The organism is Shinella sp. (genome assembly GCF_052438155.1).
Lineage (GTDB): Bacteria > Pseudomonadota > Alphaproteobacteria > Rhizobiales > Rhizobiaceae > Shinella.
Genome location: NZ_JBQVPI010000012.1, coordinates 112,234 through 163,121 on the forward strand (window position 1 = coordinate 112,234; position 50,888 = coordinate 163,121).

General features: G+C 63.5%; 53 protein-coding genes (1 of these 53 running past the window's edge). 26 read left to right on the top strand and 27 right to left on the bottom strand.

Features of this window, described 5'->3' with window-relative positions; genetic code table 11:
* The 13 genes from ACT6VE_RS21110 to ACT6VE_RS21170 all read right to left on the bottom strand — a co-directional run.
* A protein-coding gene (locus ACT6VE_RS21110; RefSeq protein ID WP_444800397.1) for a cache domain-containing protein crosses the window boundary here: on the bottom strand, positions 1-1,005 show its 5' portion. 129 nt of this gene lie to the left of the window's left edge; the window shows 1,005 of its 1,134 coding nt (coding positions 1-1,005); its start codon is at positions 1,003-1,005; its stop codon lies off the left edge, out of view.
* A 223-nt stretch (positions 1,006-1,228) separates the two neighbouring features.
* On the bottom strand, positions 1,229-2,029 hold the full coding sequence (locus tag ACT6VE_RS21115) for a DUF6456 domain-containing protein (protein WP_444800398.1): 801 nt from the start codon (positions 2,027-2,029) through the stop codon (positions 1,229-1,231).
* Positions 2,022-2,492, bottom strand: a complete 471-nt coding sequence (locus ACT6VE_RS21120; protein ID WP_444800399.1) for a helix-turn-helix domain-containing protein — start codon at positions 2,490-2,492, stop codon at positions 2,022-2,024. The genes ACT6VE_RS21115 and ACT6VE_RS21120 overlap by 8 nt, the downstream gene beginning before the upstream one ends.
* Before the next feature lie 267 nt (positions 2,493-2,759).
* Positions 2,760-3,194 (bottom strand): MucR family transcriptional regulator, encoded by a 435-nt coding sequence (locus ACT6VE_RS21125; protein WP_444800400.1) that lies wholly within the window; start codon positions 3,192-3,194, stop codon positions 2,760-2,762.
* A 426-nt stretch (positions 3,195-3,620) separates the two neighbouring features.
* Positions 3,621-3,977: a monovalent cation/H(+) antiporter subunit G gene (mnhG, locus tag ACT6VE_RS21130; RefSeq protein ID WP_444800401.1), complete on the bottom strand. Its 357-nt coding sequence runs from the start codon at positions 3,975-3,977 to the stop codon at positions 3,621-3,623.
* Positions 3,977-4,342 (bottom strand): cation:proton antiporter, encoded by a 366-nt coding sequence (locus ACT6VE_RS21135; protein WP_444800402.1) that lies wholly within the window; start codon positions 4,340-4,342, stop codon positions 3,977-3,979. The genes mnhG and ACT6VE_RS21135 overlap by 1 nt, the downstream gene beginning before the upstream one ends.
* The gene (locus ACT6VE_RS21140) at positions 4,342-4,815 is read right to left on the bottom strand and encodes a Na+/H+ antiporter subunit E (RefSeq protein WP_444800403.1); all 474 of its coding nucleotides are present in this window, start codon (positions 4,813-4,815) and stop codon (positions 4,342-4,344) included. Before ACT6VE_RS21140 ends, ACT6VE_RS21135 begins: the two co-directional genes overlap by 1 nt.
* A gap of 2 nt (positions 4,816-4,817) precedes the next feature.
* The gene (locus ACT6VE_RS21145) at positions 4,818-6,371 is read right to left on the bottom strand and encodes a Na+/H+ antiporter subunit D (protein ID WP_444800447.1); all 1,554 of its coding nucleotides are present in this window, start codon (positions 6,369-6,371) and stop codon (positions 4,818-4,820) included.
* A gap of 5 nt (positions 6,372-6,376) precedes the next feature.
* The gene (locus tag ACT6VE_RS21150) at positions 6,377-6,754 is read right to left on the bottom strand and encodes a Na+/H+ antiporter subunit C (protein WP_444800404.1); all 378 of its coding nucleotides are present in this window, start codon (positions 6,752-6,754) and stop codon (positions 6,377-6,379) included.
* Entirely contained in the window at positions 6,754-7,173 is a 420-nt protein-coding gene (locus tag ACT6VE_RS21155; protein ID WP_444800405.1) for a Na(+)/H(+) antiporter subunit B, read from the bottom strand. Before ACT6VE_RS21155 ends, ACT6VE_RS21150 begins: the two co-directional genes overlap by 1 nt.
* Before the next feature lie 172 nt (positions 7,174-7,345).
* Positions 7,346-9,685: a putative monovalent cation/H+ antiporter subunit A gene (locus ACT6VE_RS21160; protein ID WP_444800406.1), complete on the bottom strand. Its 2,340-nt coding sequence runs from the start codon at positions 9,683-9,685 to the stop codon at positions 7,346-7,348.
* Between the two features lie 94 nt (positions 9,686-9,779).
* Positions 9,780-10,202: a type II toxin-antitoxin system VapC family toxin gene (locus tag ACT6VE_RS21165; RefSeq protein ID WP_444800407.1), complete on the bottom strand. Its 423-nt coding sequence runs from the start codon at positions 10,200-10,202 to the stop codon at positions 9,780-9,782.
* A 2-nt stretch (positions 10,203-10,204) separates the two neighbouring features.
* Positions 10,205-10,438: an AbrB/MazE/SpoVT family DNA-binding domain-containing protein gene (locus ACT6VE_RS21170; RefSeq protein ID WP_444800408.1), complete on the bottom strand. Its 234-nt coding sequence runs from the start codon at positions 10,436-10,438 to the stop codon at positions 10,205-10,207.
* Positions 10,439-10,577: 139 nt separating this feature from the next.
* Between ACT6VE_RS21170 and msrB the strand changes: the two genes are divergently transcribed.
* The gene (gene msrB, locus ACT6VE_RS21175) at positions 10,578-10,985 is read left to right on the top strand and encodes a peptide-methionine (R)-S-oxide reductase MsrB (protein WP_444800409.1); all 408 of its coding nucleotides are present in this window, start codon (positions 10,578-10,580) and stop codon (positions 10,983-10,985) included.
* Here the strand turns inward: msrB and ACT6VE_RS21180 are convergent, their stop codons facing one another.
* Positions 10,986-11,489: a GNAT family N-acetyltransferase gene (locus ACT6VE_RS21180; protein ID WP_069059437.1), complete on the bottom strand. Its 504-nt coding sequence runs from the start codon at positions 11,487-11,489 to the stop codon at positions 10,986-10,988.
* A 127-nt stretch (positions 11,490-11,616) separates the two neighbouring features.
* Between ACT6VE_RS21180 and ACT6VE_RS21185 the strand changes: the two genes are divergently transcribed.
* Positions 11,617-12,117: a hypothetical protein gene (locus ACT6VE_RS21185; protein WP_444800410.1), complete on the top strand. Its 501-nt coding sequence runs from the start codon at positions 11,617-11,619 to the stop codon at positions 12,115-12,117.
* 9 nt (positions 12,118-12,126) lie between these two features.
* Here ACT6VE_RS21185 and trhA read toward each other — a convergent pair whose 3' ends face one another.
* Complete coding sequence (gene trhA, locus ACT6VE_RS21190; RefSeq protein ID WP_444800411.1) at positions 12,127-12,783, bottom strand: PAQR family membrane homeostasis protein TrhA; 657 nt, start codon at positions 12,781-12,783, stop codon at positions 12,127-12,129.
* Between the two features lie 107 nt (positions 12,784-12,890).
* On the bottom strand, positions 12,891-13,205 hold the full coding sequence (locus ACT6VE_RS21195; RefSeq protein WP_444800448.1) for a TraR/DksA family transcriptional regulator: 315 nt from the start codon (positions 13,203-13,205) through the stop codon (positions 12,891-12,893).
* A gap of 310 nt (positions 13,206-13,515) precedes the next feature.
* On the opposite strand from ACT6VE_RS21195, the gene ACT6VE_RS21200 reads away from it, so the two are divergent.
* Positions 13,516-14,370: a VOC family protein gene (locus ACT6VE_RS21200; RefSeq protein ID WP_444800449.1), complete on the top strand. Its 855-nt coding sequence runs from the start codon at positions 13,516-13,518 to the stop codon at positions 14,368-14,370.
* 107 nt (positions 14,371-14,477) lie between these two features.
* Here the strand turns inward: ACT6VE_RS21200 and ACT6VE_RS21205 are convergent, their stop codons facing one another.
* Complete coding sequence (locus ACT6VE_RS21205; protein WP_444800450.1) at positions 14,478-14,813, bottom strand: DUF930 domain-containing protein; 336 nt, start codon at positions 14,811-14,813, stop codon at positions 14,478-14,480.
* 237 nt (positions 14,814-15,050) lie between these two features.
* On the opposite strand from ACT6VE_RS21205, the gene ACT6VE_RS21210 reads away from it, so the two are divergent.
* Complete coding sequence (locus ACT6VE_RS21210; protein ID WP_444800412.1) at positions 15,051-16,178, top strand: AI-2E family transporter; 1,128 nt, start codon at positions 15,051-15,053, stop codon at positions 16,176-16,178.
* A 93-nt stretch (positions 16,179-16,271) separates the two neighbouring features.
* Positions 16,272-18,365, top strand: a complete 2,094-nt coding sequence (locus ACT6VE_RS21215; RefSeq protein ID WP_444800413.1) for a S9 family peptidase — start codon at positions 16,272-16,274, stop codon at positions 18,363-18,365.
* A gap of 42 nt (positions 18,366-18,407) precedes the next feature.
* Here ACT6VE_RS21215 and ACT6VE_RS21220 read toward each other — a convergent pair whose 3' ends face one another.
* The 3 genes from ACT6VE_RS21220 to ACT6VE_RS21230 all read right to left on the bottom strand — a co-directional run bounded on the left by ACT6VE_RS21220 (position 18,408) and on the right by ACT6VE_RS21230 (position 21,191).
* Positions 18,408-18,767 (bottom strand): type II toxin-antitoxin system PemK/MazF family toxin, encoded by a 360-nt coding sequence (locus tag ACT6VE_RS21220; RefSeq protein WP_444800414.1) that lies wholly within the window; start codon positions 18,765-18,767, stop codon positions 18,408-18,410.
* On the bottom strand, positions 18,767-19,030 hold the full coding sequence (locus tag ACT6VE_RS21225) for an AbrB/MazE/SpoVT family DNA-binding domain-containing protein (RefSeq protein ID WP_444800415.1): 264 nt from the start codon (positions 19,028-19,030) through the stop codon (positions 18,767-18,769). The genes ACT6VE_RS21220 and ACT6VE_RS21225 overlap by 1 nt, the downstream gene beginning before the upstream one ends.
* A gap of 70 nt (positions 19,031-19,100) precedes the next feature.
* The gene (locus tag ACT6VE_RS21230; protein ID WP_444800416.1) at positions 19,101-21,191 is read right to left on the bottom strand and encodes a caspase family protein; all 2,091 of its coding nucleotides are present in this window, start codon (positions 21,189-21,191) and stop codon (positions 19,101-19,103) included.
* Between the two features lie 161 nt (positions 21,192-21,352).
* Between ACT6VE_RS21230 and ACT6VE_RS21235 the strand changes: the two genes are divergently transcribed.
* From ACT6VE_RS21235 to ACT6VE_RS21275, 9 genes are all read left to right on the top strand, one after another.
* The gene (locus tag ACT6VE_RS21235; protein ID WP_444800417.1) at positions 21,353-22,534 is read left to right on the top strand and encodes a GNAT family N-acetyltransferase; all 1,182 of its coding nucleotides are present in this window, start codon (positions 21,353-21,355) and stop codon (positions 22,532-22,534) included.
* A gap of 62 nt (positions 22,535-22,596) precedes the next feature.
* Entirely contained in the window at positions 22,597-24,105 is a 1,509-nt protein-coding gene (locus ACT6VE_RS21240) for a protein adenylyltransferase SelO (protein ID WP_444800418.1), read from the top strand.
* 121 nt (positions 24,106-24,226) lie between these two features.
* Positions 24,227-26,560, top strand: a complete 2,334-nt coding sequence (locus ACT6VE_RS21245) for a glucose/quinate/shikimate family membrane-bound PQQ-dependent dehydrogenase (RefSeq protein ID WP_444800419.1) — start codon at positions 24,227-24,229, stop codon at positions 26,558-26,560.
* Between the two features lie 173 nt (positions 26,561-26,733).
* Positions 26,734-28,410, top strand: coding sequence for an ABC transporter ATP-binding protein (locus tag ACT6VE_RS21250; RefSeq protein ID WP_444800420.1), 1,677 nt, complete (start codon positions 26,734-26,736; stop codon positions 28,408-28,410).
* Between the two features lie 71 nt (positions 28,411-28,481).
* The gene (locus ACT6VE_RS21255) at positions 28,482-28,931 is read left to right on the top strand and encodes a hypothetical protein (protein ID WP_444800421.1); all 450 of its coding nucleotides are present in this window, start codon (positions 28,482-28,484) and stop codon (positions 28,929-28,931) included.
* 216 nt (positions 28,932-29,147) lie between these two features.
* Entirely contained in the window at positions 29,148-29,648 is a 501-nt protein-coding gene (locus ACT6VE_RS21260; protein ID WP_444800422.1) for a GNAT family N-acetyltransferase, read from the top strand.
* 26 nt (positions 29,649-29,674) lie between these two features.
* Positions 29,675-30,259 carry a DJ-1/PfpI family protein gene (locus tag ACT6VE_RS21265; RefSeq protein WP_444800423.1) on the top strand — a complete coding sequence of 195 codons (585 nt, stop codon included), beginning with the start codon at positions 29,675-29,677 and terminating at the stop codon, positions 30,257-30,259.
* A 309-nt stretch (positions 30,260-30,568) separates the two neighbouring features.
* On the top strand, positions 30,569-32,029 hold the full coding sequence (locus ACT6VE_RS21270) for a DUF1254 domain-containing protein (RefSeq protein WP_444800424.1): 1,461 nt from the start codon (positions 30,569-30,571) through the stop codon (positions 32,027-32,029).
* Between the two features lie 43 nt (positions 32,030-32,072).
* Positions 32,073-33,419 (top strand): DUF1214 domain-containing protein, encoded by a 1,347-nt coding sequence (locus ACT6VE_RS21275; protein WP_444800425.1) that lies wholly within the window; start codon positions 32,073-32,075, stop codon positions 33,417-33,419.
* Positions 33,420-33,555: 136 nt separating this feature from the next.
* Here ACT6VE_RS21275 and ACT6VE_RS21280 read toward each other — a convergent pair whose 3' ends face one another.
* Both ACT6VE_RS21280 and ACT6VE_RS21285 read right to left on the bottom strand, forming a co-directional pair.
* Positions 33,556-34,464 carry a c-type cytochrome gene (locus ACT6VE_RS21280; protein WP_444800426.1) on the bottom strand — a complete coding sequence of 303 codons (909 nt, stop codon included), beginning with the start codon at positions 34,462-34,464 and terminating at the stop codon, positions 33,556-33,558.
* Between the two features lie 115 nt (positions 34,465-34,579).
* Positions 34,580-35,023, bottom strand: a complete 444-nt coding sequence (locus ACT6VE_RS21285) for a c-type cytochrome (RefSeq protein ID WP_444800427.1) — start codon at positions 35,021-35,023, stop codon at positions 34,580-34,582.
* Positions 35,024-35,239: 216 nt separating this feature from the next.
* Here ACT6VE_RS21285 and ACT6VE_RS21290 point away from each other — a divergent pair, with 216 nt between their 5' ends.
* Entirely contained in the window at positions 35,240-36,307 is a 1,068-nt protein-coding gene (locus tag ACT6VE_RS21290) for a phosphatase PAP2 family protein (protein ID WP_444800428.1), read from the top strand.
* On the opposite strand, the gene ACT6VE_RS21295 is transcribed toward ACT6VE_RS21290, so the two are convergent.
* On the bottom strand, positions 36,276-36,911 hold the full coding sequence (locus tag ACT6VE_RS21295) for a LysE family translocator (protein WP_444800429.1): 636 nt from the start codon (positions 36,909-36,911) through the stop codon (positions 36,276-36,278). The two genes, ACT6VE_RS21290 and ACT6VE_RS21295, sit on opposite strands and share 32 nt — an antisense overlap.
* Positions 36,912-37,033: 122 nt before the next feature.
* On the opposite strand from ACT6VE_RS21295, the gene ACT6VE_RS21300 reads away from it, so the two are divergent.
* Positions 37,034-37,732, top strand: coding sequence for a helix-turn-helix transcriptional regulator (locus ACT6VE_RS21300; protein WP_444800430.1), 699 nt, complete (start codon positions 37,034-37,036; stop codon positions 37,730-37,732).
* Positions 37,733-37,784: 52 nt separating this feature from the next.
* Here the strand turns inward: ACT6VE_RS21300 and ACT6VE_RS21305 are convergent, their stop codons facing one another.
* Complete coding sequence (locus tag ACT6VE_RS21305; RefSeq protein WP_069059455.1) at positions 37,785-38,387, bottom strand: superoxide dismutase; 603 nt, start codon at positions 38,385-38,387, stop codon at positions 37,785-37,787.
* Between the two features lie 266 nt (positions 38,388-38,653).
* Here ACT6VE_RS21305 and ACT6VE_RS21310 point away from each other — a divergent pair, with 266 nt between their 5' ends.
* Positions 38,654-39,046 (top strand): hypothetical protein, encoded by a 393-nt coding sequence (locus tag ACT6VE_RS21310; protein ID WP_444800431.1) that lies wholly within the window; start codon positions 38,654-38,656, stop codon positions 39,044-39,046.
* 57 nt (positions 39,047-39,103) lie between these two features.
* Here the strand turns inward: ACT6VE_RS21310 and ACT6VE_RS21315 are convergent, their stop codons facing one another.
* Positions 39,104-39,988: a branched-chain amino acid aminotransferase gene (locus ACT6VE_RS21315; protein ID WP_444800432.1), complete on the bottom strand. Its 885-nt coding sequence runs from the start codon at positions 39,986-39,988 to the stop codon at positions 39,104-39,106.
* 183 nt (positions 39,989-40,171) lie between these two features.
* Here ACT6VE_RS21315 and ACT6VE_RS21320 point away from each other — a divergent pair, with 183 nt between their 5' ends.
* From ACT6VE_RS21320 to ACT6VE_RS21335, 4 genes are all read left to right on the top strand, one after another.
* On the top strand, positions 40,172-41,212 hold the full coding sequence (locus ACT6VE_RS21320) for a zinc-dependent alcohol dehydrogenase family protein (RefSeq protein ID WP_444800433.1): 1,041 nt from the start codon (positions 40,172-40,174) through the stop codon (positions 41,210-41,212).
* Between the two features lie 90 nt (positions 41,213-41,302).
* Positions 41,303-41,953 carry a haloacid dehalogenase type II gene (locus ACT6VE_RS21325; RefSeq protein ID WP_444800434.1) on the top strand — a complete coding sequence of 217 codons (651 nt, stop codon included), beginning with the start codon at positions 41,303-41,305 and terminating at the stop codon, positions 41,951-41,953.
* Between the two features lie 9 nt (positions 41,954-41,962).
* Positions 41,963-42,736, top strand: a complete 774-nt coding sequence (gene tam / locus ACT6VE_RS21330; protein WP_444800435.1) for a trans-aconitate 2-methyltransferase — start codon at positions 41,963-41,965, stop codon at positions 42,734-42,736.
* A 111-nt stretch (positions 42,737-42,847) separates the two neighbouring features.
* Entirely contained in the window at positions 42,848-43,294 is a 447-nt protein-coding gene (locus tag ACT6VE_RS21335; protein WP_444800436.1) for a hypothetical protein, read from the top strand.
* Positions 43,295-43,387: 93 nt separating this feature from the next.
* On the opposite strand, the gene ACT6VE_RS21340 is transcribed toward ACT6VE_RS21335, so the two are convergent.
* The gene (locus ACT6VE_RS21340; protein ID WP_444800437.1) at positions 43,388-44,281 is read right to left on the bottom strand and encodes a LysR family transcriptional regulator; all 894 of its coding nucleotides are present in this window, start codon (positions 44,279-44,281) and stop codon (positions 43,388-43,390) included.
* 146 nt (positions 44,282-44,427) lie between these two features.
* Between ACT6VE_RS21340 and ACT6VE_RS21345 the strand changes: the two genes are divergently transcribed.
* The 4 genes from ACT6VE_RS21345 to ACT6VE_RS21360 all read left to right on the top strand — a co-directional run bounded on the left by ACT6VE_RS21345 (position 44,428) and on the right by ACT6VE_RS21360 (position 48,508).
* The gene (locus ACT6VE_RS21345) at positions 44,428-45,621 is read left to right on the top strand and encodes an MFS transporter (protein ID WP_444800438.1); all 1,194 of its coding nucleotides are present in this window, start codon (positions 44,428-44,430) and stop codon (positions 45,619-45,621) included.
* A 68-nt stretch (positions 45,622-45,689) separates the two neighbouring features.
* Entirely contained in the window at positions 45,690-46,523 is an 834-nt protein-coding gene (locus tag ACT6VE_RS21350; protein ID WP_444800439.1) for an aldo/keto reductase, read from the top strand.
* Positions 46,524-46,833: 310 nt separating this feature from the next.
* A complete protein-coding gene (locus ACT6VE_RS21355; protein WP_444800440.1) occupies positions 46,834-47,988 on the top strand; it encodes an MFS transporter in 1,155 nt (384 codons plus the stop codon).
* Between the two features lie 7 nt (positions 47,989-47,995).
* Positions 47,996-48,508 carry a ClbS/DfsB family four-helix bundle protein gene (locus ACT6VE_RS21360; protein WP_444800441.1) on the top strand — a complete coding sequence of 171 codons (513 nt, stop codon included), beginning with the start codon at positions 47,996-47,998 and terminating at the stop codon, positions 48,506-48,508.
* A 42-nt stretch (positions 48,509-48,550) separates the two neighbouring features.
* On the opposite strand, the gene ACT6VE_RS21365 is transcribed toward ACT6VE_RS21360, so the two are convergent.
* Positions 48,551-48,943, bottom strand: a complete 393-nt coding sequence (locus ACT6VE_RS21365) for a hypothetical protein (RefSeq protein ID WP_444800442.1) — start codon at positions 48,941-48,943, stop codon at positions 48,551-48,553.
* Positions 48,944-49,108: 165 nt separating this feature from the next.
* On the opposite strand from ACT6VE_RS21365, the gene ACT6VE_RS21370 reads away from it, so the two are divergent.
* On the top strand, positions 49,109-50,740 hold the full coding sequence (locus tag ACT6VE_RS21370; protein WP_444800443.1) for a helicase HerA-like C-terminal domain-containing protein: 1,632 nt from the start codon (positions 49,109-49,111) through the stop codon (positions 50,738-50,740).
* Positions 50,741-50,888: the final 148 nt, after the last annotated feature.

Genomic DNA, 50,888 nt, shown 5'->3' on the forward strand with positions numbered 1-50,888 from the left:
GAAGCGCTCGCCGAGAACGGCGAGCGGCCGCAGGAGAAAGCCGCGCAGCACGACAAGGATGAAGCCGGCGAGAAGAATGATGGCGATGAGGGTGACGACGCCCTGCCAGATCAGGGAACGGCTGACGGCGGCGCGCGAGGCGCTGAAATCCTGGCTGGCGGCGATGACGCCGAGCGGCGTGCCGGAGGCGCTGTTGATCGGCAGCAGCACGACGCCACGGGTAAGGCCCTGCGCCGCCCGCACATAGCGCAGCGGTTCGTTGACCACCGCCAGATCCTCCGGCCGGGCAAGTTCCGTCATCAATTGGGCATTCGTCGCCTCGAACCGGATATATTTGCCGACTCGATTCTGGTCGCCCAGGCGTTCGGGATCGACGCCCGCGGCAAACTCCTTCAGCAAGGCCTCGTCGATGAAGAGGGCAAGGTCGATGCCGTAGGCCGTCTTCAGCGCGGCGAGCAGCGGTCCGTAATCGATGCCGATCTCGAAGGTACCGATATGTTTGCCAGCAGGGTCGAGCACGGGGGAGACGCCGAAAATGGCGGGGCCGTTGCGCGCGACCGCAGCGCCCTTCATCGGAACCTGCTCGCGGTTGGCGGCGACCACCAGCGGGCGGAAGCGGGTCAGGTCGTCGCCGAACGTCGCGGGGTCATGCAGCCGCAGAAACGACACCAGCGACGCGAGATGGAACTGCGCCTGGTCGACGCCGTGCCGCGCCTTCTGGCCGGCGAACATTTTTGAAAGCTCGGCGTTCAGCCCGGCCCGGTCGCCCTCTGCAAAGAGCTTGCGGACGACCGGCAGGTCAGAAATCAGCTCGGCCCGCGCCAGCGCCTTGTTTTCGGCGTCGCGGATCGCGGTCTCGACGATGGCCTGCACGGTGCGGAACTGATCGGCCTCGACGGCATCGGTCATGCCGGCAAACAACCGGCTGGTGACCAACGCCGCCCCGGCGACGATAAAAACGACCGCAAGAATGAGGGCGACGGGAGCACTGCGCCGAAAGGTCATGGAGAGCCTGCAAAGCTGGAGAAACCAACGACTGGTTAACCGCAAGTTAACAGTGGTTCGCCGTGTTTCCGCAAGAGGATTCGACAGCCCAGACGCGAAGTTTTTGTGTCCGCAAGCAACGGATTCGCCAGGCAGGCCTATTGCGGCTTCGGCGCCGGCCGGGGGCTCGACCCGCAGGCACCGACGCCGGTCGCGATCACCTCCAACAGACGAGCCGCCTGGCTCAGCGCGAAAGGTCCGGCCGATACCCTTCCGCTCCCCAGACGTGGCGGTGCCGCGCGGTCTTCGCCGGCGGCGCGTAGTGGCGGGCAAGGGCCAGCAGTGCCGCGCGCAGCATGAGCTTTGCCGAGCGCGCAGGCCATCGACGCTCGCGCTCCACCATCTCCAGCCCCTTCATGAAGCAGCAGACATCGAGCGCGACACCGGAAAGCTCCGGCCCGATTGCCTCGATGGCGCGGGCGACACGTAGCCTCGCGGCAAGTGTCGTGTCGGTCAGGTCGCGCCCGGCGCCGGCCTCGCCCTTCTGGCGGCTGGCGATGCGCGGCTCCCAGGACATGGTCATTTTCGGCTGCAGGCCGCCACGCGTGAAGTCCGCATGCAGCCGCTCGCCGGCAGCGAAGGCGCCCTCCGGCAGATAGGCCTCGCCCGACTTCTCCTTCAACCGCGCGAGGTTCGCCAGCGGCGATTCCAGCCGGTTGGCGAGGGCCCTTTCCCGCACACCGTCCCGCAACACGGTCACCGCGGCCATATCACGATGCTGGCCGGCAAAGGGGGTTTGCGCATCGCACAGCCGCCGCTTCAGATGAACACGCGCCTCCGGCAACGGACTCAGCCTTGCCCCGCCACGTCGCAGAAGACCGAGGCTGATCGCCTCAGCCAGCACGACCGGCGCCAGCGGCTGCCTGCGGCCATCGGGTGCGACCAGGGCATCACCCTCGACAAGCCTCACCTCGCCTGCGGCAAGCACAAAGCGCAGAAGCCTGGCAAGGGCATCAGCATTCCCCTTCCCGTCCGCCTCACTCATGGCTGCCGATCCCCGCCGGACCGAAGACCGACTGCACGACCCGCTCGATTGCCGAAACGAAGGCATCGAACGCCACATCGTCGCGCCGGTCCTCCACCCGGTTGCAGGCATGGCCGACCGTCGTACGGTCGCGGCCGAAGGCGACGCCGATATCCGACTGCGACAGACGCAGCACGACATGGCAGACATACATGGCGATCTGCCGGACATGACAGGTGGACCGGCGGCTGTCGCGGCGCCAGAGCGGTCGTTCGCTCGCCATCGCCGTCATTTCCAGCACAAGCTGGCGCACGATCCGGCAGGCGACCGCCGGAACCACGACCGGCGCCGCCTGACCGCTCATCCGGCGCCGCACACGTGGCCCGTCCTCCTCCGGCTCCAGGCCCTTGGTTTCCGGCGCCATGGCGACGGGAGGCGCCGATTCCGAGGACGACCGCCGATGGGGAACGATGAACTGGTGCATGACTGGTCACTCCGTTTATAGGAATTTATTCATACACCCTAGAGCACAGACGGGGATGAAGGGAGTGCCTTCCCGCAACCATTCCTTGAATATCTTGATAAATTTACGACAATAATCCCCTATGTAGGCATTATTTCCTCATGGCAATTCCGAAAAAACGGAGCGGGGCGTTGGCCCTGGCAACGATTCGCCCGGAATCCCTGCCTGAACGCAAAAAGCCGGCCCCTCGCGAGGCCGGCTTTTCCGTCTTCAACCAAAATTCGGTGATTACTTGGCCTTGCGGCGCTGGCCGAGGCCCATTTCCTTGGCAAGGCGCGAGCGGGCTTCGGCATAGGCCGGAGCGACCATCGGGTAATCCGACGGCAGGTCCCACTTTTCGCGGTACTCTTCCGGGGTCATGCCGTAGTGGGTCATCAGGTGGCGCTTCAGCGACTTGAACTTCTGACCGTCTTCTAGGCAGATGATGAAGTCGTTCTGCACGGACTTGCGCACCGGCACGGGCGGCTTCGGCTTCTCGGCGACGACCGGCACTTCGACAACCGCGGCGGGGGCCGTCGTGTTGTTGAGCGCAGCATGCACGTCACCGATCAGGCCCGGCAGGTCGGCGACCGGCACGACATGGTTGCCGACATAGGCGGCGACGATTTCTGCGGTGAGTTCCACGAGCAGACTGCCGCCGGCACCAAGGGTAGTTTCTGTCATTTCTTTCTCCTGTCAAACAACATGAAGGTCGATGGCCCTACCCATCGTCCCGGTTCTTGAATTGCGGATAAAGCGCCATCGTCGAGCGATTGTGCGGCGCACTATTGCGCACCAAGACCACATGCATCGAACCACCGGCATTTCGCGTCAATATAACTCTTCACCACAGCGGCCACGGCTTCCCGCTGAATCTGCGGCCGCGATATATACCGCGCGGGCGCGACTACGACTCAAATTCAACTTAAACAGGAAATCCGCATGCAAGCTAAATCAACCCGAATGCTTTACTTCGCTTGGGATACCATTCCTCGATTCAATGTCCAGTATTATTTTGGAACCGCCGGGAGATAGCTTGGAACATCCAGAATTTCCCACTAAAATTCGAAGGATACTGCAAATTTTAGGGGTAGGCCTTCTAACCAAATTTCAACGCTTCTTGGCGTTGCGGTTGTGCGCGTCGCGCAGTTCGTCGATTGCTGTCAGCCGTGTCAGGCGATAACCGGCGTCGTGCGCCGCCTTTGCGACGAGATGAGCCGCCACCGGCGCCGTCAGCACGAAGAAGATGAAGCCGGCAAGCGCCCGCGTGAAAATCGCCACATCCAGCGAATGGATGCCGGCTGCAAGCAACATGAGCCCCGAGCCGACCGTGCCGGCCTTGGAGGCCGCGTGCATGCGGGTATAGACATCCGGCAGGCGCACGATGCCGAGGGCCGCAAGGAAGGTGAAAATGCCGCCGGCGACCAGCATGATGCCGACGACAAGCGCGAGAGCGAAATCCAGCATCAGCGTGCCCTCCCCTTGTTGCGTTGCTTGCCGTGGCGCACGCCCTTGCGGGGTAAGTCCGCCTCTGGCGCGTTGTCTTCGCCCACCTGCATGCCCTGGGTCAGGACGAACCGCGCGAAGGCGACAGTCGCCAAAAAGCCGACGAGGCCAAGGGCGATCGCGATATCGATATAGAGGTTGAAGCCGGTCTTGATGGCGATGACGGCGATGAAGCCGATGGCGATGCCCGTCAGCATGTCGAGCGCGACGATGCGATCCGGCAGCGTCGGCCCCTTGATGACGCGGTAGGCCGTCAGGAAGAAGGCGGCGCACATCAGGAAAAGCGCGATGTTTGCGGCGGCGGAGACGATCGTTTCAGCACCCATCAGCGAAAGGCCTCCAGGATCTTCTTCTCAAAGCCGTTGGCGATGTCGCGCCGCGTGCCGACGGGATCGGAACAGTCGATGGCATGGACGTAGAGCACCTTGCGATCCTCGGAAACATCGACGGAGAGCGTGCCCGGCGTCAAGGTTATGAGATTGGCGAGAAGCGTGATTTCGAAATCGCGGTCGACAGTCAGCGGAAAGGCGAAGATACCAGGCTTCAGCGCCATTCTGGGGCTCGCCACCAGCACCGCGACCTTCCAGGCCGACAGCGCCAGCTCCTTGAAGAAGAGCAGCAGCAGCGACAGCACTTTCAAGAACCGGACGCGCCGCCCGTCGGGCTGAATATGCCCGCGGATGAGCGCCAGCGACAGCGCGCCTGCGACGGCACCGAGCAACAGGTTCGGGATGGTGAAGCTGCCGGAGACGGCGAGCCAGATGATCGTGAAGACGGCGATGATGACGGCTGGGCGCATGATCAGGTCCTCCCCGGAAAGACCGAGCCGATATAGGCCCGCGGATCGGCAAGCCCTTGAGCGGCGTGCTGGACCAGCGACAGGAGCGCATCCGGGAAGAGCCCGAACACCACCGTCAGCGCCGTCAGCGCGGCGAGCGGCAGGAGCGCGCTCGGCGGAATGGTTTCAGCCGGCAGCACATCGGCCGCGGGGCGCCAGTAGGCAAGCGCGAAGACGCGGCCGAAGGCGATGGTCGTGAGGAAGCCGGTGAGGAGAACCACCGCCACCAGCCACCAGGCGCCGATATCCATCGCGGCCTTTGCCACCATGACCTTGGGCCAGAAGCCGGAGAACGGCGGCAGGCCGGAGACGGCGAAGAACAGCACCAGCGACAGGGCGGAAAACAGCGCGGAGCGCGTGTAAAGTCCGCCGAGCCGGTTGAGATCGAAGCTGCCGGCGAGCCGTCCCGCCAGCCCCGCCGCCATGTAGAGCGCGGTCATGACGACCATGGAATGCAGCGCGTAGAAAATCGCCCCGCCGACGCCGCCGGGGCTGCCGAGCGACAGGCCGGCCAGCATGACGCCGATGCCGGAAATGACGGCATAGCCGAGCAGCCGGCGGATATCGCTCTGGCCGATTGCGCCCAGTGCACCGACAATCATGGTGGCCGCGCCGACGAGCGCGATGACGAAGCTCAGCTCCTCGCGCTCGACCGGAAACAGCATGATCAGCGTGCGCAGCAACGCATAGATGCCGACCTTGGTGAGAAGCCCGGCAAAGAGCGCGGAGACCACGACGCGTGGTGTGTGATAGGAGGCCGGCAGCCAGAAATTCACCGGAAAGGCCGCCGCCTTCATGCCGAAGGCAAGCAGATAGAGCGTGGCGAGCGTCATCAGCGGCAGGTCGGCGCGCGCGGCTGCCGCCTTAACGGCGATGTCGGCCATGTTGAGCGTGCCGAAGATGCCGTAGAGATAACCGGTCGTGACGAGAAACAGCGTCGTCGCAACGAGGTTGAGGAAGGCGTATTTGATTGCGCCGTCGATCTGGCGCGGCTCGGAGCCGAGCGTGATGAGGCCGAAGGACGCAATCAGCAGCACCTCGAACCAGACATAGAGGTTGAAGATGTCGCCGGTCAGGAAGGCACCGGAGACGCCGGCCATCAGCAAAAGCAGGAACGGATAGAAGCCATAGCGCCGGCCGCGGCCGTCGATATCGCTCAGGGCATGCACCGCGCCGGCAAGTGCGACGACCGCACCGACCAGCGCGAAGAGCACGCCGGTCAGGTCCGCGGTAAACGCGATGCCGAAGGGTGGCAGCCAGCGGCCCATCACCATGGTGACCGGACCGTTGGCGGAGACATGCGCCAGCAGCGCCGCGTCGATCAGCACGAGCACGGCAAGGGCCGGCACGGCAAGCCAGCCCTGCAGGTGCAGCGACTTGCGCAGCATCAGGAGCAGCGCGCCCGTCAGCAGGCACCAGGCGGGCGGCAGCACGACGAGCCAGTCGGCGGGCGCGACCGGCGTCATGACGAGGGCTGCGGAAAGGTCTGTGGGCGTTACGGCCATTGGCGGGGCGATTCCTGTCAGTAGCCGGTCGGCGGGAGCGGATCGTTCTCCGGCTCCGCCACGCGCATCTCGTTGCCGTTATCGGTGCCGAGGTCCTGATAGGCACGGTAGACGAGCACGAGAAGGAAGGCGAAGAAGGAGAAAGAAATAACGATGGCCGTCAGGATGAGCGCCTGCGGCAGCGGATTGGCGGTCAACGTCACCGGCACGTCGTGGCCGGCCGGGATGATCGGCGGCACCTCGCGCAGGATGCGGCCATTGGTGAAGAGCAGGAGGTTCACCCCATTGCCGAGCAGCACCACGCCGAGCAGCACGCGCACCAGGAACTTCGACAGCATCAGATAAACGGCGGCGGCGAAAAACACACCGATGAGCATGACGAGTGGCAGTTCCATCACAGGTCGTCTCCCGCTTCGAGCGCCAGCGCAATCGAGGTGATCGCCCCCACCACGACGAGATAGACGCCGGCATCGAACAGCATGACGCTGGAGAGCGGAATTTCCACACCGAGGATCGCCGGATAGACCCAGAGCCCCGTCATGAAGGGCACGGCAAAGACCATCGACATCAAGCCGGCAAGGCAGGCCATGAACAGGCCGAAGGCCGAGATCGCCATCGGATGGAACCACAGGGCCTTGCGCACGGCGTCGACGCCATTGGCAATACCGAAGATCGCCAGCGCCGAGACGGCGATCAGCCCGCCGATAAAACCGCCGCCCGGCTCGTTATGGCCGCGCAGCAGCACGAAGAGCGAAAACAGCACCATGAGTGCCGTGAGGAACGGCGCGACGGTGCGGAAGATCAGCGTGTTCATCGGCGGGTCCCCTTCACAGAAGCGGCGTGGACTGCCCCCTCATCCGGCCCTCCCGGGCCACCTTCTCCCCGTTGGGGAGAAGCGAAACGAGACGTCAGCGATAGTCCCCTTCTCCCCAACGGGGAGAAGGTGCCGGCAGGCGGATGAGGGGGGCAGCCATAGACAAAAACCATCAGATCTTTTCCTCCACCTTGCCGCCCTTGCGGATGCGGATGATCGAGAGGATGGCCAGCCCCGTCACCATAACGACGGCGATTTCGCCCAGCGTGTCCGTGCCGCGGAAATCGACGATGATGACGTTCACCACATTGGCGCCGTGCGCGATCGTCTTGGAATAGAGGTTGAAGAAATCGCTGAGCGCCGTGTCGAAGCGGCCCTGCGTCACGCGCAGCAGATAGAGCGCAAAGCCGAGGCCGCAGGCGATCGCGATTGCGGCATCGGGGATTTTTTCCTTGAGCGGCCGGCGGTCGCGCGGCGTGAGCTGAAGCCGCGTCATGGCGAGCGCCAGGATGACGACCGACAGTGTCTCGATCATGAACTGCGTGAAGGCAAGGTCCGGTGCACCGAACAGCAGGAAGAGCAAGGCGACGCAAAAGCCCTGCACGCCAAGCGCGACGATGGCCGTCAGGCGATTTTTCGCCGCCAGCACGGCGCCGATGCCAAGCGCCGCCAGCAGCATCACCGCCAGCTCATAGAATGGCATGTTGGCCGGCCAGACCGGTGCACGCGGCCATTCGCCATAGACCACCGGCGGCACGAGGAGCGCCAGCGCAACCACCACGAAGGTCGCGGTCATGTAGACTTCCATGCGCCCCGACTGGGTCAGGCGGTTGATGAACACAGCGAAGCGCACGAGCCCGCGCATGGCCTGGTCGAAGCCCCTGTCCGGCCCCCAGCCGATGTCCTCGACCAGCCCATTCGCCGCAGCGCGTGCCTTGTCAAGCACCAGGAAGACGACGATGCCGAAGGCCACGGTCAGGATGGAAAGCAGCAGCGCCGCACCAAAGTGCGGGATCGCCGAAATGGTGACGGTCTCCGGCTTTCCGGCAATGGCGGAGGCGAGCGGCGAGGTCAGCAGGGCGTGCGCCACGGTGGAGAAGATGCCGATCACCAGCCCCTTGACCGCGAGCAGCATCGGTCCGATCCACAGCAAGGCAGGCCCTTCATGTGGATGTTTCGGCGTTTCGACGCGCGCGCCGAGGAACGGTTTCAGCGCCACGGCGAAGGCGACGGCGAACATCAGGCTGTTGCCGATGACCGCAGCCGCCGTGAAGGCGATGGCGCGCAGGCTGCCGCCGGCAAGCGCTCCATAGATCTCCTCCTTCGCCAGGAAGCCGAAGAAGGGTGGCAGGCCGGCCATCGACAGCGCGGCCAGCAGGGCAGCAAGGAAAGTGACCGGCATGGCGCGGCGCAGGCCGCCGAGTTTTGTTATGTCGCGGGTGCCGGTCTCGTGGTCGATCAGGCCGGCGACCATGAAGAGCGCGCCCTTGAACAGCGAATGCGCCACGAGATAGAGCGCCGCGGCGGCGACCGCATGTTCGGAGCCGAAGCCCGTGAGCATCACCAGCAGGCCGAGCGAGGCGACCGTCGTATAGGCGAGCATCAGCTTCAGGTCCGTCTGGCGGATGGCGAGCACGGCGCCGACCAGCAGCGTCAACCCGCCGAAGGCCGGCAGGATGGTTTCCCAGGCGGGCGTGCCGCCCATCACCGGATTGAGCCGCATCAGGAGATAGACACCGGCCTTCACCATGGTCGCCGAATGCAGGTAGGCGGAAACCGGCGTCGGCGCCTCCATGGCGTTCGGCAGCCAGAAATGGAAGGGAAATTGCGCCGACTTGGTGAAGGCGCCGCCGAGGACGAGGAAGAGCATCGGCAGATAGAACGGGCTCGCCCGCACCTCCGCGCCGAAGGACATCAGAAGCGAAAGCTGCGTCACGTCGGTGACGTTCCAGAGCAGCAGCAGGCCGGCGAGCAGGAACAGCCCGCCACCGCCCGTCACGATCAGCGCCTGGAGTGCGGCCCGGCGCGAGGCCTCGCGCGCGTGGTCGAAGCCGATCAGCAGGAAGGAGGTGATCGAGGTCAACTCCCAGAAGACGAAGAGCATCAGGAAACTGTCGGAGGCGACAAGCCCGAGCATCGATCCCATGAACATCAGGATGAACGAGAAGAACCGCCCCTGATGCTTGTGTCCTTTCAGGTAACCGCCAGAATAGAGCACGATCAGCGTGCCGATGCCGGAGATCAACAGCAGGAAGGCGAGCGACAGGCCGTCGATCAGCCAGGAAAAGCTGACATTGTAGGACGGCACCCAGGCATAGCCGCCCGTGACGATCTCACCGCGCGATACTTCCGCATTGAACCCGAGGAAATGCAGGAAGACGGCGAGTGGAATGAGCGCCAGCGGCCAGGCGGCATTGTGGCCGAGCAGACGCGTCAGCGCCGGCGCGACCAGCGCGCCGAGAAACGGCAGACAGAAGGCAAGGAAGGTCAGCCCCATCGTGTCTGGTGTCATTCGCTCTCCATTGGCAGGATTTCATCGTCAGAGCGCTGTTTCTACGTCGGTATGGCCAAAATCACCACCCTTGAAGCGCAAGGGCGCGGCGTTTTCACGCGCCTTGTTTGTTCTTCTCGTCAGGCGTTCGCAGATCGAGATTGGGGAAATACGTGCGATAGCGCCCGGCATCGCGGGTGATCAACGTCCATCCCGCCACAGCCGCATGCGCGCCGATGAAGAAATCCGGCAGCACGCCGGTGCGGCTTCCGCCAGCCTTGCGATAGGCCTGAAAGGCCTTGCCGGCGAGAAAAAGCGCCTCCTTCGGTATCGGCAGGTGCTCGAGCGCGGCGGTTGCGATCATCGTGTCGAGATCGGCGATATCCGGGTATCGCACGGAGAGTTCGGCATAGATGACATCGTTGATGGCAAGGGGGCCGACAAGTGCTGCCGCCTCCAGTTCGGCCACCGACCAATCGGCCCAGACGGGATCGGCGGTCACAAGGTCGAGCAGCACATTCGTGTCGACCAGCACCATGGTCAGTCTTCGCCGCGGGTCAGCGCCATGATCTCGTCCGTCGTCATGCCGGCGCCGGCCTGCCCGCGCAATTGCGCGAACCGGCTTTCCGGCCGCGACTTGCCAAGCGGTACGACGACGACGCTGCCATCTTCCACCCGCCGGAACTCCACCTTGCTGCCGGGGCCGATGCCGAGGAAATCACGAACGGCCTTCGGGATCGTGACCTGCCCTTTGCTGGTGACTGTCGCTCCCATCGAGACCTCGGTAATACCTTGTGTGAAACCGGTATTACCTTAACGCAGGCGCCGTGGGATTGCGAGTCCGGCGAAGAGACGCCGCAGCAATTGTCTTGCCGCATTTGTCATCCTATTTAAGGAGCAACAGGAGGCACCCATGAGCGACACGACAACATTGAAGGTCAACAAGACGAAGGAAGAGTGGCGACAGATCCTGACGCCAGAGCAATTCCGCATCACGCGCGAACACGGCACGGAGCGGGCCTTCTCCAGCCCCGACTTCGACCTCTCCAAAAAGGGCACCTATCATTGCATCTGCTGCAACAGGCCGCTCTACAGGTCCGAGGCGAAGTTCAATTCCGGCACCGGCTGGCCGAGTTTCTACGAGCCGATCGAGCCCGGCGCGATAACGGACCACTCGGACCATTCCTATGGCATGACGCGCACGGAAATCCGCTGCACCGATTGCGACGCCCATCTCGGTCATGTCTTCCCCGACGGGCCACCGCCGACCGGCCTGCGCTTCTGCATGAACGGCGTGGCGCTCAGCTTCGATCCGGACTGATCAGCGCTTCGGCACCCTCAGTTCCATGCACGCGAGGTCGAGCCAGCGGCCGAACTTGATGCCGACCTCGCTGAACCGGCCGACCATGCGGAAGCCGAGCTTTTCGTGCAGCTTGATCGAGGCGACGTTCTCCGCCTCGATACAGCCGACCATGACATGGATGCCGTTGAAGCTGGCGCGGTCTATCAGGGCCTTCATCAGGCGCTTACCCGTTCCCGTGCCGCGCGCCTCGCCGCGGATGTAGACGGAATGCTCGACCGTATGGCGAAAGCCATCGAAGGCCCGCCAATCGCCATAGGAGGCATAGCCGATCACCTGCTTGCCGCGCACGGCGACAAGCACCGGGAAATCCCGCTCGCGGCGGGCGGCGAACCAGGCCTTGCGGTTGGCGAGGTCGACGACGGCCTCGTTCCAGATCGCCGTGGTATTGACGACGGCATCGTTGTAGATGTCCATGATGGCGGGAAGATCGCCCTCCGCGGCATCGCGTATTGTAATGTCCATGGTTCCCCCCGGTTTTGCCTCATGCCATACAGGAGGAGCGGGAAAGCTGTCCAGCCTGCTCGCAGGGCTGGCGATGAAAGGCCCGCCTTTGTCCGTCTTGTCGTTGACGCATCAGCGAGTGGCCACCATGCAACGTTTGCTTTTTCTGCTTCTCCTCATCCTCCCCGCCCCTGCCCTTGCCGCCGGGTGGGAGCCCTATGCCAACGCCCGCTTCGGCTTTGCGGTCGATATCCCGCCTGGCTTTGCGCTGGTGCGCGAAGCGGACAATGGTGACGGTCGAACCTACGGCAATGGCGGCGCGACGCTCGCCGTCTGGGCAAATTATCTGACGGCCGGTGATTTCGCGGAAGAGGTTGCCGACCGGCGCGTGACCTACGGCCAGCAAGGCTGGGACCTGAGCTACGACCGGCAGACGACGGGCTGGGCGAGCCTTTCAGGTACGCGCGGCGACCGGATTCTGTATCACCGGGTCATCGCGCTGTGCGGCGATGCCGTCGCCTCCTTCGTGCTGGACTATCCGCAATCGATGAAGGCGGAGATTTCGCCGCTCGTCGGCAGACTGGTGAAATCGCTGCATCCGGCCGAGGGCTGCACGAATGCGCAGGGTGCTGCGCCGGCCGCGCGGTAGCAGGATCGGTCAGACGCTGGAAACCACGCTGGTGACGACCGCCGAGTAGTGCACGGCGGCGGCCGACACAACGAAACCATGCCAGATGGCGTTCTGGAAGCGCAGCTTCTCCCATACATGGAAGATGACGCCGACCGAATAGAGCAGGCCGCCGACCACGATCAGCGTCAGCGTCGCGGTGGAAAGATGCGTCATCAGCGGGCCGAAGGCGAGCACGCCGCTCCAGCCCATGCCGAGATAGATGAGGATCGCCAGCCGGTCGAAGCGACCGGGAAAGAGGAATTTCAACGCCACGCCGGCCGCCGCCATCAGCCAGAGGAAGACCAGCATGCCGGCCAGAAAGGGGTCCTCGATGCCGCGTTGCAGGAACGGCGTGTATGTGCCGGCGATCAGGATGAAAATTGCCGAATGGTCGAAGCGGCGCAGGTGCCACTTTACGTTGGAGACCGGCCAGATATTGTAGGCAAAGGAGGTGGCGAGCACGAGCACCAGACCGACGCCATAGACCCAGGCCGCAGCCAGTTGACCGCTCGAAGCCCAGACGGTGGCATAGAAGATCAGCGCCGTGACGCCGATCAGCGCCAAGACCAGGCCAACGCCGTGCACGATGCCGTCGGCGATGACCTCGTAGCGGTCATAGTTCCACTTGATGCCCTTGATTTCCACCGCGACCGGCCCTGCATTTCATCTGCCGTCCATGGTGGCGTGTTTGTCCCGCGCGGGCAAGGGGAACGGCCGCCCGCGGGGATCACGAAAGTTTGCCGCCTGTCATCTCACTGCTGCGCGATGCACTCTTCACACAGTGCCGCATGGGGAACGGCAGCAAGGCGCGCGGGCGAAATCGGTCCGCCGCATTTGGCGCAGGTGCCGAAGGTGCCGGCGGCGATCCGGTCGAGGGCGGCATCGATGGCTTCGATTTCCTTGAGGCCATTGGTGCCGAATTCCTCCAGCACCTCGTCGTTCTCCCGCTCGGTCGCCCGGTCGGCGCTGTCGCCGCTTTTCAGCGTGTCGAGATCCGTCTCGATCCTCTGCAAACGGCTGTTAAGCTCGCGCTTGCGGCCGAGAAGAATGTCCTTGTAATGCGCCATGTCCGTCACGATACCGGTCTCCTTCATTTCGCGATCTACACCGAAATTGCCATCGCCGCCGTTCAACGTCATTGATCCGGGTCAAGTTCCAAAACAGCCGTCGTCAACACCACATTGACAGTAAATCACCAAAGCGCCACCTTTCGTGAACGAAGCGGCTCCGCCATATTGACCCCTACAGAACGGTTTCCAGGGGAAACCGAAACGGGATGATATCATGACGGACTTCGACAGACGGACATTTCTCGGCGCTGCCGCCGCTGGCATCGCTGTCGCCAAGGCCGGCCCCACGCACGCGGAGACTGCCACCATGACCGAGACCCACGCCGTCGACATGCCGGCCTTCGTCGATCACGCGCATCTGTCGGTGATCGACCTGCCGATGCAGTCGGCCTTCTACCAGCAGGCGATGGGCCTGACGGTGCTCGACACGTCTGCCTCCGGCGAGACGCTCGGCGTCGCCGGCCGCCCGCTACTGACGCTGACGACCGGCAGCAATGCCGCCCGCGCGCCGCGCAATGCGCCGGGCCTCTTCCACACCGCCTTCCTGGTGCCGAACCGCAAGGAACTCGGCCGCTGGCTGGCGCATGCCGCGCACAACAACGTGCAGCTCACCGGCGCCTCCGACCACCTCGTCAGCGAGGCGATCTATCTCGATGACCCGGAAGGCAACGGCATCGAGATCTATCGCGACCGCGACCGGTCCGAATGGACCTATGTGCCGGATGGAAAGGTGAAGATGGCAACGCTGCGGCTCGACCTGCAGGCGCTCTATGACGAAGCGCCGAAGGATGGCTGGACCGGCCAGGAGAATGGCACCGTCATCGGCCATATCCATCTCCAGGTTTCGGACATGCCGGAGGCCAACGCCTTCTTCCACGACGTGCTCGGCCTCGACATCATGACGAGCTATCCCGGCGCGAGCTTCTTCGCGACCGGCAAGTATCATCACCACGTCGCGGCCAATGTGTGGAATTCGCAGGGCCAGCCGAAGCGGCAGGACGGCATGACCGGCCTTGCCGACTACACGATCCGCTTCAACGACCCGGCCAAGCTGGAGACGGCCCTCAAGCAGCTGGATACGCTTGCCATCCCGACCACCCGCTCGGGCGATACGGTCTCGCTCATCGATCCGTGGGGCATCGGGCTGAAGCTTTCGGCCTGAAACAAAAAGCCGGCGTCTGAAAAGGCGCCGGCTTTTCATATCGATTTCAAACTAACTGATTCCGGAAACAGCGCTATCGCGCTGTTTGCCCGCAGCTTTTTGACCACCTAGTCGTACAGGTAGTGCGCCGCCCAATCCGCGCGCGGCACCATGTCGCCGATCTTGTACTTGAAAGCATTGACCTCCAGCCGGTCGGCGCTCGCCTCGCATTTGTACGAGAGACGATACCATTCGCCGCCGCTGCGGAAGACCGCACCGCGGGTCTTGAAGGTCGTGCCGTCCAGCTTGGGATCGCCAAAGGCATAGGCGATCACCTTGTCCGGGCGGAAGCCGTCCTTGTCGCCGCTGATCTTGTCCATCGCTTCCATATCGCAGCGCTGCTCCAGCCGCTCTTCCGGCGTCAGCTTCTGGAGCTGGCTGCGGATGCGGGCATCGATCGCCATCGCGGGGGATGCGACGAGCGGCGCGAGCGCGAGGGTGCAAAGGGCGGCTACGAGCCGGGTTGTCTGCCGTTTCAACGATCGGCTCCTCTTCGTGGCGTCAGTGTCGACGTCTTAATTCGGGGTTAACGGGGAATATGTCGATTTGACAACCGGTGGCAACCGACTCAGGGTTTCAACCGACGGGCACGGAACTTCCATCCCTATCGCGCGTTCTGCGGCGGAACTGGGGAACGTGCCATGCATGACGTGTCGGGACAGCCGGCTGAACGGAGGCTCCTGCGAAGCGGCCTCGACCTGGAAAGTGGTCTCGTCGAACAGGCGCCGCGCCGCTACGGCCTCGATATCGCCGCCGCATGGGCGGTGATCGGCATTTTCACCATCATGGCCATGGGCGTCGTCTATCTCATGGCGCCGATCCTCATTCCGCTGTCGCTTGCCGTCGTCACCGGGCTGATCTTCGGCGTGGCTGCGGAAAGGCTGCATGAGCTGGGCATCCCCCCGCTGCCGACGGCATTGCTGCTTGCCGGCCTGTTCGGCGTCGGCGTCTTCTTCATCGCCGGCATGCTGGCCGAGCCGATCAGCCAGCTCGCCGCGGATGCGCCGGATCTGGTGCGCGGCGCCTATGATCGCGTAACACCACTCATCTCCCGCCTCGGCTGGCTGAACATCAGCCCGGAAACCTTCCAGGGCACGCAGATGTCGATGGAAAAGGTGCTGGAAAATACCGGCAGCATTCTTGGCATTCTTTCCGCCAGCCTCACCCCCGCTTTGTTGCAGGCGATGATTTTCTTCGCCGCCCTCGTGCTCTTCCTTTCGGCGCGGCTGAAGCTGCGCCAGATGATCATCCTGGCCTTTCCGCGCCGCGGCCAGCGGTTGACCACCATCCGCATCATGAACGCCGTCGACAAGGCACTCGGCTTCTATTTCGCGACCGCGACGCTGGTCTATGGCTCGCTCGGCGTGGTTACCGCCCTCATCGCCTGGGGCGGTGGGCTTGCCATGCCCGCGCTCTGGGGCCTGTTCGCCTTTCTCTCCAGCTTCGTGCCGTTCCTCGGCGTGGCGCTGATGACGATCGCGCTTGCCACCGCCGGTCTCCTGACCCACGAGACGATGCTGATGGGCCTGCTGCCGGCCCTCGCCTTCTTCCTCGTGCACCTTGCCATGGAAAACCTCATCATGCCGGCGGTGATGGGCAAGCGGCTGGAGGTCAACGCCTTCATCATCTTCACCGCCATCATCTTCTGGACCTGGATGTGGGGCGCTGCCGGCGCCATGCTGGCCCTCCCCCTTTCCATCATCGGCATGACGATCGCCGACGAGCTGCGTCCCGCCAAGCGCAAGGCCCGCCGCAGCCTGCCGGGGTGATTAAGAACGACAGCCAGTGGCAAAGCCGCTTGATGCGGCGGGCCGGGCTCTCTATCTGTTTGATCCCGCCTACCGATTTGCCGGAGTGAAATCTTGTCCGTCTTCAAAAACCTGCCCGCCGCTCCCGTCGCTGCCAAGAAGCCGATCTCCGACACCCGCCACGGCATCACCCGGACGGATGATTACGCCTGGTTCCGCGACGAGAACTGGCAGGCCATGTTCAAGGATCCTTCGATCCTCCAGCCGGAAATCCGCACGCATCTGGAGGCGGAAAACGCCTATATGACCGCCGCGATGGCCGACACGGAGGCGTTGCAGAAGACGCTGTTTGCCGAGATGCGCGGCCGCATCAAGGAAGACGACAGCTCCGTTCCGATGAAGGACGGCCCGTTTGCCTATGGCACCGCCTATGTCACCGGCGGCGAGCAGCCGCGTTACTTCCGCGAGCCCCGCGACGGCGGCGAACGCACCGTGCTGCTCGACGGCGACAAGGAGGCCGCCGGCAAGGACTATTTCCGTCTCTCCGGCATCGATCATTCGACGGACCATTCGGTCGGCATCTGGGGCTATGACGACAAGGGCTCGGAATATTTCACGCTGAAGGTGCGCAACCTTGCGACCGGCGAGGACCGCACCGACACGCTCGTCAATACCGGCGGCGACGGCGTCTGGGCGCCGGATGCCAGGAGCTTCTTCTACACCGCGCTCGACGAGAATCACCGCCCGTCAAAGATCTTCCACCACATCCTCGGCGATCGCCAGGAGAACGACCGGCTGGTCTATGAGGAGAAGGATGCGGGCTTCTTCATGTCGGTCGGCGGCTCGCTGCTCGACGATATTATCTATATCGACATCCACGACCACGAGACGAGCGAATACCGCCTGCTTTCCACCAAGGACCTGCTGGCCAATCCGGTTATCGTCACGCCGCGCCAGACCGGCCTCGAATATGCGATGACGGAAGGCGGCGACGTCTTCTACATCCTGACCAATGCCGACGGCGCCAAGGACTTCAAGATCATGGAAACGCCGGTGACGGCGCCGGGTCGCGAGAACTGGACCGAGGTCGTGCCGCACCGTGCCGGCACGCTGATCCTCAACCACATGGCCTTTGCCCGCCACCTCGTCTGGCTGGAGCGCCATGAGGGCCTGCCGCGCATCGTCGTGCGCGATCGCAAGACGGGCGAGGAACACGCCATCGCCTTCGATGAGGAGGCCTACTCGCTCGGCCTTTCCGGTGCCGCCGAATACGATACGGATGTCATCCGCTTCTCCTATTCCTCGATGACGACGCCCGCGCAGCTCTTCGACTACAATATGGCGACGCGCGAGCGCACGCTCCTGAAGACGCAGGAAGTGCCCTCCGGCCATAACCCCGACGACTACGTCACCCGGCGCGTCTTCGCGCCAGCCTGGGACGGCGAACAGGTGCCCGTCACCCTGCTCTACCGGAAAGATACGCCGCTCGACGGTTCCGCCCCCTGCCTGCTCTACGGCTACGGCGCCTACGGCATCACCATCCCGGCGTCCTTCAACACCAATTGCCTGTCGCTCGTCGATCGCGGCTTCGTCTATGCCATCGCCCATATCCGCGGCGGCAAGGACAAGGGTTTTGCCTGGTACGAAAACGGCAAGATGGACAGGAAGACCAATACGTTCAAGGACTTCATCGCAGCGGCCGACTATCTGAATCAAGAGAAGTTCACCTCCTACGCGAACATCGTCGCGGAAGGCGGATCGGCCGGCGGCATGCTGATGGGCGCGATTGCCAACATGGCGCCGGAAAAATTCGGCGGCATCATCGCCGCCGTGCCCTTCGTGGACGTGCTCAACACCATGCTGGACGACACGCTGCCACTCACCCCGCCGGAATGGCCGGAGTGGGGCAACCCGATCGACAGCAAGGATTTTTACCAGCTGATGGCCAGCTACTCGCCCTACGACAATGTCGAGGCGAAGGCCTACCCGGCGATCCTGGCACTTTCCGGCCTCACCGACCCGCGCGTCACCTACTGGGAGCCCACCAAATGGGTCGCCAAACTGCGCGAAAAAACCACCGGCAGCGAACCCATCCTCCTCAAGACCAACATGGGCGCCGGCCACGGCGGCGCGTCCGGGCGCTTCCAGCGGCTGGAGGAGATCGCGTTCGAATATGCGTTCGCGATCAAGGTGGCGGGGAAGGTGTAGGCTCGGTCCTTGCGGGAAGGGCCAACCCTTCCCGCGGCGTGCCTATGCGGGGTCGATCATGCTGACCACACGCGCAGCGATCTCGTCTGTGGTGTAATTGTCCAGTGTTTCGACGAAGCGAGCGGTTTTGTTTTTCACCCGCTCCACGATATCCAGTCCCCGCACCTGATTGCAAAGCGCAACGCCCGTCGTCCTGTGGCCTGAAATATTCACGGCCAGTCCGGCCTTGCGGGCAAACGCGCCTCCTGTCGTAATTGGCACGACAAGACACATGCCGACTGCGTTGATCTCGCGCGGGGTGATCACGACGCAGCGGTGTTCATCCCTCATCTCGTTGCCCACCACCGGGTTCAGATCGACGATGAACACGTCACCCCGCTTCGGAACGTTGCTGCGAACCATCAGAACGTTTCGTTTCCGACGCGGCCACCGCCCTGCCATGCAGCGGCCTGCTTGTTCAGGTCGGCCATCTCGTCGGCCCCTTCCAGAAGCTGTGCCAGCGTATATCGCTTCTTTGGTTGAGCGGGCGTTGCGACGAGCGATCCGTTGTTGACGGTCAGGGTCAATTCCGTACCCACTTCCGCGCCCAGCATCTTCAGCATCGCAGGCGGAACACTGAAGACCGTAGCCCCTCCTTGACGGCGAATTTTTACTGTATTGCTCATGCGGACATCTCCAAATATGTGCTACGAAAATAGCACATATTTGCCACGTCGCAAGAGCGCCCGACTGCGCCTACCGGAACGCCCCGACGCACTCCTGCAGATCGTCCAGCATCGCGCTCGAACCCTTGAGGCTGGTGCTGATATCGCCGATGCGGATGTGGTTGCCGCGTTTCAGGGCATCGATCACCGAACGGTCGCGGCCGAGATCGTAGGCGATTTCCTGGCCGCCATAGGCCTTGCCGTGGATGTCGTAGCCCTGTCCGTCGTCGATCCAGTATTTCGCGTCATTCGTATAGTCGTTGCCGTAGTCGTATCCCTTGTCCTGGAAGCCGAAGGTCACGTGGCCGTCGTAGTACCAGCGGAAGGCGGCATAGCGGTCGCCATCGCCGCGGCGGGTGGCGCGGCAGTTGAGGAAGCGGTCGCCGGAAAAATCCGCGACGATGTCCCAGCCGCCGACCGAACGCGACGAACGGTACGGATCGGCATCCGAGCCATAGCCGCTGTCATGGCTCGACGAAGCGGTGTCGGCGTAACCATCCGTTTTCGTCTCGTGGCTCGCGCTGTCATTCGAAGCGTGCTCGTCGCTCGGGAAATCCCGCAGGGCATCGCGGTATTTGTCGTAGAAGCCGAGGCGGCGCACGTCGACGAATTCGAACTCGTAATCCTCCAGCGAACGCCCGCTGTTGTCGCGGAAGCGCACCAGGCCGCGGAAGCGCAGGCAGCCGTCGCCGCACGCGACCTCGTCGACATATTCGCGGGCATTGTCGTCCGGCGTCTTCACCGCGATACCGAGGCCGTGGCGGCGCTCCTCGTTGATGGCGCGGAACATCAGCGACTGGGCGTAGCCGCGGCGATCCTCGTCGAAATAGTCGTAGATCGCGCGCTCTTCGCTCGGGCTCAGGTCATCCTGGCTCGCGACGTAGATGCGGCGCTCGGGAATGCTTGCCGAGGTGATGATGTTGCGCAGCCGCTCATGCGAATAGACTGTCGAGAAATAGGAGATGTAGTCGCAGCTTTCCGGCGGATACCAGAAGCTGAAATCGACGAGCACGAGCTGGCCGTCCTTGTAGAGATCGGAAAGGCGGCGGTCGCTCTTGCTGCCGCCGAAGGTCAGGCGACCGCAGGGATCGTGCCGGTCGTTGGCGATGCTGAGATAGGGCAGGTTGCCCGTGTCTTTGTGGTCGCCCTCGAAACGCTTGCCGAGCAGATCGATCTTGCGCTGCGCGATATAGGCGAAGACGCCCTCCGGATAGCGGCTGAGATAGCGGTCATAGGCTTCGCGGTTATCGGCGAGCGAGGCGAATTCGTAGAAGGCGATTTCCGCCGGATCGACCTTGTCGTCCTTGGGGCTGAGCGCGAACTTGCCGTAGTCGGCATCGCTCTGCCAGGTTTCCTGCTTGCCCTTGCTGCGCTCCTTCACGATCTCCCCGGTCTTACGGAAGGCGTCCTCCAGCAAGATGCCGGGAATGCTGATCGCGTCGACGAAGGCGGAGGCGAAGGGGCTGATCGGCGTGCCCTCGTAGTCGTAGGCCGTGCCCGGCGCCGACGCATAGGCATAGTGGATGCCCTCGGCGTTCTTCGGCTCGGCAAGGCCATCCGGGATGTCGCGCAGCGTGAGGAACGGGTTTTCATGGGCCGCGTCGAACAGCACGACCTTGAGGCCGGTGCCGAGCTTGCGCAGGGTTTCGGTGACCTCGGAGACGGCGAGCGAGCGATTGCGCAGACCGGTCAGCGTGCGGCCCGACGCATCGGTCGGCAGGAGAAAGTTGTCGCCGCCGATCTGCACGGCATAGCCGGAGAAATAGACGAAGAGCACCGGATTCTCTGCCTTTTCCGCCACGCGGGTAAAATTGTTGAGGGCCGACAGCATGCCGAGATGGTCGACATCGGTGGCGCGCGTCACGGAAAAATTGACCCGCTCCAGCGCCTCGCCGACGAGGTCGATATCGTTCAGCGGGTTTTCCAGCGGTTCGGCATCCTCGTATTCGGCATTGCCGATGAGGAGCGCATAGCGTTCGGCGGCGAAGGCCGCGGGTGCTGCAAGAAAGAGAAGACAGGCGGCGAGCGCCCCGATCATCCGATGGACATTCCGCTGCACGATATCCTCCCAGGGAAACGATCGAGGCCCGCCGGCATGGCCGGCAACCGGAAATTCACGCACGCATTTCTGCTGAGAAAGGGACGGACGAAACCGTTCGCTTATTCAGAAGGTTATGAAATTCCATCTTCATTCACCCTGCAAGAGCCAAACGGGGACAAAAGCGGGAAAGGTTTTGTTCAGCCGCCGCTGCTAGCGTCACCGCGCAGGAAAACGGATGGGCAATGGCTATGGAGGGGACCGGCACGGCTGACGACGCCGCGGTGCAGCATCACGTGCTGCGCGATCGCTCCGCCATGCACGCCGTGGCGGCAGACTGGCGCGCGCTCGATGCCCGCGCCGCCGATCCGTTCGCCTATTTCCAGAGTTTCGACTGGTGTCAGCGCTGGCTCGACGTCGTTGCCGACGCGCGCTGCCGGCCGGAAATCCATACGCTGCGGCAGGGTGGAAACCTCGTTGCCGTGTGGCCGCTGATGCTGTCCGGCACGGCGGTGAAACGGCTCGAACCGCTCGGCTGGCCGCACAGCCAATATGCCAATCTGCTGATCGATCCGACTTTCGATGGTCGAGAGGCCGCGCGCCGACTGCTCGGGGGCCTTGCGCATACCAGGCATGACGTCGCCGTGATGGAAAGCGTGCCGGCGGGCTCCGCCCTCGCCGCGCTGTTTCAGGACACGTCGCGGCTGTCCGGCCGCAGCAACAGCGCGGCCATGCTGGACCTTTCCGTCTTCTCCTCCCCCGATGCCTATGCGGCCGCGCTCAGTAAGACCCAGCGGCGCAACCGCAACCGCCGGCGCAACGCGCTTTCGCGGCAGGGTGCACTGTCGTTTTGCGTGCTCTTTCCCGGCGAGGACGGTTTTGCCGACGCGATCGCGACGTGCCTCGACTTCAAGCGCAGATGGCTGCGCGAAACCGGCCGGCGCAGCACCGGCTTCGCCTTCGCGGGCTTTGACGACTTCCTGGCCAGCCTTCCCGGCAGGCGGGACAATCTGTCCGGCGCCTGCCTTTCAGTGCTCAAAGCCGGCGACCGGCTCATCGCGGGCGAACTCGGTTTCCTGCATCACGGTCACTACCACGCCTATCTCGGCGCCTTCGACTGGGACCTGCGCGATGCCTCGCCCGGCAAGGCGCAGATGGACATGACCGTCTGTTGGCTGATCGAACAGGGCGTGAAGACCTACGACCTGCTCGGCCACCCCGCCGACTACAAGGAGAGCTGGAGCAACCGCACGCTGGACCTTTCGGCCTATGCGCTCCCCGTCACGCTGGCCGGGCGGGCCTATGCAGGCCTGTGGACGGCGTGGCTTCGTCCCGGCCTGAAGCAGATTTACGAGCGCCTGCCCCACCAGCTACGCCGCCTCGCCCGGTTCGGCCAGAGTTTCGCGCTTTTCCTGATGATCGCCTGAAGCGCCTTTCGTTTGCCGGCCCGAGACCCTATCTTTAGGGCAGAGAGCAAGGACGAACGATCATGAGCAGCGCGACGACGGCAGCCGCGGGCACGGCCCGCACCATCCCCTTCGACAACAGCTATGCGCGGCTGCCCGATATTTTCTTCGCGCCGGTCGATCCAACACCGGTGGAAGCGCCGCGGCTGATCGCGTTCAACCGGGCACTCGCCGAAGAGCTTGGCCTCGATGCCGACATGCTGGAGCGGCATGGCGCCGGCTATTTCTCCGGCAACGTCGCCCTGCCCGGGTCGCTGCCGCTCGCCATGGCCTATGCCGGCCACCAGTTCGGCCAGTTCGTGCCGCGGCTTGGCGACGGGCGTGCCATCCTGCTGGGCGAAGTGATCGACCGCAACGGCAAGCGCCGCGACATCCAGTTGAAGGGTGCCGGCCAGACGCCCTATTCGCGGCGCGGCGACGGGCGGGCAGCGCTCGGGCCGGTGCTACGCGAATATATCATCAGCGAAGCCATGCATGCGCTCGGCATCCCGACCACGCGGGCGTTGGCCGCCGTCACCACCGGCCAGCCGGTCTATCGCGACCGGATGCTGCCCGGCGCCGTCTTTACCCGCGTTGCCGCAAGCCACATCCGCGTCGGCACCTTCCAGTTCTTTGCCGCACGCGGCGAGACCGACAATGTGCGCGTGCTGGCCGATCACGTCATCGAGCGGCACTATCCGGAGCTGAAAGGTGTCGAAACCCCCTATCTCGCGCTGCTCGACGCGGTGGCCGACCGGCAGGCCTCGCTGATCGCGCGATGGCTCGGCGTCGGCTTCATTCATGGCGTGATGAACACCGACAACATGACGATCTCAGGCGAGACGATCGACTTCGGCCCCTGTGCCTTCATGGACCACTACGACCCGCGCACCGTCTTTTCCTCGATCGACCAGAACGGCCGCTACGCCTTCGGCAACCAGCCGATGATCGGCCAGTGGAACATCGCCCGGCTTGCCGAGGCGATGCTCGCCATTCTCGACGAGGATCAGGACAAGGCGGTGGAGGCTGCGAACGCGGCCGTCGGCCGCTTCATGGAGCGGTTCCAGGACTATTGGAAGGCCGTCATCCGCGCCAAGCTCGGCCTCGGCGAGGACGAAGACGACGGCGACCAGACGCTGATCCGCGACCTGCTGGTGACGCTCTACGAGCAGAAGGCCGATTATACGCTCGCCTTCCGCCGGCTTTCGGATTCGGCTGAAAACAGCGAGGCGGATGCAGCACTAGGCAAGCTCCTCGAAGACCCGGATGCCCTCACACCCTGGCTTGCCGCCTGGCGCGAGCGGCTGGCGCAGGACGCCACGCCGCCACAGGACCGCGCGGCGGCAATGCGGCGCGTCAATCCGGCCTTCATACCGCGCAACCACAAGGTCGAAGAGGCTTTGACGGAGGCCATCGACCACGACGATTTCTCGCTGTTTGCGGCGCTGAACGATGTGCTGGCAAAGCCCTATGAGGACCAGTCGGCCTTCGCCGCCTACGCCGAGCCGCCCAAGCCCGGCGAAGAAATCACAGCGACATTTTGCGGGACCTGAACCAACTTCAGGCATTGAAGCGTCACGTTTTCGCCCTAATTTCTCCAGCGTCCCTCCTTGAGCCGGACGTCATGCCGGCCCCTCTCCTCCCATCGGGCCGGCATCGCAAACGGAGACCATCATGTTGTTATCCCTTACCGCTGCCCTCATCGCCATCATCGGATTGGTGCTGACGGGCGGAGGCGCCTGGCTGCTGTCGCTTGGCGGCAGCCCCTACTATCTCGTCACGGGCCTTGCCTTCCTCGTCACGGCCATCCTGCTGTTGCGCCGCTCCGCAGCGGCGATCTGGCTCTATGCCCTCATCATTCTCGGCTCGCTCGGCTGGGCGGTCTACGAGGTTGGCTTCGACTGGTGGCAGCTCGGGCCGCGCGGCGGCATCATCGTGCTGCTGGGCCTGTGGCTGATGCTGCCAGCGATCCGCCGTCCGCTCGGTTTTGCGAGCCCGACCGGCACGCCCTATCCGGCGTCGGCGCTGCCGCTCGCCATCGCCGTCGTGGTCGCTATCGGCGTTGCCGGCTATTCGCTGACGCAGGACCCGCATGACGTGGCCGGCACGCTGCCGACCGACATCGTCAACGCGACACCGGCGCTCGGCGGCAACGTGCCGGCCGGCGAATGGCACCAGTATGGCCGCACGCAATACGGCCAGCGCTACTCGCCGCTCGACCAGATCAACACGGACAACGTCTCGACGCTGAAGGTCGCCTGGCAATACCAGACCGGCGACGTGAAGCTGCCCGATGACGTGGGCGAGACCACTTACCAGGTGACGCCGCTGAAGATTGCCGACACGCTCTACATGTGCACGCCGCACAACTGGGCAATCGCGCTCGATGCCGCGACCGGCAAGGAGAAGTGGAAATACGATTCCAACTCCGGCATGAACCCGGATCGCCAGCACCAGACCTGCCGCGGCGTGACCTATTATGCCGATCCGGCCGCGACATCAGGCACGACCTGCGCGACGCGCGTCTACCTGCCGACCTCCGACGCCCGCCTGATCGCGCTCGACGCGGCAACCGGCGACGTCTGCACCACCTTCGCGGACAACGGCGTGCTGCACCTCGAAAAGGGCATGCCGTACAACCCGGCCGGCTACTACTATTCCACCTCGCCGCCCGTCATCACCGACGGCAAGATCATCATCGGCGGGGCGGTCAACGACAACTACTCGACGAAGGAACAGTCGGGCGTCATCCGCGCCTTCGATGTCAATTCCGGTGCCCTCCTGTGGAACTGGGATTCCGGCAATCCCGACGTCACCACGCCGCTGCCGGAAGGCCAGGTCTATACGGTCAACTCGCCGAATTCCTGGTCGGTGTTCAGCTATGACGACGCGCTCGGCCTCGTCTATGTGCCGCTTGGCAACCAGGTGCCGGACCAGCTCGGCATGGGCCGCAGCGAGCATGTCGAAAAATACTCGTCGTCCATTGCCGCACTCGACATCAAGACCGGTGCCGTGCGCTGGGTGCGCCAGACCGTGCACCATGACCTCTGGGACATGGATGTGCCGGCGCAGCCGGCACTGATCGACATCACGAAAGACGGCGCCACCATCCCCGCCCTTGTCGGCCCGACCAAGCAGGGCGACATCTACGTGCTCGACCGGCGCACCGGCGAGCCGATCATTCCGGTCAAGGAGATACCGGCACCGACCGGGGCGATCCCGGAGGACTTCACCGCCCCGACGCAGCCGATATCCGATCTCACCTTCTCGCCGCCGCCGCTGACGGAAAAGGACATGTGGGGCGTCACCATGTTCGACCAGCTGGCGTGCCGCATCGACTTCCTGTCGATGAAATACGAGGGCCGCTACACGCCGCCGTCGCTGCAAGGCTCGCTCATCTATCCGGGCAATTTCGGCACGTTCAACTGGGGGTCCGTCGCGGTCGATCCGGAGCGGCAGGTGATGTTCGGCATGCCGACCTACCTCGCCTTCACCTCCCGCCTCGTGCCGCGTGACCAGATCCCCGAAAAGGGGCAGGACGAGAAGGGCTCCGAACAGGGCCTCAACCGCAATGACGGCGCGCCCTACGGCGTCTTCATGGGTCCGTTCCTTGGGCCGCTCGGCGTTCCCTGCCAGGCGCCGCCATGGGGCTATGTCGCAGGTGCCAACCTTGCGACCGGCAAGATCGCCTACAAGCACAGGAACGGCACGGTCATGGACATGACGCCGCTGCCGCTGCCCTTCAAGGTCGGCGTGCCCGGCATCGGCGGCCCGATCATCACCAAGGGCGGCGTCGCCTTCCTCGGTGCGGCCGTCGACAACTACATCCGCGCCTATGACGTGACGAGCGGCCGCCAGCTCTGGGAAGGCCGCCTGCCCGCCGGTGGACAGGCAACGCCGATGACCTACACGGCTGGCGACAAGCAATACGTGCTGATCGTCGCCGGCGGCCACGGCTCCGTCGGCACCAAGCCCGGCGACTACGTCATGGCCTATACGCTGCCGTAAGGGCGCCACAGGGTGAAAAGCCGGCGCGGGCGATGTCCCACGCCGGCTTTTTTCTGCGCGACGCCCCCTCGATCTCATGAGGCTCGCTCGACATTGGCCGGGTTCACGGCTTGCCTCGCCGGCATGCCCCTCCCATTATGCCCTCTCTCCAGATCCTCCCCGGGAGATTCGCCATGAAGGACGACTGGCGGCTGATCGCCGCGCCGGTGAAGCATATTCTTGCCGACTACTGGCGCGCCTCGCGTGGCCTGCTGGCGCTGGTGGCCGCGATCGTGTTCCTGTCCGCGATTGCGTCGATCGCAGCGCCCTACCTGTTCTCACGCCTCATCGACCAGCTGACCGCCGACCGCTTCGCCGAGACGCTGGCGCTTGGCTTCGTCGTCTATGCCCTCCTCATCGGCGCGGCCGCAGCACTTCAGTACATGGTGCAGTACCTCTCCTACATGAGCGCGGAGAACCTCAGCTTCATTGCCGGCACCAGCCTGTTTGCGCGGCTGCTGAAGAAGCGCGCCGCCTTCTTCGTCGAGCACAACCCGGCCGAAATCGAAAGCGCCGGCCAGCGTGGACAGGGCGCAATGATGACGCTCGTGCAGCTCGCACTCATCGTCTTCATTCCAGGCACCACACAGATCGCGCTGGCACTCGGCATGCTGGGCGCGACGATCAATCTCGAGATCGTGCTGATCGTGCTCGCCTATGGCTGCGGCTTCATCGCGCTGACGGCTATCGCCAACCACCGCACGCGCCGCTTTCTCGACGCCGCGATCGCCGCCGGCCAGGAGAACGCCAAATTCGTCGGCAACGCCATGACCGCCATGGAGACGCTGCGCCATTTCGGCAGCCATGGCTGGATGCAGGCGCGGTTTGCCGAAAAAGCGGGCGAAGAGCGCGACAACTGGGCCGCCTTCTGCCGCCGCCGCATCGGCTATTCCTCGGTGCTCGGCGCGGGGCTCGCCTTTCAGTTCGCCGTCACCTTCCTGCTGATCCTGCCGCGCTACCGGGCCGGCGACCTCAGCGTCGGCGACGTCGTGCTGTTCAACACCCTGCTCCTGCAACTGAACCAGCCCTTCGAAATGATCGGCCATGCGCTGGACGACGTGGTGCGCGCCCGCGCCTCGCTGCTGCCGCTCGCCCGCATCTGGGCCGCTCCCGAGGAACCGGATGGCGCGACCACCGGCGGTTTCGCCCCTGCGGCGGGTCGGCTTGCCTTCGAGGGCGTCTCCTATGTCCATGAAAACGGCCGCGGCGTGAACGATGTGAGCCTTACTGCCGCGCGCGGGCGCATCACCTATCTCGTCGGCGAAACCGGTTCCGGCAAATCGACGCTGCTGCGGCTGGCGCTGAAATCGATCACCCCCGCTTCCGGCCGGATCAGCGTCGACGGCGTCGATCTCGACACCGTCTCGCAGCGGGACTGGTACGGCGCCGTCGGCATCGTGCCGCAGGAAGCGGTGCTGCTCAACGACACGCTCGCCGTCAACATCGCACTCGGCCGCGCGATGGACCCCGAACGGCTGCGGCGGGCCGCCGAGAAGGCCGCGATCCGTCCCTTCATCGACGGGTTGCCGGAGGGGTTCGAGACGAAGGTGGGCGAACGCGGCATGAAGCTTTCCGGCGGGGAACGGCAGCGCATCGCGATTGCCCGCGCGCTTTATGCCGATCCGCAATTCCTCTTCCTCGACGAGGCAAGCTCGGCGCTGGACGAGGCCACCGAGGCAGAGATCATGCAGCATATCCGCAGCCTTGCCGGCGACGTGACGATCCTCGCCGTCACCCATCGCACAAGCGTCATCGCGCCCGCCGATCACGTCGTTCGCCTCGGGTCCGGCCGCGTCGAAAGCGACGCATAGGCTGCCGCAAGTCTCGCAAAAGCTGCATATCCTAAAGGTTCCCTCAAAGTCATTTTGAGGAAGCCTTTTTCATGAAGATCGATGGCAGCATGCTTCCCAACTACACGCTCGGCAAGCCGCGCACGACCAGCGACGAGAGCCTCTATAGCAGCGGCGGCAGCGGTTCGAGCGCCCGCAACATCCCGACTGTCGCGCCGACGAGCGGAATGCCGTCCGGCCTTGCCAATGCGCTATGGATGACCAGCGCGAAGCTCGACAAGGCGCAGGACGAAAGCGACAGCCTGCTTGCAGAATTCATGGAGCTTTCCAAGATGACGCCGGTCGAGCGCCTGCGCAAGGAGCTGCTCGACGGCATGGGGCTGACCGAGGAAAGCCTCGCCGCGATGCCGCCGGAAGAGCGTTCGGCCATCGAGGAAGAGATCCGCCGCGCCATCAAGGAACAGCTCGGCGTCGACCAGACACAGCAGGCAGGCACGGCGGAAGGGCAACCCGTCGCCGGCACGACGGAGGCGGAGGCGTAACCGCCTTCGCTTTCATCCCTTCCCTTCGGATAGAAATCCGATTGACAAACGTCGCGATTTCGAGAATATCGCGACCATGATCAAGAGCACGCACATCGCCGCAACGTATTTTTGGCTGTTCCGATAGGAGCGGCTGTTTGATCATGTCAACAAGCCGCCATCAGGCGGCTTTGTTGTTTTAGGGCACCTGATGGCAGAAAACCCAAGGAGCCCGAAATGCACAATACCGTCATCAAGCTTGAACCGCCCGCTCTCGAACGCCCGCCGATGCTGACCATCCGCGCCGCGCGCCCGGGCGACCTGCAGCAGATCCTCGACATGATCACGCTGCTGGCCGAATGCCACGGCGACATCGCAAAAATCGCTGCCGTCGATCTCGACCGAGACCTGTTCGGCGCCAATCCCTGGATCACCGCACTCGTTGCCGAAGCCAATGGCAGGCTGATCGGCTACGCCCTGCTCGTGCCGACCTACCGGGCGACGGAAGGCCTGCGCGGCATGGATCTTCACCACCTGTTCGTGCGCGCCGATCACCGCGCCCACGGCATCGGCCGCCACCTCGTTTCCCGCGCCCGGGAACATGCCCGCATCGCCGGCTGCGGCTACCTGTCGGTCAGCGCGGCCACCGGCAATTTCGGCGCGCATCGCTTCTACGAACAGATGAATTTCCGGGCTGGTCCCGTCACGGGCATGCGCTACGTTCACGCCCTGGGCTGACACGCCGAATCAAAGAGGATATCGACATGACAAAGCGACTGGCCATCGTGCTGACCGAGGGTTATGCCGACTGGGAATGCGGGCTGCTGATGGCGACTGCGCGCCACGAATGCGGCGCGCAGACCGTCATCCTGACCCCGGCTGGCCAGAACGTCACCTCGCTCGGCGGGGTCTCCATCAGGTCTGCCGGCAAGGCGGAGGATGCCGCCCCCGCCGACTACGACGTGCTAGTGTTCTGCGGCGGCACGATCTGGCAATCCGATGACGTGCCCGACCTTTCGGCTCCGGTCGGGCGCTTCATCGAGGCCGGCAAACCGGTCGCCGGCATCTGCGACGCCACGCTGGCACTCGGCCGTCTCGGCCTGCTCGACACCCGCGCCCATACCGGCAACTATGCCAGCCAACTCAAGGACGTCGTACCCACCTACCGCGGGGCCGAACTCTACCGCAACCAGCCGCAGGCCGTCAGCGACCAGGGTGTCATCACCGCGTCAGGTGCGGCACCGGTATCGTTTGCACGGGAAATCCTGGATGCGATCGGGCTGGGTTCAGCGGAACTTTCCGACTATCTCGGCATGTATGGTGACGAGCATCGCAAGGTGGGTGGCTGACGACCGGGCAAACGGCGGATCTGGCGTAGTTCGGCCTATCCATCCTTAGAAAAAATGGTTGGCTTAGCGCCACAAGCGGCCATCGGCCAACGGCTGAAAAAGCCGATTTACGCCTATGTTACCGTTACGTACTTGCTACCGACATGGTTGGCGTGCGGGAGTGCGCTTGCTGATGCTCGTCGGGAAGAGTCCTCGATAACAACTTCGCAACAACGGTTCATCTTTTCATCAGCGACCGCGCCTCCACCATTCGCATTGGCTCACGCCAAGCTTGGTTGCGGCAGCATGTAAAAGCAGATGGAGGTTGGAATGCGAAAAATAGTTAGTGCATTTGCAACATCACTTCTCATCGCAACTTTTCCGACAGGAAGCTTTGCGCAGCAAGTACGCCAGCCCGAGGCCGCGTCCGAAATCAATGGGACGCCGTCCGGCACGATCATGACCAAGGAATATGTTCGCACGATGGGCCGAACGGCCTACCTCTGGGGTTGGCCGCTGGTTAATAACCTCAATCGCTCGATTGCCGTTTCCAAACTGCCGGAGCCCGGCCGCATTGAAGGTATCATCCCTGCCGCTCCGACGGGCTACATATCGATGCTGACGGACTATATCGATTCCGGCGAACACTTCGTCACATGCCCCAATCAGGACACCGTGTACGGAGCGGGCTATCAACGCGTCAGCAAACAGCCCGTGATTGTCCAGGTTCCAGACTTTGGTGACAGATTTTACACCTACCAGATCGTGGATGCGCGCACGAACACCTTCGCGCAGATCGGCAAGCAATACGGTACGAAACCCGGCCTTTATCTGATTGTAGGGCCCGACTGGAAGGGTGAAGTACCCGCAGGAGTGAACGCCGTCATCCGATCCCCAACCGATCTGACGATCATCCTGCCCCGCGTGTTCCAGGACGATACCCCGGACGACAAGAAGGCCGTGCAGCCCTTGATTAGCCAGATGATGGTCTATCCGCTCACTGAGTTCGACGGCAAAATGAAAACCCGTGATTGGACCAAGTTCAAAAGCTTCCCATCTCCTGCGGGTAAAAGCGTCGGTGAGACGAAATGGGTCATTCCGGAAAAGTTCTTTGACGAGTTGCCAATTGTCATGAAGGAAGTCCCGCCTCTCCCCGGCGAAGAGGCGCTATACGCCTCGTTCCAGTCGTTGATCGATGCGGCCGCAAAAGACCCCGCAATCAGGAAGATGCTCGACGATGTCGCGGTCGAAGCGGAAAACGAGCTGATCAAGCCGTTGTTCGACTTCCGCAACAATGGCATCCCCCTCGGCAACGGCTGGAATTCGCCGTCGAATGGGGCGAGGTGGGGCTATGACTACCTTTCGCGGGCAGCAACTGCTCGCTCGAACATGTACGACAACGCCCCCGAGGAAACTCGCTACATCTACACGGACTTCGACGCAGACCAAAAGCGGCTGAACGGCAAGCAGCACTACACCGTGACTTTCGCCAAGGGCGAACTTCCCCCCGTCGACGGGTTCTGGTCACTGACCCTCTACAACAAGGAACATCTGTTCGAACCCAACAGTCTGAACCGCTTTTCGTTGGGAACGAAGAGCAAGTCGCTCAAGTACAATACCGACGGCTCGCTGACCCTGCACTTTCAACATGCTTCGCCCGGCAAGGACTTGGAAGCCAACTGGGTACCAGCGCCCGAGGATGAGTTCTCTCTCTACATCAGAACCTATTGGCCGAAGCAGGCTGTGCTGGATGGTAGCTGGATTCCGCCAAAGGTCGAGCGCGTGGAATAGCCGCTGAAACAGCCCCATGCATTTGACGCGAAAGGAACCTGGAATGTTTGCCAGAACGTCTAGTCCTACCCGCCGGCTCGCAACAGTTGCAGTGATGACGATCGCTTTGCTTGTTGGCCCACTTGTGACCTTCGCCGCCGCCGCTACCAAGCCCGACGACCGTACAATCAAAGAAGCCTACGTGTACCTTCTCGGCCGCGCCCTGGTCATTCGCCAGGAAACCAACGATCTGAAAGAGAAGGGGATTGCGTACAATCATATCAAGTACAATCCGCTTGGCAGCGCAGACTTTGTAAATCCCAACTTTGATGTCGCCTATCTTGAGGCGTGGTTTGCCGTCGACGACCAGTCAGCCGTGATCCTTGAAGTCCCAGAGATAAAGGACCGCTACTACACCGCGCAAATTCTCGACGAGTGGGGCGAAGTGATCGTCAACATCAACGAGCGATCCTTTCCGTCGAAACCTTTCGGAAAGTTCGCGCTTCTGAAGCCTGGGGCTCAGGTGAAGGTTCCGAATGATGCAACGCCGATCTATCTCCATTCCAGCAAGGCAAAAATGCTGGCGCGAGTCGAACTCAAGGGTGACCCTGACGGAGCCGTTAAACTGCAGAAGGCCTTCAAGGCTTCGGTGATTGGCGAACCAAGTATTGCCAAGCCCGCGCCTATGGCCGCCTTCGATAACAAGAACCTGCTCGGCGCCGAAATCTTTGACGACGTTTCTGCTGTGCTGTCGAGCGCCCTCGATGTCGCTCCCAATGCCGCTGAAATGCAGGGCAAGGTCAGAGCCGTGGCCGAGTATATGGCAACGGGCAAGGAAGCCAGATCGGAAATCGATAACGTCCTGAAGAAGGTTGTGCCGGAATTCCAGGAGTTCGCCTTTACGAAGAGTGCGCCTTACCGCAATCATTGGGTAGGTGGAGCACAGACTGGTAACTACGGGAAAAACTACTGGCTGCGGACCACGGTGGATTATGCGGGGATTTGGGGCAACACAGGCGACGAGGTCATGTATTTCGTGGCGACACGCGATGCTTCCGAGCAGCCCCTGGAAGGCTCGAAGAGCTACGTCATCCATTTCCCGGCCGACAAATTGCCTCAGAACGCCGTGGATTCTTACTGGTCGGTGATCCTGGTCGGAGTGCCGGACTATCGCGTCGTCCCCAACGATCTCAAGCGGTACAACTTCAATACCTATTCTGGCCTCAAGCTAGAAGCCGACGGTTCATTGAAGATCGGTATAGGACCGAAATCCGTCGAGGGTGTGCCAGAAACCAACTGGCTTCCGTCTCCGGAGGGAAAGCCGTTCTCCTTGACGTTTAGAACATATGTCCCGAAGGACATTGTCAAAAAAGGCGAGTGGCAACCCGCACCTGTCACGAAAGCTGAATAGTCGGCCCAACAAGCAGAGCGGCCTCGCAAGTGCGAGGCCGTCCGAACGCGACGCCGAAGTCCGCTTTGGGGCAACAACGAGCTCCTCCGCCATCCTCAGAAAAGTAGCGCGATCATCGGAAACCAGCCCATTCAACTCAACGCGCCGGTACTGCCTTCAGATACGCCGCGATCGCCTCGCGGTCTTCCTTGGGCAGCCGTGCCATGTTCTTCTGCACCGACACCATGGCGCCGCCGACGCTGTCGAAGTCGGGGGTGAAGCCGGTTTCGAGGTAGCTGACGATGTCGCCGGCGCTCCAGCTGCCGAAGCCGCCTTCGGCGGGCGTGATGTTGGGCACGCGGCCTTCGCCTTCAGGGTTCGGTCCGCCCGCCAGCCATTGATCCGTCTTCAGGCCGCCGAGCACGTCGCGCGGCGTGTGGCACTCGCCGCAGTGCCCCGGCCCTTCGACGAGATACTGGCCGCGCTTGACCGTATCATCAGCGTTCGCCAGTTCCACGCGCGGCGCGTCGTTGAGATACAGGAACTTCCAGCCGCCGAGCGCCAGGCGGATGTTGAACGGGAACGGCAGCTCATGCTCCGGCGCGACATTCGTGCTTTTCGGCAAGGTCTTCAGGTAGGCGTAGAGATCGCCCACGTCCTTCACCGTCATGCGCGCATAGGAGGCGTAGGGGAAGGACGGGTAGAGATGCTCGCCATCGCGGCCGGTGCCGCGCTTCATCGCGTCGCCGAACTCCGCCAGCGTCCAGGCGCCGATGCCGGCCGTTTCGTCGGGGGAAATGTTCGGGGCGTGGAAGGTGCCGAACGGGCTCTTCAGGGCGAGGCCGCCGGCGAGCACCAGCTTCTGGTCGTCCGCAGCACCCGGTGCCGCATGACAGCTGATGCAGCCGCCCGCGTAAAAAATGCGCTCGCCATTGGCGAGGTCCGGCTCGCCCGCCGACGCCCAGACCTCCGCCGGCAGTCTTTCCGGTGCGGTGATGAAGAGAAAGGCGCCTGCGCCGATCGCGCCCAACACGACGAGGCCGCCGAGGAGTTTCTTGAGTGCCATGAAGTTCCCTCTCGCCAGCCGCGATCGTGTTCCAGCGGCATACTGACGTAAAACCATCGCCCCGGCAGACGGGGCCGGGACGACGGCGTTTCTTCGAGTGGAGCCGGCCTACCGCTTATTTCTTGACGCGGTAGACCTCATGACAGCCTGCGCAATTGGGGCCGATCACGCCGAGTGCGGCGCCAACGGCCGCCTGGTCTGCCGGAAGGCCGGCAAGCACGGTATCCGCATCGGTGCCGAACTTGGCAGCCTTCGCCTTGAAGTCGTCCATCGCTTCCCAGATTTTCGGGCTGGCTTCCGTTTCATGGCCCGTCTCGGAGCCGGCCGGGAACTGGTCCGGGAAGGCCTTCGCGACTTCACTCATCGTCGTCAGCGATGCCTTGACGATTTCCGCATCGTAGGGCTTTTCGCCCTTGGCGATGCCGGCGAGTGCGCCCATGGCGCCACCGACCTTCTTCATTATGTCCTGACGGACAACCTGCGGCTCATCCGCCGCAACGACGGCGCCTGCGCCAATGGCCGCAAGCGCGACCGCGGCCGCCAAAATCCTGAACTTCATCGAGTTCTCCCGATTGCTGGCGGCCGGTCTTCGCCGTGCCGCCGGTTTACGATGCGGGGGCATGATTGCATTTTGAACGATTCCAGACAGTAAATTCTTTTTGATATCAGCGCTCCGGCAATGAGACACGCTGAGCGTGCCCTTCATCCTTTTTTGACGCTTTCGGCGCAGAACTTGGATGCCCAATTAGGGACACGAAGACCGGGCCGGCCAACCATGTTGACATCCTTTGTGACTGCCGCCCGCGCGGACATAGGGCGAATGCTGCCGTTCCACGGCTTCGTGCTCGCCTATACCGCCCTGGTCGTGCTTGCCGCGGCTTCGCAAGACAAGCTTGCCCTGACGGCCTACCAACAATATGCCGAACAACTCGGCCCGCTGTTTTTCCTGGCCTTGCCGGTGGTTCTCGTCAGCGTGCGCGCCATGCTCGGCTTCGTCGGCCTGCATCGCCCGGCATGGCGCGGGGTTGGCGGGGCGTTTGCGGAATTTTGCGGCCAGCTTGCCTCCTCCGCCCTCACGATCGCCATGTTCATCCTCTTCATGGGATCATTCACCACCTTCAAGACCCTGATGCCGGTCATCATGGGCGGCTTTCCCTATGACCACCTCCAGGCCGACATTGACGCCTTCCTGCACGGCGGCGTGGATCCCGGCCCCGTCCTCTTCAACCTCATTGGCGATCCGCTGGTGCTCCAGGCACTTCGCTGGAACTATGCCGTCGTCTGGATGGCGTTCACCTTTGTGCCTGTCTTCTTCATCGCGGTCCTGCGCGAGGCGGAGGGCGTCCGCCTGCGCTACTTCCTGAGCTTAGCCTTCGTCTGGACCGTGCTCGGCAGCCTGCTCGCCTGCCTGTTTCTGTCCGCCGGGCCGGCCTTCTACGAACATGTGGCGGGCGATGCCGCGCGCTTCGGCCCGCAAATGCAGGCGCTGCTGGACCGGAGCGGCCCGACCTATCAGCCCTATCTGTGGCAAAGCTATCTCGATGGCACGGTCGGCCTCGGCACCGGCATATCGGCTTTCCCGAGCGTCCATGTCGGCGCTGCGATGATGAATGCCCTGTTCCTGCGTGAGATCAATCGCACCGCCGGGTTCTTCGGCTTCGCCTATGTCGCCGTCATCACCGTCAGCTCCGTCCTGCTTGGCTGGCACTATGCCATTGACGGCTACGTCTCCATCGCCGTCGTCTGGTTGCTGCACATCGTGCTGAAGCGCGCCCTCGGCAGCGGGCAAAGGATGACGCGGGACACAATCCTCATACCGTCCCCCACCCCTTCCACACCGTGACCACCGCGATTGCCACCAGAAGCACGCCGGCCGCGCGGCCGATGAAGCGGGTGGCGGCGGGATTGCCGATTAGTGCGTCGCGGCTGCGGGCCGCCGCGAGCGCCAGTCCGCCATAGACGGCGAGTTGCGTTACCCAGATCATCAGCAGCATGACGATCGTCTGGCGCCAGAGCGGGCCGAATTCCGGGCGCAGGAACTGCGGGAAGACGGCCAGCATGAAAAGATAGGCCTTGGGGTTCATCAGGCTGGTCAGCGCGCCCTGGCGAAACCGGGTGACAAGCCCGCGCCGGTCGAGGCTATCGACGGCATCGACGACGATCGACGAGCGGAAAAGCTGCCAGCCGATATAGGCGACATAGACAGCCCCCAGGACGAGCAGCACGTTGAAGAGTTTGGGCGCGAAATGTAGCAGCATGCCGACGCCAAGCGCTGCATAGAGCGTGTGGATCAGCCCGCCGGCCATGATGCCGAAGGTCGCCGAGAGCCCGGCCTTGCGCCCGCCGGAGAGCGAACTCGCCAGCACGAAGACCATGTCCATGCCCGGCACGATGATGATGCCCGAGACAAGCAGGAAGAAGAGCCAGAGGTTTTCGCTGTAGGTCATGTCAGTTGCCCGTTGTCTTTCCTTGCGCCGCAGCCTTATGCCACCTTTTGTTTCAAGCGCTTGAGACGTGGTATACCGAAGGCCAACTGACAGGGCTGTGTCAGTTGTGATGGAGAAAACCGATGCGCAAGGCCTCGCGGCTGTTCGAGATCATCCAGATCCTGCGGCTTGCCCGCAACCCGGTCACGGCGGCTGACATCGCCGAGCGGCTGGAGGTGACGGTGCGTTCGATCTATCGCGATATCGGAGCCCTGCAGGCCATGCGCGTGCCGGTCGAGGGCGAGCGTGGCATCGGCTATATCCTGCGCCCAGGCTTCGACCTGCCGCCGCTGATGTTTTCCATCGAGGAGACCGAAGCCATCGTTCTTGCGCTCGCGCTTCTGGAGCGCACCGGCGACACCGAATTGCAGGCCGCAGCACGCCGGGTCGGCGACAAGATCGCCGGCGCGGTGCCGCCGCCGCTGCGCCAGACGCTCTCCGCCCGCGCCCTGCATGCCTGGGGCACGACGCCGCGCCAGCCGGAGGGCATCGATCTCGCAACCGTGCGCCGCGCCATCCGCGACGAGGAAAAACTGCTCATCGACTACCGCGACGAATATGGCCGCGCCACCGAGCGCGCGATCCGCCCGATCGCCCTCATCTACTATTCGGAGACGGCCAACATCGTCGGCTGGTGCGAACTGCGCCAGGCGATCCGCAACTTCCGCGCCGACCGGGTGGCAGCCTGCGAGGCGGCGGGGGCGCATTTTCGCGGCGAAGGGGATCGATTGCGGCAGATCTGGATTTCGGGGTGGGCGGAGAGCGGGCAAGCGGCCCAATGAAAAACCCCGGCCGTTGCCGACCGGGGTTTCGCAACTCAAAAAGCAAAAAAGCTTACTTCGTAGCGGCTTCGTAGCGCTCCAGGACGTAGTCCCAGTTGATCAGGCTGTCGACGAAGGTTTCGAGGTACTTCGGGCGGGCGTTGCGGTAGTCAATATAGTAGGAGTGTTCCCACACGTCGACGCCGAGGATGGGCTCTGCGCCATGTACCAGCGGGTTTTCACCGTTCGGGGTCTTCGAGATGGCGAGCTTGCCGTCCTTGACGGAGAGCCAGGCCCAGCCGGAGCCGAACTGCGTGGTGCCGGCAGCGATGAAATCTGCCTTGAACTTGTCGTAGCCGCCGAGGTCGGAATCGACCGCCTTCTGCAGGACGCCCGGCAGGCTCTTGCCGCCGCCGTCCTTCTTCAGCCACTTCCAGAAATGGACGTGGTTGTAGTGCTGGCCGGCATTGTTGAAGAGGCCCTGGTTGGTGCCGTAGGACTTCTTGACGATCTCTTCGAGCGACAGATCCGCCAGGCCGGCTTCTTCCGCCAGCTTGTTGCCGTTGTCGACATAGGCCTTGTGGTGCTTGTCGTGGTGATATTCGAGCGTTTCGCGCGACATGAAGGGCGAAAGCGCATCGTAATCATAGGGAAGCGGCGGAAGTTCGAAAGCCATCGTGATGTCTCCTCATTGTTTTAGGCGCAATTCGCGGCATGCAAAACTGTTTCGCTTTGCTGGAACTGCTCCGGCGACGGAATTTTTGGAAGGAAATCCGTGAGCGGAACATAGGAGCGGCAACCGGAAGAGGCAACCGCCCGGGTTCCAAATTTTCCTGACATGCGACAAAATCATTTCGGTTTTGCGTGTCAGATCAATGACGAAGCGGAACGAAATCCGATTCGGGGCATTTTGTCCGACACCCTCGCAACACGGAGCCTTCCATGCGCGCCATCCCCCTCGCCTGCCTCGCCCTCTCGCTTCTTGCCCCGGCGGCCCACGCCTCTTCGGCGGATGCCTGGGAGGAATTCCGCGCCGATGTGGAAAAAAGCTGCCTGGCGAGCCTGCCGGAGGCGCTTGGCACGCCGACCGTCTTCGTCGAGCCGACCGGCACCGAGTCCTTCGGCATTGCCGCCATCGAGGGGCTGTCGCCGGAATCGAAGAGCCAGATCACCTATGTCTGCATCTACGACAAGCAGAAGAAGACGGTGCAGGTGTCCCCGCCGATCGCCGCGGAATTCCTGCATGTGGTTCGCGAAAGCGAACGCGAGGCGATCGCCAAGGAGAAGGCCGCGACGGGCGACAACAAGACGGTGGACGAGGCCGGTCAGGAATAGGCCGCACCACACCGTCATCAATGCAGAAGAGCCGACCCTCGGGCCGGCCCTCGCGTCTCAGGCATCCCCGTTGGAATGCGCCCAGTCGAAATAGAGGTCGCGCGCCTTGGCGGTGATCGGGCCGGGCTGGAGGTCGCGGTCGTCGAGGCGCGTGACAGGCACGACCTTGGAATAGTTGCCCGAGGTGAAGATCTCGTCGGCCGTCTCGAAATCGGCGACGGTCAGCGTGGTCTCCACCACCTCGAAACCGGCGTCCCTCAACAGGCCGATGACGCGCATGCGGGTGATGCCGGCAAGGAAGGTGTGGTTGGCGGCCGGCGTGAAGACGACGCCGTCCTTGACCATGAAGATGTTGGACGAGGCAGTCTCGGCGACATTGCCCAGCATGTCGCGCACCAGCGCATTGTCGAAGCCGCGCTTGCGGGCCTCCACCAGCATGCGGGCATTGTTGGGGTAGAGGCAGCCGGCCTTGGCGTCCGTCGGCATGCATTCCACCGTCGGGCGGCGGAACGGCGAGACGGTGATCGACGAAGCGGCCTTCGGGTCCCCCATCGACGCCTCGAACAGGCAGAGCGCGAAGCGGGTCGATTCCGCGTCCGGTGCGACGACGCTGGTGGGGGAGCCGTGTTCGGCCCAGTACATCGGCTTGATGTAGATCGCCGTCTTGCCATCGAATTTTGCAACGCCTTCCCAGGCGAGCGCCTCGATTTCTTCCGCCTTCATCGTCGCCTTGAGGCCGAGTGCCTCGGCAGAGCGGTTGACGCGCTGGCAATGCAAATCGAGGTCCGGCGCGATGCCGTCGAACCAGCGGGCGCCGTCGAACACGGTCGAGCCGAGCCACATGGCATGCGAGGTGGGGCCGATGAGCGGCGGGTTGCCCGAAATCCATTCGCCGTCCACGAAGGTCCAGGTCGTCGTGCGTGGTGAGGTATCGACTGGCATTTTTATACTCCTTTTCGCCCATCAAGGCCCGACCATTGCGGCTGGTCAAGCCAGAAATGCCTTCCGACAGCCGGCGCCGCTTGTCCATTCAAGATGTTGAATGGGTGTATCAGGCCTTATCATGGGTCGCACGGTTGAGGGGCCGTGGGGTGCATGCGATACAGATACAAAGGGAGAAACAGCATGCGCGCGATGTATTACGAAGCCTTCGAGGCGACACCGGAAATCCGGACCCTGCCCGACCCGACCCCGACGCCGGGCGGCATAGTGATCAAGGTGGAGGCGACGGGACTTTGCCGCAGCGACTGGCACGGCTGGATGGGGCATGACCCGGATATCCGCCTGCCACATGTGCCGGGGCATGAACTGGCCGGCACCGTGCTTTCCGTCGGCAAGGAGGTGCGCCGGTTTCGCGAAGGCCAGCGCGTGACGGTGCCGTTTGTCTCCGGCTGCGGCCATTGCGGCGAGTGCCGTTCGGGCAACCAGCAGATCTGCGAGGAACAGTTCCAGCCGGGCTTCACCCATTGGGGCTCCTTCGCGGAATATGTCGCGATCGACTACGCCGACCACAATCTCGTGCACCTGCCGGAGGCGATCGACTATGCGACCGCCGCCAGCCTCGGCTGCCGCTTCGCCACCTCCTTCCGCGCGGTGGTCGACCAGGCGCGGGTGACGGGCGGCGAATGGGTGGCGGTTCATGGCTGCGGCGGGGTGGGTCTTTCGGCGATCATGATTGCCGCAGCCCTCGGCGCCAACCCGATCGCCATCGATATCTCCGCCGAAAAACTGGATTTTGCGAAGAAGATGGGCGCGGTCGCCACCGTCAATGCCCGCGAGGTCGCGGATGTGGCGGAGGCCGTGCGCGATATTACCGGCGGCGGGGCGCATGCCTCCGTCGATGCGCTGGGCTCGCCCGTCACCTGCTTCAACTCGATCAAGAACCTGCGCCGCCGCGGCCGGCATGTGCAGGTCGGGCTGATGCTCGCCGACCATGCAACGCCGCAGATCCCGATGGCGCAGGTCATCGGCCATGAACTCGAAATCTACGGCAGCCACGGCATGCAGGCCTGGCGCTACGACGCCATGCTGGCAATGATCGAAAGCGGCAAGCTCGCCCCGCAAAAACTGATCGGTCGCCATATCAGCCTCGACGAGGCGGTGCCGGCGCTGATGGCGATGGACAAGGCGACCGACCTCGGCATCAGCGTGATCACGCGGTTCTGAGGACGGGCCGCCGGCCGTGCTATGTGATTGACATTCCTCGCGCGATAGCCGCCAATCAAGCGTGATAATGCCCAGGAGGAATCGCCGCCCATGTCCCACGCCGCCTATGTCTTCGATGCCTATGGCACGCTGTTCGACGTGCATGCGGCGGTGCGCCGCCATGCGGGCGATGTGGGTCCGAACTATCAGGCGTTCTCCGAGGTCTGGCGCGCCAAGCAGCTCGAATATTCTTGGACGCGCGCGCTGATGGGGGCTTACGCGGATTTCTGGCAGCTCACCGAGCAGGCGCTCGACTTTACGTTCCAGCGCATCGGCGGCGTCGACCCCGCGCTGCGCCAGAAGCTGCTCGATGCCTATTGGAAGCTCGATTGCTACCCGGAAGTGCCGGCGGTCCTCAAAGCGCTGAAGAGCCGCGGCGCGCATATCGCCATCCTCTCCAACGGCTCGCCCGCCATGCTGGCCTCCGCGGTGAAAAACGCGGCGCTCGACACGGTCATCGATGACGTCTTTTCCGTCGACGCGCTGAAGACCTACAAGACGGCGCCCGCCGTCTACGACCTCGTGACGACCAACTACCGGCTCTATCCGAACGCCGTCTCCTTCCAGTCCTCCAATCGCTGGGACATTGCGGGTGCCACGAAATTCGGCTTCCGCACCGTCTGGATCAACCGCAGCAATATGCCGGACGAATATTTCGACCTCGGCCCGGCGCTGATCCTGCCCTCGCTCGACAGCCTCTGAGGAAAATCCATGGCCTGGTCTGCCGCGCAATACCTGAAATTCGAAGACGAACGCACGCGCCCTGCCCGCGACCTGCTGGCGCAGGTGCCGGCCGATCTTCCGGCCGGAACAGTCTATGACCTCGGCTGCGGGCCTGGCAATTCCACGGAACTGCTGGTGGAGCGGTTCCCCGGTCGCGGCGTCAAGGGCGTAGACAATGCGAGCGACATGCTGAAGGCCGCGCGAAACCGCCTGCCGGGCGTGGACTTCGTCGAATGCGACCTGGCAAAATGGCAGGCGCCCGAGCCGGCCGCCCTGCTCTACGCCAATGCCGTGTTTCAATGGCTTCCCGACCATGTGGCGGTGCTGGTAAAGCTGATGGACAGCCTGCGTCCCGGCGGCGTGCTCGCCGTGCAGATGCCGGACAATCTTTCCGAACCATCGCACCTCCTGATGGAGGAAAGCGCGATGGCCGGCCCATGGCGCACCGCCTTCGCCGACGGCACGCCGCGCCGCAAACCGCTGCCCGCACCGGCCGCCTATATGGACGCGCTCGGCTCCAAGGCGGCGCGCGTCGACGTATGGCACACCGCCTACAACCACCCGATGGCGGATGCGGCAGCGATCGTCGAATGGGTGAAAAGCACCGGCCTGCGTCCCTATGTCGAGCGCATCCCGGCAGAACAGCGCGACGGCTTCCTCGCCGACTACGAAAGCCGCATCGCCAAGGCCTATGCGCCGATGGCCGACGGACGGCGGCTGTTGCGGTTCCCGCGGCTGTTCATCGTGGCGGTGAAGGCGTGAATATCTCGGTTACGCGAACACGTATTTGGGTGCCGAAATCCTTCATCGGTTTCGAGCAGATTTCCAAATCCACCAGAGCTTGAAGTACTTGCACTACGAACAGGAATTCAGATGTCAAATTCCTACTTCCAGAAATTCACGATTGCTGCCGGCATCATTCTCCTCTCCAGTGCATGGTCTGCCCGCGCTATCGATGCTTGCCAAAAAATCCAATTCTCAACAGAGCGCGCCAATCTAAGCAGGTTGCTGTCCTCGAGCGGTTTTTCAAAAGAAGAGAATCTCTTTCTTTTGAGGGGTGTTGATCAAAAGCTTAGTGAAATAAAGCGAGGCCTCCTTAACGCGCGCGGGAGCGAATGCGGATTGAATGCAGTGCGTGCACTGGTAATCGGCTGCTTGAATCACAGCCTGCCCTCTACTCTCCGGTCAATAACGTCTCCAAATCGCAAGACTGGGAAAGCACTATGGGGGAAGTCGGATGTTACGCGCCGAGACGCCGCCGTTATCGGAATGACCCATGCCTGCAAGGCAAGTGCAATGGAGCATTTTTTTTCGAATTAACGCCGTGAGAAGCGGTCGACCTGAAGACGAAGGCGTCGTGGTTGTCCGCATTTCTGGATAGACAGCATTTGCGGTCAAAAAGCCTGAGTGCACTCAAATCTTTTCCGCCAGAAAGTCGATGAACGCCCTTATGCGCGCGGCCAGATGCTCGTGCCCGGCGAAGACCGCGTGCACGACCTCGATGTCGCCCGGGTTGAAATCCTCCAGCACGGGCACCAGCGTTCCGGCGGCGATATCCGGCTCGACGTGGAAGCGCCCGATGCGGCCGAGGCCAAGGCCATCCACGCAGAGCTGGCGCAGGATGGCGCCGCTGGAGACCAGCATGTTGCCGGTGATCTCGTAGGCTTCGGTCGTCTGCCCATCACTTGCAAGAAACGGCCAGTCGTCCATGCTGCGGCGGAAGTTGAAGCGCAGGCAGTTGTGGGCGGCGAGATCGGCCGGATGCTGCGGCGTGCCGTGCCGTGCGAGATAATCCGGTGCGGCGATGACGACCTTGCGGCTTTCCAGCAGTTTTCGCGCCTTCAGCGAGGAATCGCGCAAGGGACCCGAGCGGATGGCGACGTCGGTGCGTTCGCCGATCACGTCGATGACACCGTCCGTCAGCGTCAGGTCCAGCTCGATATCCGGATAGCGCGCGAGGAAGGCCGGCACGAGCGGGAGAATGCAGCGCTCGCCGAAGCCGACCGAGGCATTAACCCTGAGCGGCCCGCGCGGCACGATGCGGGAACCCTCCGCCACGATACGCTCCGTCTCGGCGATATCCGACAGGATGCGCCGCGCCCGGCCGAGATAGACCTCGCCTTCCGGCGTCAGTTCCAGCCGGCGCGTGGTGCGCACCAGAAGCCGCGCGCCGAGCCGGTCCTCGACGCGGGTGACGAGCTTGCTCACCGCTGACGGTGACAGGCGCAGCTTGCGGCCGGCGGCCGAAAAACTCTTCAGCTCCGCCGCCAGCACGTAGACCTCCATTTCACCGGCCCGGTTGTCCATGCATCACCTTTGAATTTAATTCACATATGCTTATCCACTTCGCCGGATTAACGCGCAAGTGGTCCTGCCCCATATTCCGCTCCGAACCAACATCGCAACCCAGCCAAGCCGCCCGGATCCCAAGCCGGGAGGCCAAGGACCCTGCCATGCCTCTCGCTCTCTTTGCGCTTACCGTCGCGGCCTACGCGATCGGCACCACCGAATTCGTGATCGTCGGCCTGTTGCCGACCGTCGCAACCGACCTCGACATCACCCTGCCGCTTGCCGGCCTCATCGTCTCCGTCTACGCGCTCGGCGTCACCTTCGGCGCGCCCATCCTGACGGCGCTCACCGGCAGGCTCGGCCGCAAGCCGCTGCTCGTCGGCCTCATGGCGCTGTTCATCGCCGGCAATGTACTGGCCGCACTGGCACCAAGCTATGGTATGCTGCTCGTCGGCCGCGTGCTGTCGGCCTTCGCGCACGGCGTCTTCTTCTCCGTCGGCGCGACCATCGCAGCCGATCTCGTGGCCCCCGATCGCCGGGCCTCGGCCATCGCCATGATGTTCATGGGGCTCACCGTCGCCATCGTCACCGGCGTGCCACTCGGCACCTTCATCGGCCAGACGTTCGGCTGGCGTGCCACCTTCTGGGCCGTTGCCGGCCTCGGCCTCGTCGCCTTCGCCGCCATCGCCCTGCTGCTGCCGTCGAACCTCAACCGGGAAAAGCCGGCGGGCCTGATGGAACAGGTGCGCGTGCTCGGCTCCGGTCGCCTGCTCCTCGTTTTCGCCATGACGGCGCTCGGCTATGGCGGCACCTTCGTGACCTTCACCTTCCTGTCGCCGCTCCTGCAGGACATTACCGGCCTGTCGGCCAATACGGTCAGCCTCGTGTTGGTGCTCTATGGTGCGGCGATCGCCTTCGGCAACATCGTCGGTGGCAAGGTGGCGAACCGCGAACCGGTCAAGGCGCTCGCCGTGCTCTTCGCCCTGCAGGCTGCCGTGCTGGTGCTTCTCACCTTCACCGCCTCCTCGCCGGTGCTTGTGCTGATCACGCTCGCCGCGCTCGGCTTCCTGTCCTTCGCCACCGTGCCGGGCCTCCAGCTCTATGTCGTGGAGATGGCCAAGCGTCACCGCCCGGCTGGCGTGGACGTTGCCTCGGCGCTCAACATCGCCGCCTTCAACCTCGGCATCGCCGCAGGTGCGTGGATCGGCGGGCTGGTCGTCGCCTCGCCGCTCGGCCTCGGTGCAACGCCTTGGGTCGGCGCCATCCTCGTCGCTGCGGCCCTCGGCCTGACGCTGGTGAGCGGCGCCCTCGACCGCCGCGAACGCAGCGCACCGGACGCCGCCTGCCAGCCGGCCTGAAACCCTTCGTCCGCCGGGGCGCTACCCCTTCAACTCCGGCGGGCCATCAATCCAAAAGGAGACATCCAATGAAAACCGTCAACGCCAATGGCGCCCACATTCCCCAGCTCGGTTTCGGCACGTTCCGCATGCCGGAAGCCGACGTCCTCGCCATCCTGCCGAAGGCACTCGCCCAAGGCTTCACCCATGTCGACACCGCCCAGATCTACGAGAACGAGGCCGCCGTCGGCGCGGCCATCCAGGCCTCCGGCGTCGCCCGCGACAAAATCTTCCTCACCACCAAGGTCTGGGTCGCGAACTATGCCAAAAATGCCTTCGCCGCATCCGTCGAAGAGAGCCTGCGCAAGCTGAAGACCGACCATGTCGATCTTCTCCTGCTGCACTGGCCGAACGACGCCGTGCCGCTCGAGGTGCAGATCGCCGAACTCAACGCCGTGCGCGAGCGTGGCCTGGCAAGGCATATCGGCGTCAGCAACTTCAACACAGAACTGATGGCCGAGGCCGTGCGCTTCAGCGCCGCGCCACTCGCCACCAACCAGGTCGAGTATCATCCCTATCTCGACCAGATGAAGGTGCTGGAAGCCGCCGAGACCTATGGCATGGCGCTCACCGCCTACTACGCCATGGCCGATGGCAAGGTGCCGAATGAGCGGTTGCTGAAGGAAATCGGCGCGGCGCATGGCAAGTCTGCGGCACAAGTCGCGCTGCGCTGGCTGATCCAGCAGCCGGACGTGGTGGCGCTCACCAAGACGGCGACGGAAGCAAGGCTTGCCGAAAACCTCGCCCTCTTCGATTTCGTGCTCACCCCGGACGAGATGATGCGCATCCACAAGCTCGCCCGCCCGGACGGCCGCATCGTCAGCCCGGATGGCTTGGCACCCGCCTGGGACCAGGCCGCCTGACGCGCTCCGGCGGCGAGAGGGACCGCATAGGAGGCAAGGCGTTGCCTCCTTCCCTTCTCCCCCGCGGGGAGAAGGTGGCTCGATGGGTCGGATGAGGGGGATAGCGCTGATATCCCGGCTTTTTCCACCTGTGGCATCCCCCTCATCCGCCTGCCGGCACCTTCTCCCCGCGGGGGAGAAGGAGAAAGCGGCAACGTTGTGCCATAGGCGATACCCCTCGCCGACCACACCGAAAGATGAGGCCGGCTTCCCAACGGGTTGCCGGCCGGGTATGTTGCCGCGCCGCCCCGTCTGCGGCAGGGAGCCTTTCATGCAGTCCTCGTCGTCAACCGTCATTACGCCCGACTGGCCGGCCATTTTCGCCGTCGTTCTCGGCGCGACGGCTTTTTCGGTGGCGCAGGGGCTGACTTATCCGCTGGTCTCGTTGACGCTGGAGGCGCGCGGCTTTTCCTCGTCGATGATCGGCGTGAACGCCATCGCCTATGCCGGCGGCACCGCCGCCTCGACACTGCTGATCGGCGCGCTCACCAAACGCTGGCGGCCTGACCGGCTGATCATCGCAAGCCTCATCCTCTGCTCGCTGTGCCTTGTCACCTTCGCCGCCTCTACCTCCTTCTCCATCTGGCTCGTCGCCCGCTTCGTGCTCGGTTTCTTTGCCAGCATCATCTTCATGCTCGGCGAAGCCTGGCTCAACGCGGCCTGCCCGGACCGGCTGCGCGGCCGCGTCTCGGGCCTCTATGGCATGGGCATCTGCGCGGGCTTTGCCGCCGGACCGCTTGCCATTCCACTGTTCGGCAGCGCGGGCGGCCTCGGTTTCGCGCTGACCGCCGTCTATCTTGCCATCGTCGCCTTCGCGACGGGCATGCTGATGTTCTCGACCAAGACGGTGCCGGCCCCCTCGTCCACAAGCGATGTCTTCCGCTTCTTCAAGGCCGCGCCCATTCTGGTCGGCATGGTGTTCGTCTTCGGCTTTGCCGATATCGCGGCGATCTCGGCCATGCCGGTCTATTTCGTGAAAATGGGCTACAGCGAAGCCTTCGCCGCCATCAGCGTGACCGTGCTGGCTTTGCCGACGGCGCTTGCCCAGCCCTTCATCGGCGTGCTGCTCGACAAGCTGCCGCGTGAGCGCGTGGCGCTCGCCGCCGTCGGCGTTGCCGCCGCGAGCTATCTCATCCTCCCGTCGATGACGTCGGAAATCGCGATCCTGGGTATCTTCGCCCTGATGGGCACGGCCGTCTTCTCGCTTTATACCTGCGCGCTCACCATGCTCGGCGAGCGCTACACCGGATCCATGCTGGTGGCCGGCAGCGCGGCCTTCGCGCTTGTCTATGCGGCGGGCAGCGCCACCGGTTCGGGCCTCACCGGCGCCATCATGGAGGCCGGCGGACCGATGGCCGGGCCGATCTCGGTCGGCCTCGGCCTTGCCGCCTTCACGGCCCTGCTGATCTTTGTGCAAAGGCGCTAGGCCGGTCGTGACCGTTCCGCAGAACAGAAGCGAACTCCTCGCCGCAATCGACCTGGAGTTCGCCAAACTCAGAAAAACGCTGGAAGCGCTCCCGCCGGACCTCGTGCACGCGCGCACGATGGAAGGGCATGCCAAGGGCACGGTGATGAGCCCCTTCGATCTCGTCGCCTATCTGGTCGGCTGGAACGAACTGGTGCTGAAATGGCTGGACCGGGACGCGGCCGGCCAGCCAATCGACTTTCCCGAGACAGGCTTCAAATGGAACGCACTCGGCAAGCTCGCCCAGAAATTCTACGGCGACTATGCGGACATTCCCTACCCGCAGCTCGTCGGGCGGCTCGATGCCGCGAAGGAGAGGATTGTCGGTATCATCGGCCAGCATGACGATGCGGCGCTCTACGGACGTCCCTGGTACGAGGCATGGACCATGGGCCGGATGATCCAGTTCAACACGTCATCACCCTATGCCAATGCGCGCGGACGCCTGCGCAAATGGCTGAAGTCTCACGCCGAGGCGTGAGGAAGCCATCCCGCGCGGACGCGGGATGGCAAAAAGCCAAACTCAGACGAACTGGCTGAGGCCGGGAACGGAAGCGACGACTTCGTCGACCACGTCGGCGCCGGCATGTTCGCGGGCAACTGCCATGGTTTCCTTGGCAAGCCCGGTGATTTCACCCATGCCGAGGCCCTGGCTCATCAGCTGCTGGCCGAGACCCATGACGCCGCCGCCGCCGATGGCGCTCATCAGGCCACCGAGCAGGCCACCGCCACCCTGGCCTTCGCCATTGTACTGGGCAACCAGGTCGGAAGCGCCGGGGATGGCTTCGATCATGCGGGCGACCGGGCCGTCAGCGGCTTCGCGCTGCAGGAAGCCGAGCATCATGCCGATGGCCTTTTCAGCAAGGGCCGGCTCGATGCCGACGGCATCGGCAACGCGGGTGACGAGATCGTTCATGGAAAATCCTCCGAATTATTTGACGTTGACGTCAAGGTAATTGAATTCGCCGGCAAACTCAAGCCAGCTTTGCGCGTCTTCGACAGCCGGGCCGCGGCCCTTGAAAGCGTGTTGTTCCCGTGCCTGACTATCCTTATAACCTGCTTGAGACGATTCAATGAAAACATGGCCGAAGCGACACTCGGCCCCGAATCGCGCAGATCGGCTTCAGGGAGTTTCAACGTGACGGAATCGCTTCTTCAGGACGGAAAGCTCTATATCGGCACCAGCCGCAAGCCGGACGATACCAACAACAAGCCGGAATATCTCGACTTGAAGTTCGGCAACCGCCACGGCCTCGTGACGGGCGCCACCGGCACCGGCAAGACGGTGACGCTGCAGGTGCTGGCCGAAGGTTTTTCCAATGCCGGCGTGCCGGTGTTCTGCGCCGACGTGAAGGGCGACCTTTCCGGCATCGGCGCGATCGGCGAGCCGAAGGACTTTCTCCAGAAGCGCGCCGACCAGATTGGCCTGACGCCCTATGAATTCCAGGAATTCCCGGTGATCTTCTGGGATCTCTACGGCGAAAAGGGCCATCGCGTGCGCACCACCATCTCCGAGATGGGACCGCTGCTGCTGTCGCGCCTGATGAACGCCACCGACGCGCAGGAAGGCGTCATCAACATCGCCTTCAAGATCGCCGACCAGGGCGGCCTGCCGCTGCTCGACCTCAAGGATTTCCAGGCGCTGCTCAACTATATGGGCGAGAATGCCTCGACGCTGTCCAACCAGTTCGGCTTCGTCTCCAAGGCCTCCGTCGGTTCGATCCAGCGCGAGTTGCTGATCCTCGAACAGCAGGGTGCCGAACAGTTCTTCGGCGAGCCGGCGCTGAAGATTTCCGACATCATGCGCACGACCAATGACGGGCGCGGCGCGATCTCGGTGCTCGCCGCCGACAAGCTGATGATGAACCCGCGTCTCTACGGCACCTTCCTGCTCTGGATGCTCTCCGAATTGTTCGAAGTGCTGCCGGAAGTGGGCGACCCGGAAAAGCCGAAACTGGTGTTCTTCTTCGACGAGGCCCACCTCCTGTTCAACGACGCGCCAAAGGTGCTGACCGAACGTGTCGAGCAGGTCGTGCGCCTCATCCGCTCCAAGGGCGTCGGCGTCTATTTCGTCACGCAGAACCCGCTCGACGTGCCGGAAACCGTGCTCGCGCAGCTCGGCAACCGGGTACAGCACGCGCTGCGCGCCTATACGCCGCGCGAACAGAAGGCGGTGAAGACGGCCGCCGATACGTTCCGTCCCAACCCGGAATTCAACTGCGCCGATGTCATCACGCAGCTCGGCACCGGTGAAGCGCTGGTCTCGACGCTCGAAGGCAAGGGCGCGCCCTCGATGGTCGAGCGCACACTGGTGCGCCCGCCGGCCTCCCGCGTCGGCCCGGTGACCGATGCAGAACGCAAGGACATCATGAAGGTCAGCCCCGTCGCCGGCCTTTACGACGAGGATTTCGATCGCGAATCCGCCTACGAAATTCTCATGGCGCGCGCCAAGAAGGCGGCCGATTCCGTCGCCGCCCAGGAACAGGCGGACGCCCAGCCCGAGGAAAAACCCGCCGGCGGCAGCCGCTGGACCCTGCCCGGCTTCGGCGACGACGAACCCGCCGCCCAGCCCGCGCCCAAGCAGCCCAAGCCCCGCGCCGGCTACCAGCGTGAGACGGTGGCGGAAGCCGCGATGAAATCGGTCGCCCGCACCGTCGCCTCCTCGCTCGGCCGCGCGCTGGTGCGCGGTATCCTCGGCAGCCTGCGGCGCTAAACCACCCAGCCCTTGTTCGTGCGAAAGGCCCGGATGCAACCGCATCCGGGCCTTTTGTCTGGAACGTGGCCGCAAGGATTATTTGCAGACCTTGATCCGCTTGATGATGACGTTGCCGTAGTAGTCGTAGGACTTCACCTTCTTGATG

Excerpts from the sequence above, each read along its gene's own strand:
- ACT6VE_RS21115 (WP_444800398.1), bottom strand. The coding sequence starts at position 2,029 with ATGAGTGAGGCGGACGGGAAGGGGAATGCTGATGCCCTTGCCAGGCTT.
- ACT6VE_RS21120 (WP_444800399.1), bottom strand. The coding sequence starts at position 2,492 with ATGCACCAGTTCATCGTTCCCCATCGGCGGTCGTCCTCGGAATCGGCG.
- ACT6VE_RS21125 (WP_444800400.1), bottom strand. The coding sequence starts at position 3,194 with ATGACAGAAACTACCCTTGGTGCCGGCGGCAGTCTGCTCGTGGAACTC.
- mnhG (WP_444800401.1), bottom strand. The coding sequence starts at position 3,977 with ATGCTGGATTTCGCTCTCGCGCTTGTCGTCGGCATCATGCTGGTCGCC.
- ACT6VE_RS21135 (WP_444800402.1), bottom strand. The coding sequence starts at position 4,342 with ATGGGTGCTGAAACGATCGTCTCCGCCGCCGCAAACATCGCGCTTTTC.
- ACT6VE_RS21140 (WP_444800403.1), bottom strand. The coding sequence starts at position 4,815 with ATGCGCCCAGCCGTCATCATCGCCGTCTTCACGATCATCTGGCTCGCC.
- ACT6VE_RS21150 (WP_444800404.1), bottom strand. The coding sequence starts at position 6,754 with ATGGAACTGCCACTCGTCATGCTCATCGGTGTGTTTTTCGCCGCCGCC.
- ACT6VE_RS21155 (WP_444800405.1), bottom strand. The coding sequence starts at position 7,173 with ATGAACACGCTGATCTTCCGCACCGTCGCGCCGTTCCTCACGGCACTC.
- ACT6VE_RS21160 (WP_444800406.1), bottom strand. The coding sequence starts at position 9,685 with ATGACACCAGACACGATGGGGCTGACCTTCCTTGCCTTCTGTCTGCCG.
- ACT6VE_RS21165 (WP_444800407.1), bottom strand. The coding sequence starts at position 10,202 with ATGGTGCTGGTCGACACGAATGTGCTGCTCGACCTTGTGACCGCCGAT.
- ACT6VE_RS21170 (WP_444800408.1), bottom strand. The coding sequence starts at position 10,438 with ATGGGAGCGACAGTCACCAGCAAAGGGCAGGTCACGATCCCGAAGGCC.
- msrB (WP_444800409.1), top strand. The coding sequence starts at position 10,578 with ATGAGCGACACGACAACATTGAAGGTCAACAAGACGAAGGAAGAGTGG.
- ACT6VE_RS21180 (WP_069059437.1), bottom strand. The coding sequence starts at position 11,489 with ATGGACATTACAATACGCGATGCCGCGGAGGGCGATCTTCCCGCCATC.
- ACT6VE_RS21185 (WP_444800410.1), top strand. The coding sequence starts at position 11,617 with ATGCAACGTTTGCTTTTTCTGCTTCTCCTCATCCTCCCCGCCCCTGCC.
- ACT6VE_RS21195 (WP_444800448.1), bottom strand. The coding sequence starts at position 13,205 with ATGGCGCATTACAAGGACATTCTTCTCGGCCGCAAGCGCGAGCTTAAC.
- ACT6VE_RS21200 (WP_444800449.1), top strand. The coding sequence starts at position 13,516 with ATGACCGAGACCCACGCCGTCGACATGCCGGCCTTCGTCGATCACGCG.
- ACT6VE_RS21205 (WP_444800450.1), bottom strand. The coding sequence starts at position 14,813 with ATGGCGATCGATGCCCGCATCCGCAGCCAGCTCCAGAAGCTGACGCCG.
- ACT6VE_RS21210 (WP_444800412.1), top strand. The coding sequence starts at position 15,051 with ATGCATGACGTGTCGGGACAGCCGGCTGAACGGAGGCTCCTGCGAAGC.
- ACT6VE_RS21220 (WP_444800414.1), bottom strand. The coding sequence starts at position 18,767 with ATGGTTCGCAGCAACGTTCCGAAGCGGGGTGACGTGTTCATCGTCGAT.
- ACT6VE_RS21225 (WP_444800415.1), bottom strand. The coding sequence starts at position 19,030 with ATGAGCAATACAGTAAAAATTCGCCGTCAAGGAGGGGCTACGGTCTTC.
- ACT6VE_RS21235 (WP_444800417.1), top strand. The coding sequence starts at position 21,353 with ATGGCTATGGAGGGGACCGGCACGGCTGACGACGCCGCGGTGCAGCAT.
- ACT6VE_RS21240 (WP_444800418.1), top strand. The coding sequence starts at position 22,597 with ATGAGCAGCGCGACGACGGCAGCCGCGGGCACGGCCCGCACCATCCCC.
- ACT6VE_RS21245 (WP_444800419.1), top strand. The coding sequence starts at position 24,227 with ATGTTGTTATCCCTTACCGCTGCCCTCATCGCCATCATCGGATTGGTG.
- ACT6VE_RS21250 (WP_444800420.1), top strand. The coding sequence starts at position 26,734 with ATGAAGGACGACTGGCGGCTGATCGCCGCGCCGGTGAAGCATATTCTT.
- ACT6VE_RS21255 (WP_444800421.1), top strand. The coding sequence starts at position 28,482 with ATGAAGATCGATGGCAGCATGCTTCCCAACTACACGCTCGGCAAGCCG.
- ACT6VE_RS21260 (WP_444800422.1), top strand. The coding sequence starts at position 29,148 with ATGCACAATACCGTCATCAAGCTTGAACCGCCCGCTCTCGAACGCCCG.
- ACT6VE_RS21265 (WP_444800423.1), top strand. The coding sequence starts at position 29,675 with ATGACAAAGCGACTGGCCATCGTGCTGACCGAGGGTTATGCCGACTGG.
- ACT6VE_RS21270 (WP_444800424.1), top strand. The coding sequence starts at position 30,569 with ATGCGAAAAATAGTTAGTGCATTTGCAACATCACTTCTCATCGCAACT.
- ACT6VE_RS21275 (WP_444800425.1), top strand. The coding sequence starts at position 32,073 with ATGTTTGCCAGAACGTCTAGTCCTACCCGCCGGCTCGCAACAGTTGCA.
- ACT6VE_RS21280 (WP_444800426.1), bottom strand. The coding sequence starts at position 34,464 with ATGGCACTCAAGAAACTCCTCGGCGGCCTCGTCGTGTTGGGCGCGATC.
- ACT6VE_RS21285 (WP_444800427.1), bottom strand. The coding sequence starts at position 35,023 with ATGAAGTTCAGGATTTTGGCGGCCGCGGTCGCGCTTGCGGCCATTGGC.
- ACT6VE_RS21290 (WP_444800428.1), top strand. The coding sequence starts at position 35,240 with ATGTTGACATCCTTTGTGACTGCCGCCCGCGCGGACATAGGGCGAATG.
- ACT6VE_RS21295 (WP_444800429.1), bottom strand. The coding sequence starts at position 36,911 with ATGACCTACAGCGAAAACCTCTGGCTCTTCTTCCTGCTTGTCTCGGGC.
- ACT6VE_RS21300 (WP_444800430.1), top strand. The coding sequence starts at position 37,034 with ATGCGCAAGGCCTCGCGGCTGTTCGAGATCATCCAGATCCTGCGGCTT.
- ACT6VE_RS21305 (WP_069059455.1), bottom strand. The coding sequence starts at position 38,387 with ATGGCTTTCGAACTTCCGCCGCTTCCCTATGATTACGATGCGCTTTCG.
- ACT6VE_RS21310 (WP_444800431.1), top strand. The coding sequence starts at position 38,654 with ATGCGCGCCATCCCCCTCGCCTGCCTCGCCCTCTCGCTTCTTGCCCCG.
- ACT6VE_RS21315 (WP_444800432.1), bottom strand. The coding sequence starts at position 39,988 with ATGCCAGTCGATACCTCACCACGCACGACGACCTGGACCTTCGTGGAC.
- ACT6VE_RS21320 (WP_444800433.1), top strand. The coding sequence starts at position 40,172 with ATGCGCGCGATGTATTACGAAGCCTTCGAGGCGACACCGGAAATCCGG.
- ACT6VE_RS21325 (WP_444800434.1), top strand. The coding sequence starts at position 41,303 with ATGTCCCACGCCGCCTATGTCTTCGATGCCTATGGCACGCTGTTCGAC.
- tam (WP_444800435.1), top strand. The coding sequence starts at position 41,963 with ATGGCCTGGTCTGCCGCGCAATACCTGAAATTCGAAGACGAACGCACG.
- ACT6VE_RS21335 (WP_444800436.1), top strand. The coding sequence starts at position 42,848 with ATGTCAAATTCCTACTTCCAGAAATTCACGATTGCTGCCGGCATCATT.
- ACT6VE_RS21340 (WP_444800437.1), bottom strand. The coding sequence starts at position 44,281 with ATGGACAACCGGGCCGGTGAAATGGAGGTCTACGTGCTGGCGGCGGAG.
- ACT6VE_RS21345 (WP_444800438.1), top strand. The coding sequence starts at position 44,428 with ATGCCTCTCGCTCTCTTTGCGCTTACCGTCGCGGCCTACGCGATCGGC.
- ACT6VE_RS21350 (WP_444800439.1), top strand. The coding sequence starts at position 45,690 with ATGAAAACCGTCAACGCCAATGGCGCCCACATTCCCCAGCTCGGTTTC.
- ACT6VE_RS21355 (WP_444800440.1), top strand. The coding sequence starts at position 46,834 with ATGCAGTCCTCGTCGTCAACCGTCATTACGCCCGACTGGCCGGCCATT.
- ACT6VE_RS21365 (WP_444800442.1), bottom strand. The coding sequence starts at position 48,943 with ATGAACGATCTCGTCACCCGCGTTGCCGATGCCGTCGGCATCGAGCCG.
- ACT6VE_RS21370 (WP_444800443.1), top strand. The coding sequence starts at position 49,109 with ATGGCCGAAGCGACACTCGGCCCCGAATCGCGCAGATCGGCTTCAGGG.